The organism is uncultured Tateyamaria sp. (genome assembly GCF_947488715.1).
Taxonomy (GTDB): Bacteria; Pseudomonadota; Alphaproteobacteria; order Rhodobacterales; family Rhodobacteraceae; genus Tateyamaria.
Genome location: NZ_CANLAG010000001.1, coordinates 396,081 through 450,682, shown reverse-complemented (window position 1 = coordinate 450,682; position 54,602 = coordinate 396,081). Strand labels below are relative to the sequence as shown.

Here is a 54,602-nt window from a genome sequence, read left to right as displayed (position 1 = left end):
CTGGCGGGCCGCTTTGACGGCAACGTGGTGATGATCTCCGCAGCCTATAACGCAGGCCCCAGCCGCCCGATCCGCTGGATGGACCTTTATGGTGATCCGCGCGGGCGGGGCGAGGACGCGCTTGTCGACTGGATCGAATTCATCCCCTTCCGCGAAACCCGCAACTATGTGATGCGCGTCACCGAAAGCCTGCCCATCTACCGCGCCCGGCTGGGCGGCGATGCGCTGCCGGTGCCGTTTTCGCAGGAATTGGGCGGCTCAACCCTGCTGCCGTTCGCGCCACAGGGTGAATAGCCCTGCGCCCACGATGATCAGCGCGCCGATGACTACGTTGGTCTCCAGCACTTCGCCAAAGACGGCGAGGCCCACAAGGGCGGCAAACACCATCTGGAAATAGGCGAATGGCTGCACCGCGCTCGCCTCCGCCACCTCGTACGTGCGAATGAGCAGCCAATGCCCCGACGCCCCCGTCAGGCACAGCGCGCCCATCCACAGCCAGTCGCCCGCACTCATCGGCTCCCAAAACCACAGGCCCACACAGGTCATCGCAACCGCCCCCACCGTGCCCGTCCAGAAAAACGAGGTCGCCGTGTTGTCATCCCGCGCGACATAGCGCGTCAGCAGGCCGTACACCGCAAACATCACCGCCGAGGCCAGCGGGATCACCGCCGCCGGGTCGAACACGCCCAGACCGGGTTTCAGGATGAACAGCACGCCCACGAACCCCACACCAATCGCCGCCCACCGGCGCCAGCCGACGCGTTCACCCAGGATCGGCCCCGACAGCGCGGCCACCAGCAGCGGATAGGCGGCAAGGACTGCGTGGCTCTCCACCAGCCCCAGAATGGTAAACGCGGTGACCATGACACAAATCTCGGCGGCCAGCAGCAGCCCGCGCAGCCCCTGCACCACCGGTTGACTTGTACGCGCCGCCGCCCGCAGCCCGCCCGCCTTGCGCCCTGCAATCGTGATGACAAAGGCCGCAAAGAACCAATAGCGTATCATCACCACCATAAAGACGTTGTATTCCCCCGCCAGATGCCGCGAAATCCCATCCTGGCTGGCAAAGACAACCGACACCGCGATCATCAGCGCAATGCCCAGCCGCGTGTTGTTGCCCTGGCTCATCCCAAAACCGCCCGCGTCATGTGCCGCTTGCGGCCAAAGCCCGGCGCGCGTGTCACGGTGAACCCGGCGTCTTCAAGGCCCCGGCGCACGAACCCCGCAGCCGTGTAGGTGGCCGCTGTCCCCGCGGGGACAGTGTGCGCGGCGACCTTCGCCATCAGGTCCGCCCCCCACAGCTCGGGGTTTTTCGCGGGCGAAAACCCGTCCAGAAACCACGCATCGGCGCGGCCTTGCCAGCCGGGCAGGGCCTCACGCGCATCACCTTGGATCACCGTCAACTCTGCGTCCTCAAACCTGGCCGACCCGCCACCCGCTGCCAAAAACGGGGCCGCCAGCCCTGCCACCTCGGGAAAGGCGGCAAGCGCGCGGGCCATCGCGTCCGTGTCCATCGGATAGGCCTCGAAACTGGTGAAATGAAACCGCCCCGCTACGCCCGCATCCCGCCACGCGGCCCACGCCGTCAGGAAATTGAGGCCCGTGCCAAAGCCAAGCTCCGCAATATGGAACCCGTCCCGAAACCGCGCAGGCAGGTCATTGCCGTCCAGAAACACATGCCGGGTCTCGGCCAGCCCGTTGTCCAGGCTGAAATACGGGTCGTCGAACCGCGTGGACACCGGGACGCCGCTGTCGCGCCATTCAAGCTCTGCGTGCTGGTCCTGCATGGGTGGTCCTAGTATGAGGGTCGCGGCGACCTTGGGACAAGAGACAGACATTGGCAACGGCAGAGATCACGGTACGCGGCGCGGGCATCTTTGGCCTGTCGATTGCATGGGTACTGCGCGCGCGCGGCGCGTCGGTGCAGGTGATCGACCCGTACGGCCCTGCCGCCAGGGCGAGCGGCGGCATCGTGGGTGCGCTGGCGCCGCATGTGCCGGAAAATTGGAACCCCAAGAAACAGTTCCAACTTGACAGCCTGCTGATGGCCCAAGGGTTCTGGGCCGAGGTCGAAGCGGCGGGTGGCCAGCCTTCGGGCTATGGCCGCACGGGCCGCTGCCAGCCCATCGCCGATGACGCAGCACTCGCGCTGGCCCGCGCCCGCAGCGCATCGGCGCAGACGCTCTGGGGCGATGCCGAGACATGGACAGTGCGGCCCGTGGCCGACCCGCATTGGGCGGCGCACAGCCCCACGGGGATGGAGATCCACGACACGCTCAGCGGCCGCATTCACCCGCGCCAATCCTGCATGGCGCTGGTTGCGGCACTGGCGGCGCGGGGCGTGGATATTAAACCGGAAGGCACAGACACCGACATCACGATCCATGCGACCGGCGTGGCGGGCCTTGAGGCGCTGAATACCGGGCACAGCCGCCTCGTGGGCGCGGGCATCAAGGGGCAGGCGGCCCTGCTCGATCTCGCCTTGCCGGACGCGCCGCAGCTCTTTGCCGACACGCTGCACATCATCCCCCATGCCGATGGCACCACCGCCATAGGATCGACCACAGAACGCGAGTTTACGGACCCCACCGGTACGGATGCGCAACTGGACGATATCGTGGCCCGCGCGCGCGCCGCCGTGCCAGCGTTGGCCGATGTGCCCGTGATCGCCCGCTGGGCCGGGCTGCGCCCGCGCAGCCGCAGCCGCGCACCCATCCTGGGCGCTTGGCCCGACCGGCCAGGGCATTTCATCGCCAATGGCGGGTTCAAGATCGGCTTTGGCATGGCCCCCAAGGTCGCCACCACCATGGCCGACCTGATCCTCGACGGGCGCGACACCATCCCGCCGGGCTTCGAAGTGGCGGCCTCGCTCTAGGCTTCAGCCTGCATGCACAGCCGCCCATCCGGCCCCCGCACCCACAGCTTGCGACCCGCCCGGCACAGCGTCGCCGCCTCATGGTGCATCAACGGCGACACCGCGCGAAAGGCAAAGCTCTCAAGCGGCGCCAGACCGTCCTGCGCCATCAGCATCAGGTGCTGTGCCAAAAGCGGCCCATGCACCACCAACCCGTCATACCCTTCGACAGCGCGCGCATAGGGCTGGTCGTAATGGATGCGGTGCCCGTTGAACGTCAGCGCCGAATAGCGAAAGAGCAGCGTGGCGTCGAACCGCACCTCCCGCTCGGCCTCTGCACCCGTGGGCGCGTCGGGCGGCACGGGCCGGGGCGCATCGGCGTCCGGGTCCTCGCGGTAGACAAGGTCCTGCCACTCGGTCAGGCACAGCGCGCCGCCCTGCCACACCTCATGGCGCAGCGTGACAAAAGCCAGCGGCCCAGTGCGCCCGGTCTTGGCCTGTGCAGCCTCGCACACCGACACACGTTCGGCCTCGGCCCCCAGCCGCAGGGGTGCGTAAAAGGCCAACCGTCCTCCGGCCCACATCCGGCGCGGCAGCCCCATGTCAGGGATCAAACCACCCACACGCGGATGCCCATCCCGGCCCAAACCATCAGCGGCCACAGGGGTCCAGAAATAGAGTTGGTGAAAGAACGGCGGCAGCGCATCGCCGGACGCAAGCGTCGGCGCGTGGCCAAGCGCCACCTGCATCGCCTGCGCACGGGCGGGGTCCATCACATCGCTTTGACGTCTCGTGGCGGGATCGGCATTCTGCATGGTGCGCACCCTGCGCGACGGAGACCGGAAATGGAACACCCCACGCTGACCCACCTCGACCACCTTGTCCTGACGGTGGCTGATATGGACACAACCATCGCCTTTTACACCCGCGTGCTCGGCATGGTGCACCAACCGTTTCAGGTGGCCGATGGCAGCACCCGCCATGCGCTGACCTTTGGCCGTCACAAGATCAACCTGCACCCCCATGGCGGCGAATTTGACCCCAAGGCGCACGCGCCCGGCCCCGGCACCGCAGATCTGTGTTTTCTGACGGACACACCGCTGGACAAATGGCAGGCACACCTCGCCGCCACTGGCACCCGGATCGAAGAAGGTCCGGTTCCGCGCACGGGCGCGCAGGGGCCGATCCTGTCACTCTACGTGCGCGACCCCGACCGGAACCTGATCGAGATCAGCACGCCCACGTCCTAGCGTTTGATTTCTGCCCGCAGCGTCTGCATCAACTGGCCCAGCGTCGCGGTATAAACGTCGCTGATCAGCCGCCCGTCATCGTCGAATTGGTTGCCACAATCGGCCAGATGCACCTCAGGACCTTGCAATACTCGTGCCCGGAACGGCACCAGATAGCCACGCAGGATCATCTGCGCGCGCTCGCCCCCGGCACGGCCTGCCGCCGCTGACATCACCGCCACCGGCTTGTCCGCCCAGGGATCACCCTTGACCCGGCTGACCCAATCCAGCGCGTTTTTCAACGCCCCCGAAGGACCCTTGTTGTATTCCGGCGTCGACACCAGAACGGCATCCGCCTCTGCAATCTGACCGGCCAGCGTTTCCGCAGCCTCCGGGACACCGTCCGCCTCTTCCATGTCACCGTCATAGAGGGGGATCTGAATGTCCGCCTCCACATAGGTGCAATCGCCAAACAGCCGCGCCGCCTCGCGGAGCAGCTTGCGGTTTGTCGACCCCGAACGCAGTGCGCCCGAAATCCCCAGTAGAATTGGCGTCGTCATGGCTTTTCCTCGAACAAGTTGCACCCACTGTGCAGCCCCCCCGAAACAAAGCAAGGGGCCCGAGAACAAATCTCGAGCCCCAGGTCGTGATGATGTAGATTTAGGCGTTACGCGTTGGGCAGGATCACGATTTCCACGCGCCGGTTCTGGGCCTTGCCCTCGGGCGTCAGATTTGTCGCAATCGGCTGGCTTTCGCCCCGGCCAAAGGTCTGGATTCGGCCAAATGGCACACCCTGCCCCATCAGCACGTCCGCCACCGCATTGGCACGGCGCTCGGACAGTTGCTGGTTGAACGCGGCGTCACCATCGCTGTCGGTGTGGCCCACGATCTGCACAGTCGAGTTGGGATAGCGCTGCAAGCTGCCCGCCAGATCGCCCATGTCGGCCTGAAGCCCCGGACGCACTGCAAAGCTGCCGGTGGCAAACAGGATCGCCTCAGGGAAGGACACGATCAACCGGTCGCCCGTGTTGGTGATGGTCACATTGCTGTTCAGATCGCGGCGCAGCTCGGCCTCTTGCTGGTCGAGGTCATAGCCGATGGCACCGCCCACAAGGCCACCCACAACTGCACCCGCAAGCGCCGTGTTGCGATCACCCGCAACCGCACCAATCAACGCGCCAGAGGCGGCACCAATGGCCGCGCCGGTGTTGCGCTTTTGATTGATGGGCTCGCCATTGGGGCCAACGGTGCCCAGCGCGGCGGGGTCTGTACAGGCGCTCAGGGCGGCGATGGCGCCCACGGCAAAGATGAGAGGGGATTTAAGCATGTCTGTTGTCCTACTGCCTTCCAAGGAAGGGCCTTGTTCGGGCAAGACCCATTATGATGACGCAAGATAGGGGCCACAGGTTCCCGGAAACAGGGGGAAAATGTCATAAGCAACATCCCGCGCACGACTGTGAACACCCGTGTACGGCTGATTTGGTGCGTGGCTGCGCCTCAGGCTTCGGCCCGCGCGGCCTCAAAGGCCAGCAGCGCACGCTTGACCGGCAGGCCCCAGTGATAGCCGCCCAATCCACCCGATTTGCGCAAGGCCCGGTGGCACGGTATCAACCAACTGACCGGGTTGCGGCCCACCGCTGTGCCCACCGCCCGCACCGCGCGCGGGTTGCCAATGCTCTCCGCGATCTCGGAATAGGTGGTGACATGGCCACTCGGCACCCGTAGCAAAGCCTCCCAAACCTTGATCTGGAACGGTGCGCCGATCAGGTACAGTGGTGCCTCTTTCAACGTGGCATCCTCGGCCCCGAAGGCCGCCAATACCCAAGGCCGCAGCCGCATGGGGTCCTCGACATAACGCGCTTTGGGCCAGCGCCGCACCAGGTCCTCCATGGCCCAGTCCTCGCCCATCTCAGCGGCAAATCCCAGACCACAGATGCCCTTGTCCGTTCCCATCACCAGGGCCAGCCCAAAGGGGCTGTCGAACCACCCCCAAAAGATGGTCAGCCCGTCGCCACCCTTGGCATAGTCACCGGGCGACATGGATTCCCAACGTAGAAACAAGTCATGCAGCCGCCCCGACCCGCTCAACCCCGTGGCATGGGCCGTCTCCAGCGTGGTGAACCGCTCGCTCAGCAACGCCTTGGCATGGCCCAGCGCCAGATACTGTTGATACCGCTTGGGCGACACGCCGACCCAGCGGGAAAAGACACGCTGAAAATGCGCCGGGCTCATGCCCATCTCGGACGCCAGCGCCTCCAGGCTCAGCGGCTCGTCCGCGCCATCAATCAGGTCAATGGCACGCCGCATGACGTTGTAATGATAACCGGTCTCGGTGGGGGTCTGTGGGTTCTGTTCCATGCGGGGAAGGTAGGCGAAGCAACGCGGCGGCGCGACCCGTTTCCTGCGGGAAGCAGCGAGGGTTATGTTGCGACGAAGCCGCTGTTGGATCTACGCGTCTCAAGGCCGGCATTCCGTACTTCGCCTTGGTTGACTTGCCGCTACGCTTTAACCGCAGGCACGCACCGTGTGACGGAATGCCATTTTCCTCAATCCACCCACTAGGCCGCGCGGCGTATCGCATCCGCCATGGCTTCAGCCAAGTCTCGCGGCGCGTTGTCGCCAATGAAAATGGACCTTTTGAACTTTGGCAGAGGTGGGAAATTGTCTTTTGCGGTGAGTATCTTCATGCCCTCTTCGACGCTGTCTTGATAAATGACGCCAACGGCGAACCCGGCCCGGATCGCAGCCTTTTGGCTCATGATACCCGTGCAGGCAAAGGCGACGTTGTAGGCACGCCCTTGCTGGTCCAGCGATACCTTTGGCAGTTCCGCTAGCCAGCATCCATGGTCAATGATCGCAAGCGGCACGGGATCATTTGCCTTGAGATTGAGCGTCTCGCTTGCAGCCCAAACGGCTTGCTGTTCGCGAAAAACCTCGCCCGGCACCGTTGTGACGGCAGAGCAGACCGCAATATCCAATTCGTCCGCCCGGATCGCATCCGCGAAACCAGCGGTGCAGCCCGATGTCGCGACAACCTCGACACCCGGATTGGATCGGCGAAAATCGGACAGCGCTTTTTCCAGCACGCCCTCGTCAAAATCCTCTGGAATACCGACCCGTATCCGACCGTTCAAAGGTGCTGCAAAAAGCAACTTGATCCCCGCCAATTCTGCCAGACTACGCCGCGCGGCAGGCAACAACTTTTCCCCGCTTGGCGATAGGGACATGCCTTTGCCATCGCGCACAAACAGCGATGTGCCCAACTCTTCCTCCAATTTGCGCAGTTGCACACTGATCGCAGATTGGCTTCGGTTCAGCCGAGAGGCCGCGAGGGTCAGGTTCTTGCAATCCGCGATCTCGACAAATGTCTTCAACAGGTTGCCGTCAGTGAAATCGCGTTCTGTTTTTTGCATCACATCGTTCACATCATTTCATTTTATTAAACGTAACCTCGCCCATACATGTCGGTCAAGCAACGACCACGGAAGGGGCAAGACCATGACCGACAAAGACCAGATCATCGCGACCGTGACCGACTATATCGAAGGAATCCGCGATGGCAGTGGCGCCCGTGTCGCTAAGGCGTTCTATTCAAGCGTCAATCTGAACTCGCTGGACGCGGACGGAAACCTTGTGCTGACGCCGCGCAGCGCATTGGAGGCTCTGGCCGACAGCGGAACGCTTCCCCCCAACAGCAGCGAAATTACCCACGTTGAGGTCAACAACGACATGGCACTGGTCAAGGTCACCATTGATCTGCCGACATTCCAGTTCTTCGATCTGCTCACACTCCTGCGCCTGAACGTAGGTTGGAAGATCGTCTCCAAGACCTACACGACGGTCAACAAGTAAGGCTAAACGCTTCGTTCGATAGGAGGTACAGACATGACAATCCGCAAAATCACAGGTGCTGCAATCATCGTGGCAACACTGGCAATGACACCCGCATTCGCTGACATCAGTGAAGCCCGCAATTTCTATCAGTTTGAACCAACGGTGCTGACCTCTGGCCAGCCCAGTGCCACGCAACTGTCCGAGGCCGCGGACGACGGCATCGAAGTTGTGATCAACCTCGTCCCAGAGACCGAGGGGATCTATAACCCCGAAGAAGGGGAGATACTGGCGAACCAAGGTGTCGAATACATCCATGTGCCGGTCAACTGGCGCGATCCCAAATCGGAGGAGTTTCAGAACTTTCTGAACGCCATGGACCGTGTCGGGGATCGTAAGGTTCTTGTCCATTGCTGGGCGAATGCCCGTGCCTCTGCCCTTGTCGCGGCGCATCGGGCCATCAATGCGCCGGAAACACGCGCTGCTGAGCTTGAGCAGTTGGAAACCATCTGGAGCGACGTCGCAGGCTATGACTTTGCCCGCAACACGGTTTGGCAGACATTTCTGGCCGACAACATCTCGGGGGCTGCGCAATGACGCGGGGGCCTCTGATTTCAGCAGACGAGTTGAACGCCGTAATGGCTGCGCCGAACGTCAAAGTCGTTGATGTGCGCGGCACGTGGGCGTCACCTGCACGGGCCCTGCAGGATGACTATGACGCCGGGCACATCCCCGGTGCCGCCTTTCTGGATTGGACCAAACATTTCATCGCGCAGGACGTGGCCCCCGGTTTGGCCCCTATCGCCGTTAAGGCAGAGGCGCGCGCGTCCTTTGCCGCACTTGGTATCAACGAGGGCGATCTTGTCGTGCTCTACGACGCATCATCGCACATGTTTGCGGGCCGGATTTGGTTGGCCATGCGACATTGGGGATTTGAAAACGTGCGGGTTCTGAACGGCGGGTGGGCCAACTGGATAAACTTGGGGATGCAGGTTTCGACCCTGTCATCCGTGCCCGAAACAGGCAGCTTCATCCCCAAACATGTGCCGGGCCTCAAGCTTGATCTGGAGGAATTTCTGACGCTTCAGGACGGCGCCTGTGTCATCGACGCACGCGGGGCCGCTAACTACGCAGGTAACGCGGATGACCCGCGCAGCGGCCACATTCCGGGTGCGTTGAATGTGCCGTTCAGCGCAATGCTTGATCCGGACAGCGGCACGTTTCTGGACGCCGACGTGATCGTAAAAGTCTTGGATGAACGCGCACCCGGCTGGGCATCCAAACCACTGATCGCGTCTTGTGGCTCCGGCTACGCCGCCACGGTTGTCCTCTTGGCGCTCGCGATGATCGACAAGACAGGCATCCTGTTCGACGGCTCATTTGCTGTTTGGAAACAGGACCCGGACCGCCCTGTCGCACAATCGCCAGCCTCCTAACCAAACAACTGTCCGAATTGGAAACCCCATGACTTCTGTTCTTCACGTCACGTCTAGCGTGCGCCAAAATGGCTCTGCGTCCCTGAGTGGTGGCCACGCGGTCATCGAACGCCTGCAAACCCGCCACGAAACGCTCACAGTGACCACCCGTACGGTCAGTGATGAGGCCGCATTTCTGACCGAAGACTGGGTCGGGGCGAGTTTCACACCAGCCGATGAACGCACCCTCAATCAACACGCGATATTGGCAACGTCTGATGCGATGGTGCATGAACTGCTCGATGCCGATATTCTGGTCATCTCGGCCTCGATGTACAACTTTGGCCTGCCTGCCGCGCTAAAGGCTTGGGTGGATCACGTGGCGCGCCCAGGCGTGACATTCCGCCCGGACCCGGTACAAACATATGTGGGGCTCGCCACTGGTAAAACCGCGTACATCGTTGTTGCAACAGGCGAAACTCCCGTGATGGGGGACATGGATTTTGTGTCGCCCTACCTGGTTCACGTGCTTGGGTTCTTGGGGCTAACGGACGTGCATGTCATCGCGGCGGATATGACAGTGGTGGACCCGGCGACACTCGACAGCCGGGTCGCTGAGCAAATCGACGCCTTGTTTTAGGCGCTTATCCAGCGGTCGGCCGATCAAGGCTGAACAGATCGGACACGGCCGTGTAATCGCGATAGCCAAGTCTTGCGAGCGGTCGGAACTTGGTCACGTCAAAGATGCCGTCGATCAGGTATTCATCGCGCAGATGGATACCTGTGACCTCACCAAAGACCACGATGTTGGCCTCTCCCGGCAGATCAACGACTTTGACCAGCTTACACTCCATGCTGGCCGGTGCCGCCGCCACCCGCGAACATGCGATGGTTGCACAATCTGCCCGCTCCAACCCCGCCAGATCGAACTCATCAACGTCACGCGGTGCAGGTGCCGAGGTTGCGTTCATGGCATCGCGCATCTCGAACCCGACGACATTCACGCAGAACACGCCGGTGTCGATGATATTCCCGACGGAGTCCTTGCCGCGCGTCCGATCCGCCTTGCTGGCGGTCGAGGCGAACATGACCTGGGGCGGCGCATATGACACCCCGTTGAAGAACGAATAGGGCGCAAGGTTTTCAGACCCGTCAGTCCCGCGCGTCGAAATCCAACCGATGGGGCGCGGTGTGATGAGTGCGTTAAAGGGGTTGTGTGGCAGACCGTGGCCGTTGCGCGGTTCATAGAACATGGGCGTTTTCCTGATGTTGCCGGTCTGCGCCTGGGCGTTTTGGCGCAGACCGAAGTGTTTGTGTTACGCGGCTTGATCGCGCAGATCACGGTTCATGGAATAGGTGCCCATGTGCGAGGCCTCGGCCAGCACATGCCCTTCGAACGCGGCCAAAGCGTCGGCCCCGGTGAACGCACCATCAAGATCGAGCTCTTCAACATCCAGCGCATATACCGTGACGTGGTAGTGATGGATGATGCTGTCATTCCACGGCGGGCACGGGCCGTCATAGCCGCCGTAGTTGCCACCCATATCCGCGTCGCCAGCAAACCAATCGGTGTAGCTGTTGATACCGGTTTTGCCATATGAACGCTGACCTGCGGTCTTGCCACCCGGTGTCACGCCAAGGCTGTCCGCCCCTTCGGCGATGTCGCGTGTGGACGCGGGGATGTTTACCACAACCCAGTGATAGAAATCGACGCGCGGCAGATCGGCAGGCACTGTTTTGCCCTCTTGGTTCACATCTTCGCCCGACGACGGCACGTCCGGGTCGTGCATGATCACGGCAAAGGATTTGGTGCCTTCGGGCACGTTCGACCAGCTGATCTCGGGGTTGATGTTGTCGGAGGTGTCGAACCGGCCTTCCGCCGGGATTTTGCCGAATGCGAATTTTTCGGGGATCGGCGCACCATGCGCCCAAGCTTTGAGAGTGATGTCCATGGGATTGGCCCTGTTGCAAATATCGGGGGAGCGCCTCGACAGACCTGCCGAGGCGCACTGGTTTAGCGGTTGTAAACCGCAGTGATGGTGGACGACGCCAAGCTGTTTGCGTTCACCATGAAGCCTGCGAGCGCATTACTGACCGAATTGTCGATCTCAAGCGTGGCGCCCAAGGCGTGTACGGTGAACTCGTAGCGGTGCACTTCGCCGGGAGGAGGACATGCACCACCGAAACCTGTCGCGCCGTAGTCATTGGTCAGCTGGACGCCGTTCACGTCGCCACCACCGGGCAGCGATGTCACATCCGCCGGAATGTTGAAGGCAAACCAGTGCCACCAGCCCGAACCGGTCGGCGCGTCGGGGTCGTACACAGTGACGGCAAAGCTTTCGGTGCCTTCAGGTGCGCCGGACCACTCCAGTGTCGGGGCCGTGTTACCGCCCTCGCAGCCAAAGCCCTTGAACACGAAATCAGAGCTGAGCTGTTGACCTTCGGCAATGTCAGGACTGGTCAAAGTGAAACCATCGGCCATGGCCGGTGCGGCAAGCGAAGCGGCCAAAGCGGCGGCGATGAAAATGGTGCGTGTCATTGGGTTAATCCTTTCCGGGATCGGTGTTGTTGATGAAACTAACCTAGCCATCACAACGCAGTGCCGCTTCCGGCTCCCAATCAAGAATTATCGGATTTCGATCAATCTGCGGCCAAACGGATGTCTTTTGGCTTAATCCCGAACCTTTTGCGGAATGCGTCGGAAAAATGCGACGGCGTTTTAAACCCGCAATCCAACGCGATTTCCGACACTTGAGCGTCGGTCGTCTGCAACAGGCTCAGCCCATGTTCCAAACGCGTGTGCAGCAGTATCTTGGCAAAGCCTTGCCCGCTTTTGGACAGCCAACGGCGCATCGTCGCCTCGCTCATTGCAAAGTGTTCGGCCACTTCTTCGGCCATCCAGGAATGGCTCAGATCGGACTCGATCAGGCTGCGCACCTGGCTGATCGGATCGTCTTCGACTTGGGTGGGCAGTTGGAAGCCCTGCTCGCGCAGCCACAACAGCGGTTCCAACAAACGGTGATCCCGGATGGTGTCCGGCAAGGCACTGTTGTCCAATGTGTCCTGGATCAGCGCCAGAATATCGGACGGATTGTGTTCGGCGGCGCGGACAATCTGCACCCCATGTGCAGCATCGGATTTTGGCAAATCAGAGAACACCGCATTGATCAAATCGTGTGAGTAACTGACGCCAAGCGCGCGATAGTCGCTTTCCATCACGGGGCGGTTTTCCATCGTCACAATCGAGCCGGGCGGAAAGATCATCAAATCGCCCTCTTCGCCCAACATCTCGCCCTGCGACGGCGTCAGGACATATTTGCTGCCCCGTTGGATGAAAAAGAAGAACGTCAGACGAAAGTAGAGTTCCGTGAACGTGGCCGTGGTCGCCTGCGTGATGGGGTAGATGGAAACTTTGCTGTCCACAGCGCGTCCTGGGATGTTTGGGGTAGCGCGTTGATAAACGCGCCAACCTTGTTTGTCAGGCCACCTTTGGCAATGCCTGCGGCACACCACCGGCAAGCAACGCACCACCACCGGGTGCAATCTCTGTCAGGTCCAAACTGCGCAGGATTTGACGTGTTGTTGCAACCGCCGCCGACAGTGTGGGCAGGCCAGATGCACGTTCGATCATTTCAATCGATGGCAGTGACGGCATTTGAACACAGGCCGACGCGACAATGGCATCCACCCCGCGCAGATCCAGTTTGCGCCACAGCTCTGCCGGGGCGGTCGGATCTTGGGACGCGACTTCGAGATTGTCGGGGATTTCGAGTGCAAGGAAATCCTGCACCTCTATCCCCTCGTTTTCGATGTAGTCGACAACCAGTTTCGTGAGTGGTTTCATGTAGGGGCAGATGATCGAGACTTTCTTGACGCCCAAATCCTTGAGCCCATCAATAAGCGCGCCGGCAGAGTTCAAGACAGGCGTGGGGCATCCGTTATCCACTGTGGCTTGGTTCAGCTTCTTGTAGGATTCGTGGTGATACCCCAGCCCCATGGACATGATCGCGACAAGGCACGCATAGGCTTGGACCTCGACCGCGGCATCGGACAGTTCGGTCGCGCAGCGCACGCTGTCTGCATCCATCGCCTCCAGCTCTTCTTTCACCACGCTTTTCATCCGCATCCGGGAGGAGTGGAATGTAAAGCGGTCCGGCAGGATGGTTTCGCGGGCTTTCAAAAGGGCCGGGATTTCGGTTTCCATGGTCACGTTCGAGCTGGGAACGATCAGGCCAACGCGGCGGTATTTGGATGTGTAGGACATGTGAATTTCCTTTAAATGTGGGGGTTAGAGTGCCGGGCCCATCACGGCCTCTGGCAACCAGGTGGCGATACCGGGGAAGACGCACAGCAGGACAATGGCAACCAACATGCAGGCCACGAAGGGCAGCGAGCCTTTGAGGATGGTCTTGAGCGAGATGTCGGGCGCGATGCCGTTGATCACATAGAGGTTGAGGCCAACAGGTGGTGAGATCAGGCCGATTTCCATGTTGATCGTCAGGATGACGGCGAACCAGATCGGATCAAAACCAGCTGTGGTGATGATCGGCAAAAGGATCGGTGCTGCCATCAGGATCACCGCAACAGGCGGCAAGAAGAACCCCGCGATGATCAGGAAGATGTTCACCGCAATCATCAGAACCCAAGGGTTCACATCCAGCGTGCCGATCCATGTCGCGATGCTTTGCGTGATGAACAGGCTCGACAGCATGTAGGAAAACACACCCGCAGCGGCGATGATGAACAGGATCATCACGCTCTCTTTGGTGCTGTCCTGCAGGATCGTCCAGATTTTGCGGAGATCAAAAAGTTTGTAGATCACGATTGCCACGCCCAAGCACAAAAGCGCGCCAACAGCGGCCGTCTCAGACGGCGTCGCAACCCCACCATACATCGCATAGAGCACACCGATGATGATGCCGATGAAAGGCAGCACGCGTGGAAGGACTTCGAACTTTTCGCGCCACGTGTAGCTGCGAGCAGTCAGCAGGTTTTGGTCACCAGATTTCCATGTCGCGTAGAGCGACCAGACCATGAACAGTGCCACAAGCAACAGCCCAGGGAACACACCAGCCAAGAACAGGCGGCCAATCGAGGTCTCGGTTGCGATACCGTAAACGATCATGGTGACGGATGGCGGGATCAGGATACCCAACGTACCGCCTGCCGCGATGGACCCCGTGGCAATCCCCTCGGGGTAGCCGCGTTTGCGCATTTCCGGGATGCCCATTTTGCCGATGGCGGCACATGTGGCGGGGCTGGACCCGGACATTGCCGCGAACAAGGCACAAGCCCCCAGGTTGGAAATGACCAAGCCACCGGGAACACGGGTGAGCCACCGTTCCAACGCTTCGTACAGGTCCGCTCCGGCGCGGGTGGACGCAATGGATGCCCCCATAATGATGAACATGGGGATCGCCAGCAGGGCAAAGCTGTCCAGATTGCCAAAGAATATCTCAGGCATCAGCTCCAGAGACCGCATGCCATCAAAGATCACCAGAAAACCGGCAGAGACGATCAGCAGTCCAACACCGACGGACACGCCAGAAAACAGGACCAGGATGGTGCAGATGCCAACCAGGGCACCAAGAAGAAGGGGATCCATTACGATGCCTCCAGCCCAAAGGGCGATTCAGATTTCGTGAGAAGGGCTGTGAGATCGGCGATCAGTTGCAGCCACAACAGGCCAAAACCGACAGGCAGCGACAGGTAGGGTATCCACAGGGGAACCGCCGTTACGGTGTCCGATGTCCAGCCTCGCGCCCAAGCGAAATGCCAATGCTCGTAAGCATAGAACAACATCACACTTGTGATGATGATCGACAGCGTCAGCGTCACAATGGCCAACCCAAATCGCGCTTTGCCTTTCAGTGCCAACGGGATGAGGTCCACGTTCACATGGCCGCGTTGATACTGCACAAACGGCAACCCGATGAGGGTCGCGGCAATCACCAAGAAGACGACAATCTCGGTTTGCCAAACGGTCGATCCGTTCAGTGCAAAGCGGATAAAGATCATTTGGCACGTGAGAAAAACAGCGGCCAAAATCATCAAGGCAGAACACCACCCGGCGACACTAGAAATATTCTGGACTGCGCGCACAAAACCATTCTCGCTCTTTGTGCGTTGGGCAGCCGAAAGGGCATGGCCAGCCATGACGTTTTCCTTCCAATTGGTTTGAGATGGGCGAGAGGCTGCGCGCCCCTCGCAATTGGGGTCACTCGACCGCGAGCGCCATATCCAGCAGCTCTTGGCCGCCTTCGACATCAGCCGCAAACGCGGCATAGGATGTTTCCTGGGCCAGCGCCTGCCATGCTGCGAAATCATCCGCTGTCATTTCGGCGATTTCGACGCCTGCTTCGCGGAACACATCGACCGATGCGGCATCTTGCAGCTTGGCTTGTTCAAGGTAGTGCGCCTCGGCCACGTCCGCCGCGGCAAGCAGGGCCGCTTGTTGCTCTTCCGACAAACCCTCGAACGTGGATTTGTTCATCAGCAGCGGTTGGTACAGAAACCAAAGCGCAATATCGGACGCGGGTGTATAGCAGGCGACCTGCTCAAAAATCCGATAAGATACGAACGACGAAGACGACGTGTTGGCCGCATCCAAAACGCCCGTCTGCATGGCCGAGTAAATCTCGGATGACGCCATAGACGTGATCGACGCATCGGCACCAACCAGCATTTGCTCAAACGACTTGCCCGCCGCACGGGTCTGCAAACCCGCGACATCATCTGGATGCGTGATGCAGGTGTCTTTGCCGACAAACCCGCCGGCAAGGTAGCCGTGGACCAGGACCATCACATCGTCCTCGGCCATCCTTGCCTCAAGCGCCTCCATAAAGGGCGAATGGCTCAGACGGGCGGCGTGATCATGGTTTTTCACAAGACCGGGCATAAGCGTCAGATTGAATGCCGGTTGCTGACCGCCTGCATAGGACAGCGGAAAGACCGTCATGTCCAACTGCCCGCGTGACAAGGGGCGATACTGCTCGCGCGGCTTAAACAGCGACTTCGACGGAAAGATGGTGATCTCAAGATCAACACCGGCTGCCGCGACTTCATCAGCGACGATCTGAGCCACTTCGTGACGCACGTCACTGGTGGACCACTGGTGGGACAAGCGCAGTTCCTCCGCCTGCGCGGCCCCTCCTACAAGGGCAAAAGAGAGCATGGTCGATTGGATAAATTTGTTCATTTCGATTCCTCCTATGTATCCTCTTAATATCTATATGTATCCATATGGCAAGACAAAAGATTCACATAACTGAGTTTTGGCTGGCGATCAGATGCGGAGATCGCTATGAAACACCCGAAAGGAATGCGTATGGCACGGGCATCAGACACGCTCATTGAGCAGCTAAAACATGATATTTTCAGTGGCTTACTAAAGCCGGGCGATCAGCTCGAAGAGGCTGACCTCGCTGCGCGCTTTGATGTGAGCCGCACGCCGATCCGTGAGGCCATCCGGTCATTGGTAGACTGCGGATTGTTGGAAACGCGCCCACGCAAAGGGGCGATGGTGCGTGTTTTGACCGCAAAAGAGCTCAACGATCTGTTCGAAGTGGCCGCGGAGCTGGAGGGCATGGCCTGCCGTCTGGCCAGCGATCTGCTGACACTTTCGGACAAAAAGGACATCGAGGCGGGTCTGGAACAGTGCCGCATCGCCGCCGAAGCCGAGGATATTTCCGCCTACGCGCAAGCCAACCTCGCGTTCCACGCAGCCATTCACAAAGCCAGCGGCAATACGTGGCTGGTTGATCAACTGGATCAGATACAGGCACGGATCAACGTGTATCGGCTGATGCCTTACGAGGTTGTCGGACGGTTGGCACAGTCGCTCGCAGAACATCGTGAAATCAGCGGCGCGATCTTTGCCAAGGACGGCGACTTGGCCAACACGCTGATGCGAAACCACATGATGTTGCAGGGGGCCAGGTTGCCGAGCCTTCTGAAGGCGCTCGAGTGACTCTTTCCCAGTCAACAGCAAGCGATCGGCAACACGAGCCTTGCCCCGAGCAATCCGTTCATTGAACTAGAAATACAAGTTCAGACCGAATGGTCGCTTCAGTACGGCATTTGCGACTTGCGACATCGCGGGTCGTCTGGGCTCTGACCACGCTCGGACGCGGCAGATCGAACGGCGCGCGCTGGCAGCGACGCAACCAACAGCCCGCCAACAACCAATCCGATAGCGGCAATCTCATACGCGTCAGGCACCTGAGACAGAATGGGAATGGCAAGGCAGGTTGCCACAGCAGGCGTGAATGCCGCCAGACGGGTCGCCACCAGGCCCAGCACCCGCAGCGCCTCGCCGAAGGCATAGAGCGATACAAGCCCAGTGATGACGCCTTGAAAGACAAATTGAAACGCAATGTCCGGCGGCGTTGCCGCGCCCATGGTCGACAAACCCGACATGACCCAAAACGGCGCGAGGCAGAGTGTCGAGATCGCGCCCACAAGCGCCGTCGCCAGAAAGGGAGAGATCGCGTGTTGCCTGAGCGTCAACGTGAAACAGGCCCAAAAGAAAGCCCCAGCCAGAAAGACGCCATGTCCGATCCACAGGTTGTCGGGGCGGGCACCTTCGGCAGGGCGGAACACGATTGCCGCGGCACCAGCAATGATCAGCACAGCCGACCCGAGTTGATACGCTGACACGCGCTGCCCAAGGGCAATCCATCCGATAAAGAGGACGAAGACCGGCATCAGGCTTGGCACCATGGCGCCCGCATGGGCAACCGGAGCGTAGCTGAGGCCATATCCAACGCAGAGCGTGAAAGGCGCACCATATAAGGACAGCAACAAGCTCTTCTGCAGACCAAGTCTTGCGACCTCATATCGCTGACGCCACAGCAGCGGCGCAAGGACAACCGCAGGAACAAGCGCCCGTAGCCCGGCCAGATCGACAGGAGACAGTGCGGTTGTCACACCCGAAGATGTCAGTACCAGCCAACTCGCCCAGATCGTTATGGCAACCGCCATCCAGGCATAGCCCATCAGTCGCGGCGCTGACGTCCTCACGGTGCGGCGACCGACAAAACCTATGCGGGGCATTGGCGCACTCCTCTTGAGCGGCACGCCCCGAGGCGTGCCGCATAGTGTTTCGTGAGTGGTGGGTTTGGATCAGGTGCTTGCCGCGCGGATTTGGCTCACCTGTTTGCCGCTGATGCCCCAGTTTTCCAACGGCACTTCGTCAATCACGACGAATGTCGTCGCGGGGCTCTTGCCCAGAACCTGCAAGAGCAGATCGGACACACCCTCGACCAGTTGCGCTTTTTCCGCATCCGAAGGGCCGGTGCCGTTTGGCCCACCTTCCCGGGTGACTTTGATGTTTACATAGGGCATTGCCTTAGTCCTTTCGTTCGACAAATGAGAAAACCTTGGTCAGGACGCGCCAACCGTCATCCGTGTGGATGAGCGTCAGCAGGTCCTGATAGTTTCGTCCAAGCATGGTCATCCGCGCCTCGATCACCCCGATACGGTCACCTTTCAGCGTCACGCGCTCGACCACCTCGTGCCGGGCATCGCCCCGTGACGCAGGCGCTGTGCGGGCATCAATCCGGGCCATGTAGCTTTCGAGATCCATATTCTCGTAGGTGCCAGCCGTGCCGTTCACATAGACAAGATCGTCGTGAAAAACCGTGCGCAGGATTGTGCTGTCGGACTGGTAGAGCCCGTCAAAGTAGCGCTCCATCAGATCCCGAATGTCATCATGCTCAACCCCGTCCATCACATCACCCCACCCGTGCGGCCCACAAGGTGCATCGCCACCGCCGCAGCCCAGATCAGGAACCACAGGGCAATCACGTTCAGGATTGCCCCCGACCCCTTTGAACGGACCGGATAACCCGGTGAAGAAGCACACCATTTGTATGAGAGTGTCATTGGATAGCTCCGTTTGATTACAGCCTTGAGGTAGCAATCCAGAGCAACGATTGATAATATCGAGTTGTCACCACAATGATCCAAAAAACAGATCAAAGAGCCTCCCAATGACGCTTGATCAGCTTATCGCTCTCGACGCTATCGTGGCCACTGGCACCTTCCGCGCCGCCGCCGACCGCCTGAACAAGGCGCAATCCGCCGTCAGCCACCAAATACGCAAACTGGAGGACGAGCTTGGGTTTACCCTGCTATCACGTGATGCCTACCGCCCAAGCCTGACATCTGAAGGTGAGGTGTTTTACCGCGAAACCGCGCGCGTTTTGGAACAGGTGCGCAGCTTGAAATCAGTCGCTGCCGGATTGCGCAGCGAACAAGAGGCGATGATCTCGATTGCAATCACCTCGACCATGGCACTGGAGCCGGTGTTGGACCTGTTGGGCACGATCAAACAGATCTATCCGGCGACGAACATCCATGTTGCGTCCGAGATGATGGGGGGACCGCTCGCTCGGTTGATGGCGGGCGACGCAGACATGATTTTTGCGGGACTACAGGATGTCCCGATTGACGAGGTCGAAACATTGCCGTTCGGCGCCATAACGATACGCCCAGTGGCCAGTGCCGGTTTTGAGGCCGCGCAGAAACCAGGGGTTTTGTCCCGGCTCGAGATGCAGCGCTACACCCAGGTCGTTGTGTCCGGCACCGGGGGCAAAGACTTTGACCAAAGCCGGGATGTCTTGTCAGGCGGGCAGCGTTGGACCGTGTCGGATTTCGAGGCGAAAAAGTCCATCATCAAAGCTGGCCTCGGCTGGGGCGGCATGCCCGAGCATTTGATCCAAGACGATCTGGCATCCGGCGCGCTTGTTCCCTTGCGGGTCGACGGTTTCCCGCCGCGCCACACAGAGATTTTTGCGATCCGGCGGCGTGACAAGCACATGGGCAAAGTCATGACCGCGATCTGGACGTCAATTGAGACGGGCGAAATGCCAATGGACGCGCCCCAATCCACCTAAGCCTACGTTCCGCAATCCGTCGCCGCTCAGCTAAAAAGATGCCCAAGCCCAGTCATGAGTGGGCATCGTTAGTGGATGGGTTGGCCCGTTCTGCAACTTAGGCGGCACGGGCGCAGGCACACTCAGGCGGCGACGGCCCCGACGCTTTGGCCCACCAGCCAACGCTGCGCCGTTTCCGCCACGCGTTTGCCAAGATATTCGGCTGTTCTCAGGTCCGATCCAGCCGGTGCCGCTTCGGGCGACGCATCTGCATTCGCCTGCGCCATGGCCCCCATGAAACCACCAAGCCGGTTCAGATCCTCTGGCGAGCCTGAGCTGGTGTTGTTGCCCGGCGGCAATCCCAAACCCACCCAAATCATTCCGTGTTGCATGGCGAAATGGTTGATCTGTTGAAGCGTGGCCAGCTTGTCCCCGCTCATGCCAGCCGAAACGGTGAAACCCGCAGCCAGTTTGTTTTTCCAACGCCCTTCGAGCCACCGGCCGGACGTTGCGTCCAGGAACGCCTTGAACTGGGCTGAGGCGCTGCCGAAATAGGTAGGCGAGCCGAAAATGATCGCGTCAGCGGCATCCATCACCCGCCAATTCTGCTCGAATTCCTCCGCCGGAATGAGCGTAACGTCGGTCCCCGCGACCTCGCTCGCACCCCGATACACGGCTTCTGCTTGCACGGCAGTGTGTCCGAACCCACTGTGATAAACGATTGCTAACTTTGCCATTTCTCTCTCCATTTCATGTTTTCTGGTCATACCGATGGGACCACGGGTCCAGTCGGCCCCAAGGTGGCGTCCCATGTCTGTTCAGCGCGCCGAACCGACGTCTTGCGGGGGACTTGCTGAATTCAAGCTGCGTGCGTTGCGCCCGGCACACCGTGTGGCATCCGAAATGCAATCGCGATCCTGTTCCAGGCGTTGATTGCGGTGATCACAAGGCTCAGCGCAACTTGTTCGCGGGGACTGAAATGTGCCGCGATGTCTGCATAGACCGCATCCGGCGCTTGCGAGGTCTCGATCCGCGTCAGGGCTTCGGTCCAACCAAGCGCCGCAGCTTCGCGCGCGGTGTACACAGAGGCTTCGCGCCAGGCATTCAGCAGGTACAGGCGGTTTTCAACTTCACTGCCCGCCCGCGCATCCTGCCAATGCATGTCTATGCAGAAAGCGCAGCCATTGATTTGCGAGGCCCGCACTTTCACCAAGGCGATCAGGCTGTGTTCAAGCCCGCTTTCTTCCAACAGCTTTTCCTGGTCAAACATCGGCTGAAACAATTCAGGCGCGACACCAAAGTGATCCAGCCTCTGGCTTTGACGATTTGACACGTTCCTCTCCTTCATCTTTCGCTTCAGCGTACTGAAACCGCTGGTCGGATAGTGATGACGTGCAACCCACAGGCGTTGAACAACCGTTCCATCCGCCGTTCCAGCGCATCGTCAAAAGAAGAGGTAGCTGTACAGCCAATCCAAAGATAACATCGATTTCTCACGACATTGATCTACCAGTTAGATCATTTGACGGATCGTATCGTCGGCAGCCGTTCGCAAAATGCACAAACGGCAGAGCCTAGCGTAAATGCATCCCGAGGATATTCGGCAGCACGCCCCCGACCCGAAGCAATGCGATCTCTTGCTCCGTCTCCACGGCGGCGCGGCAGGCGATCTTCGCCGCAGGTTTTCCCGTCCGCTTCAAAGTGATCGCCGTTTCTTTGCGCGGTGTCAGAGCATCGCCAGACAGGTCAACAAGGACTTGATCCGCTGGACCGATCCGCGCGGTTGCGGGGTCGAACCCATCAGTGATTTCAAGCGGCAGGACCCCCATGCCGATCAAATTTGTTCGGTGGATCCGCTCAAAGCTCTTTGCGATGACCGCTTTGACGCCAAGCAATGCCACACCTTTCGCAGCCCAATCGCGGCTTGACCCCATACCATAGCGGTCGCCCGCAAAGATGACGGCACTCAATCCACTGTTTTCCAGCTCATTGGCAGCCTCATGAAGGGGCAAGACACGCCCATCCCCAAGCATGGTTTCTGAGGGCTCAAGTCCCTCTGCCAGGTGGTTTTTCACCGATCTGTTGGTGAACAACCCGCGCAGCATAACCTCCCAATTGCCGCGATAGGCGGCATAGACATTCAGGTTGTCTGGATCACCCCCACGCGCAATCAGCCACTGCCCCGCCGCACTGTTCGGCGCAATCCACCCCGCAGGAGAGATGTGATCGGTCGTCACGTCGTCGCCCAAAACCATCAGGGCGCGCGCGTCGTAGCGTCCCAGCCTTGTGCCATGCGGATGCGATGCGAACTTGGGGCAACGCAGGTAGCTGGACACCGGATCCCATGGGAACAACGGCGTGTCCGGTGTGGCAATCCCCGACCATGTGGCGTCTTGGGCCGCTGTGGCAAAAGCGGCTTTCACATCCTCGCTTCGGTAGCCCATTGAGAGCGCCTCAGCGATGTCTTCTGGTGAGGGCCAAATATCTTCCAGCATGACATCCTGTCCGTCTGTGCCGATACCAAGCGAATCAGTCAGAATATCGCCCGCGATATCCCCCTTGAGCGCATAAGCAATCACAAGCGGCGGCGAAGTCAGGTCCCCAAGGTCGAGTTTGGGATGCACGCGCCCCGGAAAGTTCCGATTGCCCGATAGAACTGCGGCAATTGCCTTGCCGTCGGCAAGCGCAGTTTCGATTGCAGCGGGCAATGGACCCGAGTTTCCAATGCAGGTCGTGCAGCCAAAGCCCACAATGTCGAACCCCAAAGCGGACAAATCTTCCATCAGGCCCGCACGGTCCAACAGTTTGCGGGCAGAAGGGGAACCCGGAGCCAGTGACGTCTTGACCCAAGGCGCGGGTCCAAGGCCAAGTCTGCGCGCATTTCTGGCCAGAAGTCCGGCGGCGACAAGCAGGTTCGGATCGGATGTATTGGTGCAGCTTGTGATAGCGGCAATGCCGACAGCGCCGTCAGGAACCGCAGTTGTGTCTGCACTGATGGGCATCAATGAGCGGCCAATGGCGATCTCGACCTGCCCGGCGGCTTGCGCCGGTTTGCACCGGTCCTGCGGGCGGCGCGGACCGGCAATCGCGGGCGAAATAGCCGATAAATCAAGATCAAGCGTTCGATCATAGCGCGGGCAAGCATCCGGATCGAACCAAAGGCCCATCGCGCGAAAGACCGCTTCGATATGCTGGTATTGGACCGGCTTTCGCCCCGTACGCTTCAGATAGGCAATCGTTTCGGCGTCCACCGGGAAATACCCGGTCGATGCGCCAAATTCCGGTGCCATGTTCGCCACAACCCCGCGCGTATCCGCGCCAAGCTGCGACACACCGGGGCCAAAGAACTCCACAAACTCACCCGTCACGCCAAACGCGCGCAGCCTGTGTGTGATTTCCAACGCCAGATCAGTCGCCAGCATGTGCCGCGGCATCTGCCCTGACAGCCGAACCCCAACCGTTTTTGGCACAGCAAGGGACACCGCCTGCCCGAACATCACGCTTTCCGCCTCCAGCCCCCCGATCCCCCACGCCATGAGACCTATGCCGTTGATCATCGTCGTGTGGCTGTCCGTGCCCAGCAGCATATCGGGATGCGAAATACCGTCCGGATCAACCTCCAAAACCGTTGCAAGCTGTTCGAGGTTGATCGTGTGCATGATCCCGCTGCCCGGTGGGTGAACGCGCAAACCGTCCATGGTGCGGGATGCCCATTTCAAAAAGGCATAGCGTTCGCTGTTGCGGGCAAATTCATTGGCCAAGTTGCGTTGCAAGGCGTCAGGTACCCCAAAAGCATCGACAGCCACGGAATGATCAACGGACACATCAACCGGCAAGGTCGGCGACAGGACGGTCGGATCAACACCCGCCCCCGCCAATGCATCGCGCAATCCGGCCACATCCGCCAATGCGGGCGTGCACGTCGTGTCATGCATCAGCAACCGGTTGGGACGGAACGCAAATTCAAAGGTCTCGTCACCTTGCAAGAACGGCTCCAAAGGCGCACCAGACCGAATGTGATTTTCACACAACAGCCGAATACAGACCGGCAGGTCGTCCAAGCGACCGCCAAGTGCTGCCCGCAAATCAACAACCCGCAGCTCTTGGCCCGCGCTCTTGATGGTCTGTAATTGCATGACGGGCGCGATCCGGTGTCAGACCAGCTTCTTCGTGCTGTGCAAGACGCCATCCGCGTCGCCATAGACCCAATCGCCCGGCGCAAATGTGACGCCACCAAAGCTGACTTCGACACCAACCTCGCCCCATCCCAGCTTGGCACTTTTCACCGGGCTGGTGGCAAGTGCAAAGACCAGCGTGTTCATGGCATTGATCTCAGCGCTGTCACGGATGGCGGCGTTCATGACCAGCCCGGCCCACCCGTTCTTGATCGCAAGATCGGCAAGGATGTCCCCAAGGATGGCAATCCGGGTCGATCCGCCGCCATCAACGACCAGCACGCGCCCCTCGCCCGGCGTCTCAAGCTGGGCGCGCAGGACGGTGTTGTCCTCAAAACAGCGGATCGTCTGTATGGGCGCGGCAAAGTCCGACACGGTTCCAAACTGCCGGAATGGCAGATGGACCAGCGATAGGTCCGCAGCATGGCTATCGATCAAGTCAGCAGTTTTCATTTAAAGGTCCTCATATCTGTCCAAACGTGGCCCGTAATTCAGCAACCTGTGCGTCGGTCAAGTGCCGCGTCCTTTTACCCTGAAGGGCAACGACCAGCTTGGCGGTTTCTTCCAGTTCCTCCGCCGCGCAAACCGCCGAGAACAGGTTCTTTCCGGTCACGACAGGCCCATGGTTTGCCAGCAACACGGCACTGTACGCCCCCTTCAGATCGCGGATCATGTCCCCGGTCCGGGGATCGCCAGGCTTGACGTAGGGCAACTGTTTAACACGCCCCACGCGCATGACGACATAGGGCGTCAGTTGCGGGATACAGTCATCGGGGTCTGTGTCGAGCAGGCAAGAGACGGCTGTGGCCCATGTCGAATGCAAGTGCACCACAGCCCCGGCATCCGGGCGGGTCTCATGGAAAGCCTGATGCAGAAACACTTCCTTCGAGGGCTTGTCCCCGGAGACGTGATTGCCCGCCGCGTCGAGCTTGGAAATCCGCTCGGCCTCCAACGACCCAAGGGTCGAATTTGTTGGTGTCATGAGGATACCGTCCGGCAGCTTTGCAGACACATTCCCCGCCGACCCGACCGAGAAACCACGGTCAAAAAGGGATCGGCACAAACGCACCATGTCATGCCGCAAGTGTTGTTCTGCCTCTGTCATGTGTCGGCTTCCATCACGTCCAGCGCCTTGGCAAAGAAATCCGCAGAGCCGAAATTCCCGGACTTGAGGGCCAATGCCACCGGATCGGATCGGCCCACAGTCAGGACCGGAACACCGGGATCAATTTCGCGGCCGATCAACATCGCCGGGGCGGCGCGCTCCTGTGCAACGGCTTGGGCTACGGCCCCTGACGTCTCGCCCCCGGCGACAACGATACGCCGGTACCCCTTTTGGATCAGCGCGCGTGCCGTATCCGCAAACAAGGCATCGAGTTTCGCAGCAACCGCGTCGCGGCCAAACTGTTCCTGCAAGTCCCTGACGTGTTCCGGCGCGCCAGAGGAATAGACCAAGGGGCGGTTGTCCTGATTGGCGTCAAAGAACGCCACGAGCGTTTCGACAGAAACGGTCCCGTTCATCACACCAGGCACGTCAATCGAAAGGCAGGGGTGGTTCTTTTCATGAGCATCAATTTGCCCGCGCGTAGCCCCTGAACACGACCCGGACAGAATGGCGGCTGGCCCCGAAATCGCCGGGTGCTGAGATACACGGTCTTGCCGTGATGTTTGGCCAAGGAAGTTGCGAGGCAGACCAAGCGCGATGCCCGACCCGCCGGTGATCAACGGTGCCTCCGCCAAGGCAGCACCGAGGGTCAAAAGGTCGTCGTCACTCACCGCATCCGCGACCACAAAGCGGTCCGTGGCTTCCCGCAAGGCCGCCTGCACCTTTTCGGGTCCCTGCGCCACGGTCGTCAAAGGCAGATGACCGATGGAGGACGCCGTCTGATGCCCTAGCCAGCGCCGAATGTCGGGATCCGTCATCGGCGTGAGCGGATGATTTTCCATGCCGCTTTCGTTCAGCAGCGCATCATTCACAAACAGATGCCCCTGATAGACCGTGCGACCCGTTGTCGGAAACGCGGGGCACACGACAACGCCGTTCGCGCCCATCTCATCTGCCAATGCATCAGCAACCGGGCCGATATTGCCCTCCCGCGTTGAATCAAACGTGGAGCAATATTTGAAAATGATCTGTGTGCACCCTTGCCGCAGCAACCAATGGAGGGCCGCCAGACTGTCCCGAACCGCCTCATCGACCGGGGCCGAACGGCTCTTGAGCGAAATGACACCCGCCTCGATTTTCAGATCCGCCGACCCGTCAGGAACACCTGCATACTGCGCCGTGCGCAGCCCACCTTCGGGACCGACACCTTTGGCCAATGTATTTGCAATGTCACTTGCACCCGTAAAATCATCCGCAATGACGCCAATCTGCATGGGCTTTCCTTATCCATTTGACTCGACGCGGCGCTTGATTTCCGTCAGCGCGGCTTCGGGGCTTGTCAGAACGGGAACAGAGGTCGCACTGCGCACGTCACCCGCGGCGCCCGCCATCGAGAATTGCGCCAACAGGACAACATCCGCCCCCTCGATCGTGCGCGCGGTTTGGGCGATCAGTCGGTTGTGTGTCGTATCGTCCCCTGCGCGTTTGGCCTCAAGGGCGCCATCACAGAAATAGGATGTGATCTCCGCATCACTGCCACGCTCTCTGGCGGCTTCGCGAAATTCTTCCTCCATCCCCGCGGCAGCGGGCGCAAAGGTATAGATCATCGCCACACGATCACCATGAGCGAATGCGGCATCGAACATGGCCTCGTTCGGCTTCATGACAGGAATGCACGCCTCAGCGTTTGCGCGATCTATCGCCGCTCCAAAGGCAGAGCAGGTAAACAAGACACCGTCGGCCTGTGACGCTTCTGCATAGCGGGTCAGATCGACAATACGCCGTAACATGTCACCGGACAGCTCTCGGGTCTTTTGCCTGTCGACGGACAGCCCTTCCTCCAGAATGGAAATGGTCTCTGCTTCGGGCCACAACACTGTCGCTGCGGCCTCAATGGGGTCAATTGCAACACGCGTTGCATGTATCAACGCAATCCTGGGCTGACGGGTCATATCACTTGCTTTGGTAAGGGGCGGCGGAGCGTGAATGGCTCCGCCGCCAAGAGAGGCGGGCAAAGCTGCCCGCAGGGAGAAACATCAAGCGGCAACGGCCTCTTTGGAAACCATCTGGGCAACCAGCGATCCAAAGGCGTCGGTGTTGACCGTGCCGCCAAGGTCTCTGGTGCGTGTCGCAGGGTTATCGATGACAGCATCCACCGCATCAGCAATGGCCTGCCCCGCGTCCATGAGCTTTGAAATGTTCCGTTGCTCACCCAGCCAAATCAGCATCATGGCCGCCGACAAAATCAACGATGTCGGGTTCGCAATATTCTGTCCCTGAATATCTGGCGCCGACCCGTGCTGCGCTTGCGCACAACACAGACCCGTCTCGGCATTGGCATTGATAGACCCCGCCAGACCCAAAGAGCCTGACAATTCCGACGCCAGATCAGACAGGATGTCACCGTAGAAATTCGTAGCAACCACGACGTCATATTCATGCGGCTTGCGCACCAGAAGGGCGGCAAAAGCATCGACAATCAGTTCTTCGGTCTCGACCTCGGGGAAATCCTTGGCGACCGTGCGGAAGCATTCGAGGAACAGACCATCCGTCATCAGAAACGAATTGGCCTTGTGGATTGCAGCCACCTTTTTCTTGCGCTGCATGGCCAGTTTGAACGCCTCGCGGCAGATGCGCATCGATCCGTGTCGTGTGATCTTGCGCACCGATAGCGCCATATCAGGGTCGGGCATCATCTCGCCCACGCCTTTGAACATATTGCGATCCGGATAAAACCCTTCGGTCGCTTCCCGCATGATCACAAGGTCCATGCCGGGTGCCTTGTTTGGCAAGAAATCCCGACTGCGCGCGGGCCGCACATTGGCATAAAGGTCAAGGCCAATGCGGAACCCGGCCGAGACATTGCGCCCGCCTTCGGCCACCGGGGGGTAGTCCATATGCGATTGGGTGCCGAGGATCACGCCGTCAAACTCTGTCCGCGCACGGTCAAGCACTTCATCACGCAGGGTGATCCCGTGCTTTTCCAGACTTGGAAACCCGGACTCCTCCTCGTGGAACGTCAGCCCCAGGTCAAATCGCTTGTTCGCGGCTTCCACCACTTCGAGGGTGGCCGCCATGATTTCGGGCCCAATGCCATCGCAAGGCAGTGTCATGATACGCATTTTGTTACTCCTATCTTGTTGCCAAAGCCCATCAGGTCTTGGCGCATCGGTTATGTGTCCGATGCCGCATTTGTTTCGTTCAGTTCTGCCGCCATGCGCTTCTTCACGCGGCGTCCGAGGATGACGGGCAACAGGAAGCCTGTGATCGCGATGGCCCAGAGGATGATCGCAAGCGGGCTGCCCACCAGAATGGACCACTCACCATCCGAGATCGTCATGGCGCGACGCAGGTTGACCTCCATCTCGTTGCCCAGAAGGATCCCGAGGATGATCGGCACAATCGGCACGTCCAACTTGCGAAAGAGCCAGCCCAAAAGGCCAAAGCCAACCATCGTCATCACGTCCACGGTCGAGCCTGACAGGCTGTAGACGCCCACAACCGAGATCATCGCAACAATCGGCATCATGATCCGCGTCGGAACCAACAGAACCCGTGTGAAGATCCCGACGAGCGGCACGTTCATCACCAGCAGCATCACGTTCGCAATGAAAAGCGAGGCAATGAGGCTCCAGACGATGTCAGGGTTTTTGGAAAACAAAAGCGGACCGGGTGTGATGTTCAACTGCAAAAGCAGTGCAAGCAGAATGGCGGTTGTCCCGGAACCGGGGATACCGAGCGACAGCATCGGAACCAGCGAACCGCCCGCAGCGGCGTTGTTCCCGACCTCAGGTGCCACAACACCGCGGGGATCACCGGTGCCAAAGCTCTTGCCGTCCCGGTCCACGGTCGCCTTTTCCAGCGAATAGGACAGGAAGGACCCAAGCGTCGCACCCGATCCGGGCAGAACCCCGCAAATGAACCCGATCACGGTGGTGCGGCCCATGGTCGGGATGCAGCTCTTGATCGTGCTCCACTTGGGCATCAGCTTGCCGATCTTCATCTGCTTGGCATCGCCCCGTGTCCCGCTGTGGTGCTTTTCGAGGAAATAGAACACCTCGGACAAGGCAAACAGCCCGACAACCGCAACCAGAAAACTGACCCCGTCAAAGAGGTAGATCTGACCAAAGGTGAAACGTTGCGACCCCGTCTGGCTGTCACTGCCGACCATGGCGATGGCGAGACCAACCGCCACTGCAAACAGCGCCTTGCCCTGATTGTTGCTCATGATGCCGCCCAGCGTGGCAAAGGCCATGACATACAGAACGAAGTATTCAGCCGGGCCAAACAACAACGCAATCTTGACCAGTTGAGGCGCCAGAAAAACAAGTCCCCAGGTGGCAATGAATGCGCCCACAAAGGATGCGATGGCCGACAGGGTCAACGCCTGCCCCGGCATACCCTTTTGCGCCATTGGATGACCGTCCAGACAAGTCATCATCGCAGCATCGTCACCCGGAATGTTCAGCAAAATGGCACTGATACGCGACCCATAGAGGGCGCCGTAGTAGACACTGCACAGCAAAATCAGCGATGGTATCGGCCCCAGGCCAAGCGAAAACGCGATCGGGATCAGGATTGCCACACCATTCGATGGGCCAAGACCGGGCAAGGCACCGACAATTGTACCGATAAAGCAACCGATCAGGGCAAGCATCAGGTTCTGCGCCGTGAAGGCAAGCGCGAACCCACCGGCAAGAAGAGAGAGAGTTTCCATCAGTCTTGCTCCTAGAAACCAAGCGGGCCCTTGGCCAACGACAGGCCAAGAATGAGATGAAAGACGATGTAAATTCCCACGGACGTGGACGCGCCGACGACCACCGACCACTGCGGCAAAGTACCAAGCCGCCACGTGAGGTATGCCGTTGCCAAAGCAGTCGAAACGATGAAGCCGACCTCGGGCAGAAAGCGACCATAAAGCAGCATGACAACTGTCGCGGCCAAAATCTCCATCACACCGCCTGCGCTTGGCCAGTCCGGTTCGTCGTCGGGACGGATCATCATGTAAACAGAGGTCAACGCCAGCCCCGCGCCAATGATGTAGGGAAATGTTCTTGGTCCAACGAGATCAACCATGAACGTGAGTTTGATCGTGGACGCGGCCCAGATGTAGAAGATGGCAAGCGCCAACCCGACACCGCCAAAGATGCGGTCGCTCATTTTGTCCTCCCAGGATGTCTTGAGTGCTGGCTGACCCACAGCATGGCGGGTCAGCCAGACAGAGCACTTACTCGATGATGCCAATCTCTTTGGAGAGCTTGGTCACGTCTTCAATGCTGCCAGCAACGAAGTTGTACATGTCGTCGCCAAAGTTGTTGAAGGGCGCCATGGCCGCAGCCTCGAGCGTCCCCTGGAAGCCCGGATCGGCAACCATTGTCTGGATGGCATTGCTCCAGAACGCCTTGGCCTCATCCGAGGCACCTGCCGGCATGTAGAGACCGCGCCAGTTTGCCCCGATCACGTCGTAGCCTTGCTCTTTGGCTGTCGGAATGTCTGGAAAGTTCTTCAGGCGCTCCGGCCCCATGATCGCGAGAATCCGGATGTCACCGGATTCAAGGAAACCCAGCATCTCGGAAAAGTCGCCGGACAAGGCCTCGACCGAACCAGAAAGAAGACCTGTCATGGCTTCGCCGCCGCCAGAGTAGGACACGTATTTCATCTGCGTGACGTCTGCCAGGCCAGCCTCGCGGGCAAGCAACATTGGCTTGATATGGTCAAAGCTGCCAACAGACGACCCACCGGCGATGCCAACAGACTTTGGATCGGCCAGGATGTCATCCATCATCTCGTTGAGCGTCTGATATTTTGAATCCGCGTTTACCGCGATGGCACCGTATTCCGCCCCAAAGGTCGCAAGGAAATGGACATCGTCCTGCTCGGCACCTTCATAGATGCCCTGCGCGATCCGCGCGCTGGTCGACATGGATGCCGCCACGATCAGGTTGTTGTCTTCGTTGCGTTCCTGCGTGACATGCGCAAACGCAACACCACCACCGCCACCCGACATATTGGTGACCTGCATCGAGTCCTCGATGACACCCAGGTCAAACAGGTATTTCGCGGTGGTCCGGCAGATAAAGTCCCACCCGCCGCCGGGGTTAGACGGCGCGATGCACTGAGGGCTTTCAGCTTTGAATTCGGCTGACGCGGTCGTCACGCCAGCCACGGACGCTGCAATGGCGAATGCGCCAATGCGAGTAAGGTTCATAAACACGTGGTTCCTCCCAGATGGTGTTTTTCGACGCGCGATTCCCGCGCTGGTCAGGAAAATTGCACATGTGGTTATAAAAAGCCAATCTTATTCTGGATTTTGGAACTCACAAAACCACAAAACGGCACCCACCTTGGAGAAGATTCCGCACATTTAATTGTTTTTGCTACATATTTCAGGTTTACGCCCCCTCAACCCGCGCCCTGACCGACCAACCTCCCGAACCAAAAATCCAATTTTCTGGTAAGAATCCGATCTTCTCGACCATGCAAAATGCAAAAAGTTTGCATTTTTGATTATAGAAAAGCACAAATGCAGCTATGCTGACGGAGTAACGTGCAATCTGCGCGTGGTTTGTGACGTGGGAAGGCCAACAGCGGTGCGAACAAGCGACCTTTCGATGAAGATTTCACAACGGCTTCTTCACGACATTCTTTCCGGCGCATTGGACAGCGGCCAGCATATCAGCGCGCAACAGGTCGCTGACCGCTATGGCGTTTCCAGAACCCCCGTGCGCGAGGCACTGGTCAACCTGGAACAACAGGACGTTCTGGTGCGGCAGGAAAACCGTGGATACTTCGTCGCGGATAAACTGCCCCAGACGATCAAAGATCAATTGGCCGCTACGGACGACGCAGAAACCAGCGACTATCAAAGGTTGGCACACGATTGGCTGACCAATGAAATCGCAGAAGAGGTCACCGAACAGGCGCTGCGGCAACGGTATGGATGGACAAAGGCCAAGGTTGGAGAGCTCTTGGTGCGCGCCGCCAGAGAGGGGTGGGCAGAACGCAAAGAAGGATATGGCTGGCGCTTCCTGCCCGTCGCCAAAACCCCCGAAGCCTTTGACGAGATCTACAGGTTCCGGTTGGCGATCGAACCTGCCGCCATGCTGGAACCTTCATTCGAACTCGACCGCAAAGTGTTGGACGAGCAAAGGCGCATACAGGAAGGCATGCTTGAAATAGACATGGATGTCGCGCACGGGCAGTCGCTGTTGGAAAACGGCTCCTTGTTCCACGAAGAGATCATCAAACTGTCCGGAAATCCGTTCTTTCTGATGGCCCTGCAACGGGTCAACCGTATGCGCCGGTTGATGGAATACCGCGCCGAGATCAACCGCGAGCGGTTGGTCGAACAATGCACCGAACATCTAGAAATACTGTCCTTGCTGGAACGCGGAAACATCGTGGATGCGTCCTATAGGATGCGCCAGCACCTGAGCGGCGCGCTCAAGCGCAAGTCGCCCTTGACCTGGAGTTGGGCGGCCGATGCAACCGGGTCTGAACGCTGATCTGACAATGCCAGAGACACCGCAATGCGACGCCGACAGTCTGCGTCTGGCTAATCGCCACTCGCATATCGATGCAGCGCCTCGTTTCAGTCTCGCCGATAGTGTCGGACTCCAAAGCTCGCTGCCATATGTATCCGCAGGTTGGCCCCAGCCGGACACTCACCACGCGCCACTCAAACACACCCAAGCCCACTTGCCGCGCGCCCTGTCTTCGCCCATAACCCCGCGCCATGGCCAAGCAACTCGACTACCATACGATCCGCGCGATCTTTACCCGGTTTCAGGACGCTGACCCCGAACCAAAGGGCGAATTGGACCACGTGAATGTCTACACCCTCGTGGTGGCCGTGGCCCTGTCGGCGCAGGCCACGGACGCAGGCGTGAACAAGGCGACCAAAGCGCTCTTTCAGGTGGCCGACACGCCGCAAAAGATGCTCGACCTCGGACTTGAGGGGCTGACCGAGCATATCAAGACCATCGGCCTCTTCCGCCAAAAGGCCAAGAACGTGATGAAGCTCTCCCAGATCCTCGTCGACGACTATGGCGGCGAAGTTCCCAATTCCCGTGCCGCACTGCAATCGCTGCCGGGTGTGGGGCGCAAGACCGCCAATGTCGTGCTGAACATGTGGTGGAGCTTTCCGGCGCAGGCCGTCGACACCCACATCTTTCGCCTTGGCAACCGGACGGGCATTGCGCCCGGCAAGACCGTGGACGCCGTCGAACGCGCCATCGAAGACAACATTCCCGCAGACTTCCAACTGCACGCTCACCACTGGATGATTTTGCACGGGCGCTACCATTGCAAGGCACGCAAGCCGCAATGCCCGACCTGCATCATCCGCGATCTCTGCCCGTTTGAGGACAAAACCGAATGACCAAATACACGCTCGCTGGCATCGGCAACGCCGTTGTCGATGTGATCTCCCATGCTGATGACAGCTTTCTTGATCTCATGGGGATCGAAAAGGGGATCATGCAGCTGATCGAACAGGACCGGGGCGAGGTGCTCTATGCTTCCATGACCGAGCGGCTGCAAACCCCCGGCGGGGCGGTGGCCAACACGATTGCGGGCGTGGGCGCGCTGGGCCTGCCCACGGCGTTCATCGGGCGGGTGCATGACGATGCGCTGGGCCGGTTCTATGCCCAGTCGATGGCCGAAAGCGGCACGGATTTCGTGAACGCGCCGGTGCCGGATGGCGAATTGCCGACCTCACGCTGCATGATCTTTGTCACGCCCGATGGCGAGCGGTCGCTCAACACCTATCTGGGCATCTCGACCGAACTGGGCCCCGAGGACGTGCCAGAGGCCGTCGCCGCAAGCGCCGAGATTATGTTCCTTGAGGGGTACCTCTTTGACAAGGACAAGGGCAAGGAGGCGTTCCGCCAGGCCTCGCGCTTCACGCGCGGCGCGGGCGGCAAGGCGGGCATCGCCATTTCCGACCCGTTCTGCGTCGACCGGCACCGGCCCGATTTCCTCGACATGATCGGGAACGAGCTGGACTATGTGATCGGCAACGAACACGAAATCAAATCCCTGTTTGAAACCGACGACCTTGAGGCGTCAATGGCCAAGACGGCGGACATGATCGACCTGATGGTCTGTACCCGGTCAGGCGACGGGGTCACGATCATCGGTGGCGGCGCGCGCCACGACATCCCGGTCGAGACGATCACACCAGTGGATGCCACAGGGGCGGGTGACCAGTTTGCCGCCGGGTTCATCTATGGCATGGCGACGGGCGCGGATCTGGCGACCTGCGGGCGGATGGGCAACCTGTGCGCCGCCGAGGTCATCAGCCATATCGGCCCACGCCCCCAGATTGACATGAAACAGCAATTTGCCGCTGCGGGCCTGATCTGACCTTTGCCCGGTTTGCGCGGTTGAACTTGCATATTTTAGGAACAATGAAGCGATGCTGAGCGACGGATATCACGATGTACCCAAGGGCAAAGTCGCCACAGTGGTCACACACCTGGAGATGCTGTCGCGGGTCGAAACGCGCGACGTGCCCGCGCCCGAGGGCTGGCGGCTGACACGGATCCAGACGCCGACTGTGCCGTGGTATCGCGCGATCTATACATCCGTGGGGGCCGATTGGCTGTGGTTCGGGCGGATGAAACTGCCCGATGCCGAGATTGACACCGTGCTGTCCGATCCCAAACTGCATGTCTACACCCTGCAAAAGGACGGCACCGATGGCGCGCTGCTCGAACTGGATTTCCGTGTCGATGGGGAATGCGAGCTGGTCTATTTCGGCCTCATCCCCGAGCTGATTGGCACGGGCGCGGGCCGGTTCCTGTTGAATGCCGCCATCGACGCCGCATGGTCAGAGCCGATCAAACGGTTCCACGTCTATACATGCACGCTCGACAGCCCTCAGGCGCTGGGGTTCTACCGGCGCTCGGGCTTTGTGCCGATCCGGCAAAAGATCGAGATTGCCGACGATCCGCGCCTCACCTTTGGCTATGACCGCGCATTGGCGCCGCATGTGCCGATCTTTGAGCCCTAATAGTTTGCCAGCGGCTTGCATGTGCGCCCGGCAAGGCAATCCTTGACCTGCTGCACATCCGCATCTGTCGGACGGCCAAACATGAACCCACCACAGATGTTGGTGTTCAACACATAGCTGTGCGACGTCTTGCGCAGAAACCCGAGCATCGGACCGGGCTGGGGCTGTGGGCACCACGGCCCGGCGCAACGCACCTCCAGCACCACATCCGTCGCAAAGGGTTGCGCAATCCCGCGCACCGTCAGCGCCTCGCCCTTGAATGTGGCAGGGATCAGCGTCACTGGTGGCGTGTCCTGCTGGGCCTCCCAATCCACCTGCGGCGCAGCACTTGCGTCAAAGTCGAGCGTACCCAGCACCGGCACATACGCCGCCTCGGCGTCAGCGGCCTGATGATAGGCGTCTGTCACCCCGTGCGGCACACAGGACAGGGCAAAAGCAGGCAGGGGGGCCATCACGGCCAAAACACTCAGAACACGCAACATCGTTGGACCTTTCGTCGGGAACACGTGCCACTGATCTGGGGTCACAGCGCCCTGATATGCAATATCACCTCACAGATGGGCGGCAAATTCCGCCAACACCCGCACATAGACATCCCGCTTGAACGGCACGATGGCGTCCGGCAGATCGGCAGGGGCCATCCACTTCCACGCCGAGAACTCGGGGTGTTCGGTATCGAGGTTGATCACGTCATCCGCACCGTTGAACCGCATCAGGAACCACTTCTGTTTCTGCCCCCGGTACTTACCCTTCCACAGCTTGGGGATCAGGTCGTGGGGCAGCTCATAGGGCAGCCAGTCGTCGCTTTGCGCGATGATCTCGACCATGGCCGCAGGGATCGAGGTTTCTTCTTCCAGCTCGCGCAGGGCTGCCGCGCGCGCGTCCTCGCCCTTGTCGACGCCGCCCTGCGGCATCTGCCAGGCGTCGCGGTACCGGTCGGTGCGCTGGCCGACCCAGACGTGGCCCTCGGCATTGATCACCATGACACCCACATTCTTGCGATAGGGCAGTTTTTCGATCTCTTCGGGGGTCATGTCAGCACCTTTTCCATCTCGGCCCGGTCCAGTGTTTCACCATTCCGGGGCACGGTTTCATGCCGGATAACACGGAAACCCTGCGCCGCAAATGCGGGCTGCGCCATCAGCGACGCGTGGACCCACAGGCGGCGCAGGCCCTCGGCACGCGCGTCCGCCTCTGCACGGGCAAAGAGGGCCGAGAACACGCCGCGCCCCTGCCAGTCGGGCAGCACAAAGGTAAAGTCGACATATGTCTTTTGCCGCGCCATGAACCCGATCGGGGCGCCATTGGCCTCGGCCACACGTACCGTCATCGGGGTCAGCCGCGCGGCCCAAGGCGCACCCGCCGGCGGTTCAGCACACCATGCGCTGCGTTGCGCGGGCGTGTAAGCGCTGTGGCCCTCGTGGATGGCGCGGAACATGATGCGACCCAGGGCGTCCTGCTCTCCGTCGAGGGTGGGGCGTACGTGGATATCTGTTGCCTGTGTCATGGGTGTACCGTCCGGTTGCCAAAGGGTCTGGCAAGAAACGTCGCTATCGTCCTGCCCATATCTCTGTGTCACCCCTACCGCATGTGTTCAGCGCGCAAAACCGCACAAACCTGTCCCCGCGGGGACAGGTGGTGTTTGCATGACGCCGCGTTGCGCGTGACATCGCGCGGGCTATACCTGACACCAAGGGGATATCACGTTCGGGAGGGAACCATGACAGCCTATCCACACATGCTCGCACCGTTGGACCTTGGGTTCACGACGCTCAAGAACCGCGTGCTCATGGGGTCCATGCACACTGGGCTCGAAGAGACCAAGGACTGGAACCGCGTGGCCGAGTTCTATGCTGAACGTGCGCGGGGTGAGGTTGGTCTGATGGTGACGGGTGGGATTGGTCCCAATCTCGAGGGGTCCGTGCTGCCCGGCGCCGCGATGATGACCACGGATGAGGATGTTGCAAATCATGCAATCGTGACTGAACGGGTGCATGCAAACGGCGGCAAGATCGCGATGCAGATCCTGCACGCGGGCCGCTATGCTTACGGGCCGATGTGTGTGGCGCCCTCTCCGGTGAAGTCACCGATCTCTCCCTTCCCCCCGGCCGAGCTGGACGAGGACGGGATCGAGAAGCAGATCAGCGACATCGTCGCCACCGCGGGCCGTGCAAAAGCGGCAGGCTATGATGGGGTCGAGATCATGGGCTCCGAGGGGTACTTCCTCAACCAGTTCCTGGTCACTCACACGAACAAGCGGACCGACCGCTGGGGTGGCTCTTACGAGAACCGGATGCGCTTGCCTGTTGAGGTGGTGCGCCGGACGCGCGAGGAGGTCGGCACCGACTTCATCATCATCTACCGCCTGTCGATGATCGACCTCGTGCCCAACGGCTCCACCTACGAAGAGGTCGTGCAGCTGGCGCAGGAGATCGAGAAAGCAGGTGCCACGATCATCAACACAGGCATCGGCTGGCACGAGGCGCGCATCCCCACCATCGCAACCTCCGTCCCACGCGCGGCCTTTGCCTGGGTGACGAAAAAGCTGATGGGCAAGGTTTCCATCCCCGTCATTACGTCGAACCGCATCAACACGCCCGAAGTCGCCGAAGAGGTGCTGTCGACAGGGTGCGCCGACATGGTGTCGCTGGCCCGGCCGATGCTGGCCGACGCGCATTTCGTGCGCAAGGCGATGGAGGAAAAGGCCGCACATATCGCGCCCTGCATCGCTTGCAATCAGGCGTGCCTTGATCACACGTTCGGCGGCAAGATCAGCTCGTGCCTCGTGAACCCGCGTGCGTGCTACGAAACCGAACTGGTGGTCGCCCCCGCAGGGACAAAGAAATCCATCGCCATCGTTGGCGCGGGGCCTGCAGGTCTGTCCACGGCGCTCACGGCGGCGGAGCGAGGGCACAGCGTCACGGTCTTTGACCGCGCGGACGAGATTGGCGGACAGCTCAACATGGCCAAGCAGGTGCCGGGCAAGGAAGAGTTTTGGGGCCTCGTCGACTGGTACCGTGCCATGGTGGCCGAGATGGGCGTGACCGTGAAACTGAACACCGAGGCGACGGTCGAGACACTGAAAGGTTACGATGAGGTGATCATTGCGACCGGTGTCCTGCCGCGCGATCCGGGCATCCCCGGTCAGGATGGCGACAACGTCCATTCCTATATCGACGTGCTGCGGCACAAGACCGAGACGGGCAAACGCGTCGCGGTCATCGGCGCAGGCGGCATCGGGTTCGACGTGTCAGAATACCTTGTCCACGAAGGCGACAGCCCGACAGAAAACCTGCCCGCGTGGATGGCCGAATGGGGCGTTGCCGACACAGAGGAACATCGCGGCGGTTTGTCCCCGCAAGGCCCGCAACCCGAAGCGCCTGCGCGCAACGTCACGCTGTTGCAGCGCAAGGCCGAAAAACACGGCAAGCGGCTGGGTAAGACGACGGGCTGGATCCACCGCGCCGCGCTCAAGATGAAGGACGTGGAATTTGTGGGGGGCGTGAACTACGAACGCATCGACGCCGACGGACTGCACGTCTCGTTCGGAGAGGCGCGCGAAAACCCCACGCTGATCGAAGCCGACGACATCATAATGTGCGCAGGTCAGGTGCCCGACCGCAGCCTCGCCGATGCGCTGGAGGCCGAAGGCATCGCCTGCCACGTGATTGGTGGCGCGGATGTGGCAGCGGAACTGGACGCCAAACGCGCGATTGATCAAGGCACACGGCTGGCCGCCACGCTCTGACACCCAGAGCGGTTGCCGCCTGCCGCGCGGGTGGGTAGCGTGAGGCCATGACCATCTGTGCCTATGACATCACCGCCACCGACCCCCGAGAAGCAGCGGGCGACACGGCCCCCGAAGGCGGCTATCGCTGGGTGCATTTCGACCTGACGGATGCGGACCTGCCTGCCTATCTTGAGGCGCATGTCCCCGCGATCCCGGCGGCGGCGCTGACCGCGCCAGAAACGCGACCGCGCGCGGACCGCTATGGCGATGGGCTGATGCTGAACCTGCGGGGCGTGAACCTGAACGCGGATGGCCCCGCCGATCAGATGGTGGCCGTGCGGATGTGGGTGACGGCACAACTGGTCGTGACGGTGCGGGTGCGCAAGGTCTTTGCCCTCGACGCGATGCGGACCGAGGCCAGTCAGGGCGACGCGCCCGCAACGCCCATGCAATTTGTGTCAACGCTGGCCACGCGATTGATGAGCCGCGTTCAGGACACCGTGTTCGACCTGTCAGGCCGTGTCGACGAGATGGAAGACAGCGTGCAGGACGACGACGCGCCGCTGCCCCCCGAACTGGCCGAGGAACGGCGCATGGCCATACGGATGCGTCGATACCTCGCCCCGCAACGGGACGCGCTGGTGGCGCTGGTGGGCATCGACAGCGGCCTGATCACCCAGGCCAACCGCGACAGTCTGCGCGAGCAGGCGAACCTTGCGAAACTGACCGTCGAAGAGCTGGAGGCGTTGATTTCCCGCATGACGGCGGTACAAGACCACCACACCGCGCAGGCCGCGCTGATGCAGGGCCACACCGGATACCTGTTGTCCATCGTGGCGGCGGTGTTCCTGCCGCTGGGATTTGTGACGGGGCTGTTCGGCGTGAACGTCGGCGGGATGCCGGGCATCGACACGCCCTGGGCCTTTGCCGCGCTGTGCATTTCGCTGGTGGTGATGACGGTGGGCGCGGTCTGGTTGCTGCGCCGCCTCAAGTGGATATGAACCACCCAGGCGGTTTATTGTCACAATTTTAACAAAAGATTTCATTGTTCGTGCGCAGTGTTCGTGGTCCTTTTGCGGAACAAGTACTTTTGCAGGACCGATCCCATCCCTTCTTCATCGCAAAAATCAATTCAAGCCGTGCGTGCGGGTATGGCAGAGGTCTATCCTCGCCTGTGGCGCTACGCGATGTCGCTGACCGGGCGGCGGGACTGGGCCGATGACTTGATCCAGACCACCTGTTTGCGGGCGCTGGACAAGGCGGACCAGTTTGAACCCGGCACCCATCTGGACCGCTGGATGTTCCGCATGGCGCAGCGTATCTGGCTGAACGAGCTGCGGTCGCGCAAGGTACGGACGGGCGGCGGACTGGTCCCTGTCGAAGAAATTGACCTGCCTGATCATTCTCCTGGCACAGAAGTGAATATTGTTGCGCGTGAGGTGTTGAACAAAGTGAACACCTTGCCAGAGGCGCAGCGCCAAGCCGTGGTTCTCGTCTATGTCGAGGGGTTCAGCTACAAGGAAGCCGCGGACATCATGGAGATTCCGATCGGCACGGTCATGAGCCGTCTTGCAGCCGCGCGCAAACGGCTGAATACGGAGATGGCCGAGAAGCAGGCAGAGGTAACATGACGGACGTGCGCCATTTCTCTGATGAAGAACTGACCGCCTTTCTGGATGGAGAGGCGGGCGATGCCTTGCATGCGGCGATTGAGGGCGCTCTGGAAACAGACGCTGTGTTGGCCGAACGCATGGCAGCGCTGGATTTGCCGTTGGGACCGATTGTGGATGCCTATGATGCGTTGTTGGCCACTGCGCCGCCGATGCCAGCGTTTGACGTGGTGATCCCCGAGCCGGTTGCCGCGCGCCCGCGCGGTTTGTGGGCCAAGGGTGTCGGGCTGTTTGGCACAGGTCTGGCCGCTGGTTTGGCGGTGGCCGTGTTCACCGGCTTTGGCACGCCCGAGCCGCAGCCCCGTGGCTGGATTTCCTTCGTGGCGAGTTATCAGGCGCTTTATACAACAGCCACGTTGGCGGGTGCGACACCGTCGTCGCAAGAGGCCGAGGTGCAATTGGCCAGTGTGTCTGATGCGCTGGGCCTTGATCTGACGGGCTTGCCTGTGGCGGAGGGTCTGACGTTCAAGCGCGCGCAGGTTCTTGGGTTCAACGGCAAACCGCTGATCCAGATTGCGTACCTGCGCGAGGATGGCACGCCGGTGGCGCTGTGCATCATTGCGTCGGGGCCGGATGACAAACCGCTGAGCATGGGTGAGGCCGAAGGGCTGGACATTGCCCGTTGGAACACGCCCGGTTTCGGGTTCCTGTTGATCGGTGGCGAGGATGCGGCGCCGCTGGCGCAGGAGGCGGAAACCTTCCGTGACTGGAGCCGTGACATCGAGGCGTAAAGGTTAACCGGTCGTTTCCATGCCATGAACGATCCCCTCAATAACCCCAGTATTATCCCACCGCTGCCCTGATTGTGCCCTGATTGAGGTCGATACCTGATCCTCGAACCGCATGATTGAAAGGGACGGGCATGGACCGCCTCACTGAAATGGAAGCATTTGCCACGGTCGTGGACCAAGGTGGCTTTACCGACGCCGCAAAGAAGATGGGCATTTCCAAGTCCGCCGTCTCAAAGCACGTGTCGTCGCTGGAGGCCCGTCTGGGCGCCCGGCTGTTGAACCGCACCACACGTCGGGTCAGCCCGACCGAGATTGGTCTGGCCTATTACGACCGCGCCCGCCGCGTTCTGAACGATGCAGGCGAAGCGGATTCGCTTGTTACCTCGATGCAATCGGCGCCCTCGGGCCTCTTGCGCATCTCGGTTGCGACGGATTTCGGGGTCAACCACCTGTCGCCGCGTCTGTCGGAGTTCCTGGAGGATTTCGAGGACATCACGGTCAACATGGTGCTGAACAACCGCTATGTGGAACTGATTTCCGAAGGCTTTGACATGGCCGTGCGCATCGGGGAGCTGGAAGACAGCACTCTGCGGGCCCGCAAGCTGACCGAGACCACCAAGCGCATGATCGCGTCACCGGAGTATTTCGCCAAGTATGGCCGCCCCGAAAAGATCGACGATCTGAACGAACACAAGCTGTTGCACTATTCCAACCAGTCTTCGGGCAACGTGTGGAAACTGACCGCACCGTCTGGCGAGAAACGTCAGGTGCGCACCGCCGGTTGGCTGAGTGTGAACGACGGGCAATCGCTGCTGAACGCCGCGATCTCGGGTCTGGGCATCGCCTACCTGCCCAGCTTTCTCTACGGAGAGGCGATGGAGCAGGGGCTGGTCGAGGATGCGATCCCCGATCTGCCGATGGAGACGCAGGGCATCTATGCCGTGTATCCCCCCGGCCGGTTCACCCAGCCCAAAGTCCGCGCGTTCATCGACTTTCTCGTGCATGCCTTTGCCGACAAGGGCCCGTCCGACTGGTAAGACTTTCTTCCGACCAACCTCCCCCTCGGTTGCACCTGCCCCGGCGTTTCAAATGCCGGGGCTTTTTCCGTGAGCCATATCGGTGGCTATTCGCTTTCGCGCACCACGATCACCTCGACCCGCCGGTTGGCGGCGCGGCCTTCGGCGGTGAGGTTGGTGGCGATGGGAGACAGGTAACCCATGCCTTCGGCCTCGATCTGGCCGCCCGGCACGCCATGTGCATTGATCAGCGCCTCGCGCACGGCGCGTGCCCGCGCCCGTGACACGTTGATGTTGGCGTCCAGCCCGCCCACGGTGTCGGTGTGGCCGACCACCGCGATCTGAAGACCGGGCCGCGCCTGCAACAGTTCGGCCAGTGCCGCGAGTTCGGGGGCATCGGGGCTGCTGAGGGTTGTGGTGCCGACGGCAAAGTCGATGCCGTGCAGCACCGCCGCCCCGGATTGCAAAAGCGCGGTTTGCAGGTCGGTTTCACCCACAGTTGGCGCGGGTGTCGCGGTGGCGACCGTCGCGGGCGTGGATGCGGGCGCAGGGTTTGCAGTTGTAACCGGCGCGTCGGGCGCATCCTGTGGGCCGACCTGAACGATCTGCAGGTATCCCGCCCCCGCCGCAGCACTCGCCACCAGTGACACAATTCCACCCGTATCTGGGTGCTGGGCGCTGAGAAAGTGGAAGGCACGGATGTTGATATACATGTTCGGCGCGGGCAGCACATCGATGGCAAAGCGGAAATCAAAGCCGCCGCAGAGGTCTTCGTCACAGTCGAGCAGGATGTCGTAGCCCGCGGCATCCAGTTGCGCCCGCAGCGGGGCAAGGATCTGAAGCGGGGTCAGGCCTGGCGAAGGCAAACGGTAGGCCCGGCGCAGCACTGCGCCCTCGGCCTGGCGCGTGGGCAGGGCGCCATCGGCAAATGGCCCAACAGCAATCGAGACCAGTTCAAGCGTGCTGTCGCGGGCGGCCGTCGCGCGGGCGTTGGTGGGCAAGGTGAGTTGCAGGGCGGCTGCGGGACCGCACAGGCCAGCCAGCACAAGGGCCAGCATGTATCGCGTGCTACGGCCCTGCTCCACGGCCCTAGCGCGCCTGTCCGTGATATTCGGGGTTTGGCACCATGGCGGTCGCACTGGCCACGCGGTTGGACATGTTGAAGAACGCGGCCACGTTGATCAGGTCCCAGATGTCGCGGTCGCTCAGGCCCACATCGCGCAGCGCCTGCCTGTCCGGTTCCTCGATCTGGGCGGAGGCCAGCGTGACCCGTTCGGCAAAGGCCAGCATCGCGCGTTGGCGCGGGGTCACGTCGGCCACACGCCAGTTCATCACCAGCGCCTCGCCCAAAGCTGGATCACCGGACAGTTGTCGCACCGCCGCGCCGTGCGCCGTCAGGCAATAGTGGCAGCGGTTCGTGGCGCTGACCACGACGGCAACCATCTCGCGTTCCAGTTTGGTCAGGCCGCTGTCGGCGAGCATCAGGTCGTTGTAAAGGCCGGTGAAGGCGTTCAGCTTGTCGATATCGAAGGCGTGCGCCTTGAGGACATTCGGCACCATGCCAAGCCGGTCCTGACAGATGGCGAAATATTTCTGCGTTGGCGCAGGCAGCGGGTCGACCATGGGCAGATCGAGGGCGGTGGGCTGGTCTGTCATGGCGGTGTCGGTCACGTCTGTTGCGGCTGTGCGCGGTAATGATAGCCGCCAATCGGTTGAAAACCCAAGCCTTGGTAGAGCGCATTTGCCGCGACATTGTCCGCCGTGGTCAGAAGGGCGATGGAATGTGCGCCTTTTTCCTGCGCCCAGAATGCAGCACGGCGCATGATCCATTGGGCCACGCCCTGCCTGCGCTGGTGGGCCAGCACCTCGACCGCGTGGACCATGGCGATGCCGTCTTGCAGGGCCACGAACCCCACCCCTGCGGGCTTTTCGTTCCAGCGGGCGAGGATGGCGGTCTTTGTTTCCGCGCGGGCCATGGTGGCCAGCCGCGCGGGGCCGATGCCGCCCTTGGCCCAGATCTCTTCCATGATCGCGAGCGGTTCCCAGATGGCAAAGGCGGTCACACGGGGGATCGGGATATCGGTGAGGGTGGCCACCGGGGCGATATAGCCGTTGGTTGGGTCCACGATGTCATAGCCGCGCGCGGCCAGCGCCTGATCCAACGCGTCCTCGCCCGGTTTGACCATAAAGAGCGGCGGTTGCCCGTGGTCGCGCATGGCGGTTTCGGCCGTCTGGATATCCGCGCCGGGTGCGTTGGCGGTGGCCGCAGACACGCGTTTGCCACCGCCCTCACCGATGCGCAGGGTCCAATCCCCCAGCGTGATGCGCCGCGCGGCAGGCCATGTGCCGTCAAGTGCTGCGTAGAAGGCCGCGGGCGTCGTCATGCGGGAAAGTGTGCGTTCAGGGCATCCGCGCAGGTATCGACCATCGCGGCATCCGTGCCACGGATCACGACATTGGCGCCGTATTTGCCGTCTTTCTGGAACGGGTAGGACCCGATGCTGAGGTCCGGGTAGGCGCCGGCCAGTTCGCCCAGCGGCCCCGCGATGTCGCCCTCGCCCCGGTCGATGCGGACGGTGCGCGACACCAGCGGGTCGCCCCCGGTAAGCGTTGGCAGGACGCTGGCCACCATCGCCTGAAACACCGACGGGACGCCGGCCATCACGTGCACGTTGCCCATGGTAAAGCCCGGCGCGGTGGACACGGGGTTGTCGATCAGGGTCGCGCCGTCGGGGATGCGCGCCATGCGCAGGCGCGCCGCGTTCAGTTCCAGCCCAGATTTGGCGTAATGCGCTTCGAGCAGGGCGCGGGCGTCGGCGCGCACGTCGATATGCGCGTCAAAGGCCGCGGCAATGCAGTCGGCCGTGATGTCGTCATGGGTGGGTCCGATGCCGCCAGAGGTGAACACCGTGTCATAGGCCGCCGACAGCGCCTGCACCGCGGCCACGATGGCGGGTTGGTCATCGCTGACCACGCGGACTTCGCGCAGGTCGATCCCGGCTTCGGTCAGTTGGCCTGCAAGATAGTGCATATTGGCGTCGCGGGTGCGGCCGGACAGGATCTCGTCTCCGATGACGAGCATGGCGGCGGTGGGGTTGGGCATTGCGGGCCTCCTTGTGTGCAGGGCCTGCCACGGTATAGGGCTGCGCCCATGCGCTTTCAAACCGAACTTGTCCCCGCCACGCTGATCCGCCGCTATAAACGGTTTCTGGCCGACTGCACGCTGGAGGATGGGCGCGAGGTGGTGGCGCATTGTGCGAACCCCGGTTCGATGATGGGGCTGGCCGAGCCGGGGATGCGCATCTGGCTGGAGCCGAACGACGACCCCAAGAAGAAACTGAAATTCGGCTGGCGGCTGGTGGAGCATGGCGGGGGCCACTTCACCGGTGTCGACACATCCGTGCCCAACCGCGCCCTGCGCGCAGCGTTCGAGGCGGGCGTGGTGCCGGGATTTGACTGCTACAGAACCGTGCGGCCCGAGCAGAAGTACGGCGAAAACAGCCGGATCGATTTCCTGTTGCAGGGGGACGGGTTGCCCGATGCCTATGTGGAGGTCAAATCCGTGACCCTGTCGCGCACGCCCGGACTGGCCGAATTTCCCGACAGTGTGACCGCGCGCGGGGCCAAGCATCTGGGGGAACTGGCGCGCATGGCGCAAGCCGGGCACCGGGCCGTGATACTCTATCTGGTGCAGCGCACGGATTGCGACCGCTTTGCCCTCGCGGCCGATATCGACCCGGCCTACGCTGCGGCCTACGCTGCGGCCTATGCGCACGCGTCTGGCGCGGGGGTGGAAACCCTGTGCCTTGGCACCCATATTTCGCCTGATGGCGTGACTGTGGCCGCGCCCATTCCGGTCGACACATAGGCTTGACTGGTCCTTTTCGCCGCAGTGCAGTATAGTGTCGGACGCATTTTGCTGATGGAGCAGACCTTGAACCACGAAACCCGCGGCCGCCTGACCAAGGATGGCATTCGCATTTACGACGACGCCGACTTTGCCGGTATGCATGCCGCCGGTCGCCTCGCCGCCGAGATCCTCGACGCGATGGCACCGCTGGTGTTTCCCGGCCAGACCACTGGCGCCATCGACCGCCGCATCACCGAAATGGTCGAAGAGGCCGGGGCCACGTCCGCCACCATCGGCTACAAGGGCTACAAGCACGCCAGCTGCATCAGTGTGAACCACGTGGTGTGCCACGGCATTCCCGGCGACAAGGTCCTGAAAGACGGCGACATCCTGAACATCGACGTGACGGTGATTGTGGACGGCTGGTTCGGCGACACAAGCCGGATGTACGTGGCGGGCAAGCTGCCACGCAAGGCCGAGCGGCTGATCGAGATCACCCATAACGCGCTGATGCTGGGGATTGAGGCCGTCAAGCCGGGCAACACCTTTGGTGACATCGGACACGCCATTCAGGGCTATGTCGAGAGCCATCGCATGTCGGTGGTCCGTGATTTCTGCGGCCACGGGCTGGGTCGGGTGTTTCACGCACCGCCCAACGTGCTGCACTATGGCCGTCCGGGCACCGGCGCGGTGCTGGAGCCGGGCATGTTCTTTACCATCGAGCCGATGGTGAACCTGGGCCGTCCCGAGACCAAGACGCTGGCCGACGACTGGACGGCTGTGACCCGCGACAAATCGCTGTCGGCGCAGTTTGAACATTCGGTTGGTGTGACTGAGGACGGGGCCGAGATCTTTACCCTGTCTCCGGCGGGCAAATTCCACCCAACATACTAGGCGTGTCACTGCACCGCTTTGCGGTGCGGTCCGGCGATGGCGGCAAGGGCGAGGATCAGCCCCGACACGGTGGCGATCATACCCGCCGCGCTGACCGATGCGGACGCGCCGATCCAGAGCGGGCCGTAACCCGCCAGCACATATCCGACAATCGCCGACAGTGCCGCAAAGACCGCCGACCACGCGACTTGGTGGTCGAGGCGGTTGGTCATCATACGTGCTGCCGCTGCCGGGCAGATGAACATCGCGATCACGATGATCGACCCAACAGCATCAAAGGCCGCCACAGCCGCGATGGCCGACACCACCACCAGCGCCAGCCCCAAAGGCCCGGTGCGCAGACCCATGCCGCGCGCGAACCCTTCGTCAAAGGTCGACATGGCGAGCGGTCGCCAGAATAGCCAAAGAAACAGGGCCACCAAGCCCAGTGCAAGTGCCATGCGGGGCAGTTCAACGGGCAGCCCCGCCAAGGAGGCAGGATCAACCAACGACCCCCAACCCGTCGCATCCAGCCATATCAGGCTTTCCAGATTGCCGAAGAGCGCGTGTTCCACATCCAGATGCACGTTCGACGTATCGGAGCGTTCGAGCAGCAGCACACCACCCGCAAACATGGCAGTGAATACAACGCCCATGGCCGCGCCCGCCTCGATCCGGCCCAGACGGCGGATCACCTCGATCGCCACGACGGCCACCACGGCGGCCCCTGCAGCGCCGATCAACATCGGGCCAGTTGCGACCACGCCTGTCAGCAGGAATGCCACGACGATGCCGGGCAGGACCACGTGGCTGATTGCGTCGCCAATCAACGCCTGTCGCCGCAGCAACAGGAAGTTCCCCGGCAGGGCACAGGCCACGGCCACGCAGATCCCGATCAGGATCGGTGGCAGCGACAAGGCGACAAATTCAGCCCCCATCACGCCACCACCTGAGGGGCGTCGATGCGGGCGTCCACTTCGCGGAGTTGGTCCGGGGTCAGCACGTCTTCGATTGGGGTGAGGCCGTCATAGCGCGTAGCGGCCGCGGCAAAGCTTTGATCCATGCGGACGATGGACCAGCGGGTTTCGTCCAGCAGCGCCTTGGCAGCGGCGGCCTGTCCCGTGGCCGTGGCCACACCATCGGGCAGGATCAGGCCCGCACGGTGCAGCAAGCGACGGGTGAGCGCCTCGAATATCGGTTGGCCCTGTGCGAGAGCCAGCAGGCCCTGACGCATGTGGACGCGGCGCTGATAGCGGTGGTGCATGACCACCGAGGCCAGCAGCCCCCGGCCCGGCGACACCAGAAGCGACACAAGGAACAGGGCAAAGCCCACAAGCACGATGATCGGCCCTGTGGGCAGTGCGGGGGCCACGGCGGACAGGGCCGCGCCCGCATAGCCCGACAGCCCGCCCACGGCACCTGCGATCAGCACCACGTGGTCAGTGCGGTCGGTCCAGAACCGCGCCGTCACCGCCGGCACAATCAGCAGGGCAACAATCAGGATCAGGCCGACCACCTTGAGCCCCACGACGGTCACAACCAGCACAATGCCCATCATCGCCAGGTCGATGCGGGCCAGCGACCAGCCCGCGGCCTGCGCGTAACCGGAGTCGAAGGAGGCCAGCTCAAGCGGGCGGCGCAGGAGCATGACAAGGGCCAGCACAAGGGCGGCGGCGACGGCCAGCAGGACTGCGTCACTGCGCAACATGCCTGCGGTGGATCCCAGCAGGAACCCTTCGAGCCCGGCCTGTCGCCCGGCGGTCATGGTTTGGATCACAGTCAGGATCACCACCCCGAACCCAAAGAACACCGACAGGACGGCGCCGATGGCTGCGTCCTCGCCCAGACGGGTGCGGGCGGTCAGCCATTGCACGCAGAGCAGGCCAAGGGCGGCGGACACGCCCGCGCCCAGCAAGAGGCCGGGCAGTGCACGCCCGTCACCGCCCAGCGCGACCATCACCATAAAGGCAAGGCCGACCCCCGGCAGGGTCGCGTGGCTGATGGCGTCGCTGACCAGCGCGCGTTTGCGCAAAAAGAGGAACGTACCCGCCACGCCCGCGGCCATGCCCAAGAGGGTGGCGCCGATGGTGACAAGTGTCGCGTTGTACCCCAGCTGCAACAGCAGCGCGTCGGCCAGCATGGGTCAGCCCGCCACGCTTTCGGGGTCGGCGCGGGCGGTGGTCAGGCGGCCGCCATAGGCCGTGTGCAGGTTGTCTTCGGTAAAGACCTCGGCCACGGGGCCTGCGGCAATGACCTGGGTGTTCAGCAGGACAACCTCGTCGAAATAGTCCGGCACGGTGGCCAGGTCGTGATGCACGGCAACAACGGTACGGCCTGTGTCACGCAGGGACTTGAGCACGGCGATGATCGCCTTTTCCGTGGCGGCATCGACCCCGGCAAAGGGTTCGTCCAGCAGGTAGATGTCCGCCTCTTGGGCGAGGGCACGGGCGAGGAACACGCGCTGTTGCTGCCCCCCCGAAAGCTGGCCGATCTGGCGGGTGGCAAAGTCGGCCATGCCCACCCGGTCGAGGCAGGCCATGGCCTGCGAACGGTGCGTGGCGCGCACCCGGCCCAACAGGCCCAGTTTGCGGTACATGCCCATCATCACCACGTCGATCACGCGGGTCGGGAAATCCCAGTCGACACTGGCGCGTTGCGGCACATAGGCAATGCGATCGCGCATCTGTGCCAGCGGCTGCCCCAAAACGGTCACCGTCCCCGCCAGCGGTTTCACAACATTGAGCGCGGCCTTGAGAAGCGTGGATTTGCCCGCGCCGTTTGGCCCGACAATCGCCGTCATGGCACCCGTGCGCACAGTCACATCCACCGAAAAGATCGCAGGCGTCTGACCATAGGACACGGTCAGGCCACGTACGGCCAGCGGGCTGGCGCGGCGCGCGGCCTCATCGGGCTGTGCGCCCGCGGTGACAAGTGCGAGGGTCATGCGCTGCCCCTCAGTTTGCCAAGGCGTCCGGTGGCTGGCACGTCGCCACCCAGCGCGCGCGCGATGGTGGTCACGTTGTGGTCGATCATGCCGAACCACGTGCCTTCATAGGTGCCGTCCGGCCCCATCGCGTCGGAAAAGAGTGCGCCGCCGATCTGAACCTCATGGCCGCGCGCACCGGCCCCTTCGACAAGGGCGCGGATGTTGCGATCCGACACGGAGGTTTCGACAAACACGGCAGGCAGGTCACGGTCCACAAGCGTGTCCACCAACGTGCTGATGCGGTTCAGGCCCGCCTCGCTTTCGGTCGAGATGCCCTGAATGCCCAGCACATCAAACCCGTAGGCCGAACCAAAGTAGCCAAAGGCGTCATGCGCCGTCAGCAACACACGGCGCTCGGGCGCCACGGACAAAAGCGAGGTGCGCGCATAGTCCGACAGCGCCGCCGCCTCGGCCGTGAAGGCGGCCGCATTCGCCTTGAACTGGTCACGCGCCGCAGGGCGCAGGTCGGACAGGGTCGCAACAACCGCAGGCAGACATTGCACCCAAAGGTCGGGGTCCATCCACACATGCGGATCATAACGCCCGGCATAGTCCTCGTGTGACAGCAGGCGCGCGGGGTCCAGCGTATCGGCAATGGCATGGACCGGGCGTTTGCGCCCGAGATCGGCCAGAAACGCCTCCATTTGCGCCTCGAGGTAGAGGCCGTGCCACAGCACCGCGTCGGCGCGGGTCATGGCGACGATGTCGCTGCGGGTTTGTCGATAGGCGTGCGGGTCAACACCCGGTCCCATCAACGCGGTCACGTTCACCACGTCCCCGCCCACGGCGCGGACCATATCCGCGATCATGCCTGTCGTGGTCACGATGTTCAGAGGCTGCGCCGCCAGCGCGGGCGTCGCCGCAAAAGCCGCCATCCCTGCCAACAGGGCGCGACGGGACAGAACGGGGGTGTGTTTGTGTTTCATGAGATTGAATATGAGAGTCATTCGCAGAAAATCAATTGGATTGAGAATGATTCTCAGTTTTCTCGCCGATAAAGCGCCGTTTTCAATCAAACGTGATGAGAAAAGCAGCACCTTGGATCGAATCCGCCAGCGAAATGCGGCCACCCCGTGCGGCCAACAGGCTGCGAACGATGCTGAGACCCATCCCGGTGCCGCCCTGTTCGCGCCGCGTGGTAAAGAACGGATCAAAGATGCGGGCGCGGTTGCCCGTGCTGATGCCCGGCCCGTCATCGGTCACCTGTATCCCCGCCTCAAGGACACTGAGGTCAAGGCGCGTGGCCCCGTGTTCGGCGGCGTTGCGGGCCAGTTGCGTCAGGATTGTGTGCAGGTCCTGCGCGTCGAGCGGCACAGCGCCGTCCGCCGTTACACCGATGTCGAGCGGCATCTCCGGCAGGTCGGCGGCCACGGCACTCAGGCGGCTGGTGCCCGGCCCGGCGCTGGTTCCGGCACGGGCGTGGTGGCCCAGATCGTCCAGCAGGGTCTGCATCCGATCGGACGCTGCGCGGATCGTCGTGCTGAGGGTCGCCGCGTCGTCCGGTGGCGGGGCAGTTTCCAGCAATTCCGCCGCCCCCCGGATCGCCGTCAACGGCGACGTCAGCTCGTGGGCGACGTGATCCGAATAGGCCTTCATCCCTTCGGCGCGGCTGTGCAGGCTGTTGCCCATGGCCATCACGCTGGCACCCAATGCGCTGAATTCCGGCGTGCCGAACTGGGTCGGGGCTTGCGGGGCCTCGCCCGCCTTCATCGCGCGGGCATAGTCGGTCAGCGCATAGACAGGGCGCAGCACCAGACGCCACAGCAGCAGGCCAAGCACCGTTGTGGCCACGAGCGCCAGCACCACAACCAGTGTTGCCGCCTCGCCCCAGCCCAGCACGTCCCCCCAAAGCCGGAGCGACACCAGCCCCAAGATCGGCAGGGCAAACACCCCGACCAGCGCGCCGCCCACCACCAGCGCAAGCGGTGGGCGCCATTTCCTTACGATCCCGCGCATGGCCCCATCCGGATGCCGATGCCATGCACGGTTTCAATGGCGTCGCCACAGCCCGCCGCCGCCAGTTTGCCACGCAGATTGCGCAGGTGGCTATCGACGGTGCGGTCGCTTACAGTCACACGGGTCCCGTACAGCATGTCGGTGAGTGTCGTGCGGGGCGCGATGCGGTCCGGTTTTGCCATCAGATGGGCCAAAATCTCCATCTCGCGCGCGGTGAGGGTCACGGGCGTGCCACCCACATCGCAGAGGTGGCGCGCCGGATCGACCCGCAGCACACCGCGCACCAATCCGGATGCACCGCGGTCCAGCGTGCGTTTCAGGATCGCCCCCACGCGCGCCGTCAGTTCACGCGGCGAGAACGGTTTGGTCACATAGTCGTCGCCGCCCATCTCAAAACCCAGCACACGGTCGATCTCGTCCTGGCGGGCCGTCAGGAACAGGACCGGCGTTGCGTGGGTCGCCCGCAGGGTGCGGCACACGGCGAGGCCATCCATCTCGGGCAGGCCGATGTCGAGGATGATCAGGTCGAAGCGGCCCGACTGCGCCTTGGCCAGCCCTTCGGCACCATCCCCCGCCTCGGTCACTGTGTACCCTGCTTGTGTCAGGCCGACGCGCAGCACGGAACGGATGTGCGGATCGTCGTCGACAATCAAGAGGTCTGCGGTGCTCATTCTGCTGCGCCCTGGTTCGCGATGGCCGCAAGGCTACGGCGCACCCGCCAGTTGCGAAAGCCCCATTCGCGCCAGTCATCCGGCTGAAAGAGCGTCGGGTGGAAATAGTAGCGGTCACAGAATGCACTGGCATTCATCCCGGTCAACCGTGTGATGGCGGGCATCGCGCCTTCGCTGAGTTCGCACAGCATCTTGCGATCTTCGGGCACGTTTCGGGTCAGGTTGTGCTGCGCCACCAGGTTGTCAAAGTTCACGATGGTGCAGGCATAGAGGACCACTGCGCCCAGGATCGCGCAACGCTTGGTCATCCAGCCAGTTGGGCGGTCCTGCCAGACCTGTTGCGCGGTGATGCCAAGGCCCACGGCCACCACGCCCATCCAGATATAGGCGGCAAGGCGCAACCGGGTGAGACCAAACGTGTCGACATAGAGGTCAAGCCGCCACACGGAAGCAAAGACCAGCGCAAGCGTCTGCGCCAGCCACAGCATCATCAGCATCCGCACCACAGGCCGTGCGCCCAGATGAGGCCGCGCCAGCACCGCAAACAGCCCCGCCAGAAGCGCCGTTGCCAGCAACGGATAGGCCCCTCGGTGGGCATAGGATGCCGGGCTGATCCCTTCAGGCAGCGCCACATTGCCGTAGAGGTACAGCACGTCCATCCCCGTCTGCACGGCAAAGAGCGCGTTGAAGGCCACAAGCGACCGCGCCACCGATTGCGCATTGATCAGGCCCGGACGGACCACGGTTGCACGGGCGGGGCGGCGGTATTGCAACCGCTCGCGCATGCGGTAGGCGACCAGCACGGGCCAGATCGCAGCCCCGAGAAAGATCCAGAACCACAGCCGCCACATGTCCGGCGCAGGTACTTCCCACGTGGTGATCTGTATCAACACACGGTCCAACACCGGGTTGGCCCCGGCCAGCAGCGCACCAAAGATCAACGTGGCAAGGCCGGGCAGTGCCCACCCCATCGCCAACGCACGCAGGTCGATGCCGCGCGGACGGACATGTTGCAGTGCGCGCACGCTCCGTACGCTGTCGGTCACGGTTTGCGTTGGGGCGATCCACCACAGCCGCATGATCGCGCGCATCAGGTCGGCGCGCTGCACACCAGCCAGAACCACAGCCACAGCTGACAGCCCGGCAAGTGCGACAAGCACCGACAACGGTTGCACCAGTTCGACCAGCGGCAAGAGGCTGAGCATCGCACCCCCACCGGCCGTGACGCGGGTGCGGACCGACAGGCGCGGCCATGCCAGGCCAAGCCCCACCAGAAACACCGCCGCCCCCAGCACCGCTAGGCTGAGGCCCGGCACAACTTGCCAGACCAGTGCATCGCCCAGCGCAATCAACAAGCCCAGCATCGCGGCCCGCGTCAGGTCCCTTTGTTGGCGCTGCTGACGTCCGGTATCTGGTCGGTCAGCGGGTTCGCGCTCGGCGCTGTTCAACCACCACCCGTCCTGTTGCATGGCAAGCGGTATGCCCCGCACGATCATCGTCTTCATGGCGCTGTCCCTTTTTGTCTGGCCTTTGAAGACGGGTATGACGCTGCGATGTGCATCGCTTGTGCAGGCATTTGTGCAGAGATTGTGCAGGGGCCGACGCTTGCCAAATCCCG

64 protein-coding genes (1 of these 64 only partly in view) are annotated in these 54,602 nt (G+C 61.5%); 20 read left to right on the top strand and 44 right to left on the bottom strand.

What is annotated here, in order from left to right:
* On the top strand, positions 1-294 hold the 3' portion of the coding sequence (locus Q0936_RS02230; protein WP_299295456.1) for a lytic transglycosylase domain-containing protein. It extends 1,674 nt beyond the left edge of the window; the window shows 294 of its 1,968 coding nt (coding positions 1,675-1,968); its start codon lies off the left edge, out of view; the stop codon is at positions 292-294.
* Here the strand turns inward: Q0936_RS02230 and Q0936_RS02225 are convergent.
* Positions 259-1,128 (bottom strand): DMT family transporter, encoded by an 870-nt coding sequence (locus Q0936_RS02225; RefSeq protein ID WP_299295454.1) that lies wholly within the window; start codon positions 1,126-1,128, stop codon positions 259-261. The two genes, Q0936_RS02230 and Q0936_RS02225, sit on opposite strands and share 36 nt — an antisense overlap.
* Positions 1,125-1,787 (bottom strand): tRNA (5-methylaminomethyl-2-thiouridine)(34)-methyltransferase MnmD, encoded by a 663-nt coding sequence (mnmD, locus tag Q0936_RS02220; RefSeq protein WP_299295451.1) that lies wholly within the window; start codon positions 1,785-1,787, stop codon positions 1,125-1,127. Before mnmD ends, Q0936_RS02225 begins: the two co-directional genes overlap by 4 nt.
* A 50-nt stretch (positions 1,788-1,837) precedes the next feature.
* Between mnmD and Q0936_RS02215 the strand changes: the two genes are divergently transcribed.
* Complete coding sequence (locus Q0936_RS02215; protein WP_299295449.1) at positions 1,838-2,875, top strand: FAD-binding oxidoreductase; 1,038 nt, start codon at positions 1,838-1,840, stop codon at positions 2,873-2,875.
* On the opposite strand, the gene Q0936_RS02210 is transcribed toward Q0936_RS02215, so the two are convergent.
* On the bottom strand, positions 2,872-3,669 hold the full coding sequence (locus Q0936_RS02210) for an acyl dehydratase (RefSeq protein ID WP_299295447.1): 798 nt from the start codon (positions 3,667-3,669) through the stop codon (positions 2,872-2,874). The genes Q0936_RS02215 and Q0936_RS02210 overlap by 4 nt on opposite strands.
* 30 nt (positions 3,670-3,699) lie before the next feature.
* Between Q0936_RS02210 and Q0936_RS02205 the strand changes: the two genes are divergently transcribed.
* The gene (locus Q0936_RS02205) at positions 3,700-4,104 is read left to right on the top strand and encodes a VOC family protein (RefSeq protein WP_299295445.1); all 405 of its coding nucleotides are present in this window, start codon (positions 3,700-3,702) and stop codon (positions 4,102-4,104) included.
* Here Q0936_RS02205 and Q0936_RS02200 read toward each other — a convergent pair.
* The 4 genes from Q0936_RS02200 to Q0936_RS02185 form a co-directional block, all read right to left on the bottom strand.
* On the bottom strand, positions 4,101-4,643 hold the full coding sequence (locus tag Q0936_RS02200; RefSeq protein ID WP_299138907.1) for an NADPH-dependent FMN reductase: 543 nt from the start codon (positions 4,641-4,643) through the stop codon (positions 4,101-4,103). The two genes, Q0936_RS02205 and Q0936_RS02200, sit on opposite strands and share 4 nt — an antisense overlap.
* 107 nt (positions 4,644-4,750) lie before the next feature.
* Complete coding sequence (locus Q0936_RS02195) at positions 4,751-5,410, bottom strand: OmpA family protein (RefSeq protein WP_299295443.1); 660 nt, start codon at positions 5,408-5,410, stop codon at positions 4,751-4,753.
* A gap of 170 nt (positions 5,411-5,580) precedes the next feature.
* A complete protein-coding gene (locus Q0936_RS02190; RefSeq protein WP_299138910.1) occupies positions 5,581-6,441 on the bottom strand; it encodes a bifunctional helix-turn-helix domain-containing protein/methylated-DNA--[protein]-cysteine S-methyltransferase in 861 nt (286 codons plus the stop codon).
* A gap of 200 nt (positions 6,442-6,641) precedes the next feature.
* Positions 6,642-7,496 (bottom strand): LysR family transcriptional regulator, encoded by an 855-nt coding sequence (locus tag Q0936_RS02185; RefSeq protein WP_299295441.1) that lies wholly within the window; start codon positions 7,494-7,496, stop codon positions 6,642-6,644.
* A gap of 85 nt (positions 7,497-7,581) precedes the next feature.
* On the opposite strand from Q0936_RS02185, the gene Q0936_RS02180 reads away from it, so the two are divergent.
* The 4 genes from Q0936_RS02180 to Q0936_RS02165 are packed head-to-tail and all read left to right on the top strand — an operon-like array spanning position 7,582 to position 9,969.
* Entirely contained in the window at positions 7,582-7,935 is a 354-nt protein-coding gene (locus tag Q0936_RS02180) for a nuclear transport factor 2 family protein (RefSeq protein WP_299295440.1), read from the top strand.
* Between the two features lie 33 nt (positions 7,936-7,968).
* A complete protein-coding gene (locus Q0936_RS02175; protein ID WP_299295439.1) occupies positions 7,969-8,511 on the top strand; it encodes a protein tyrosine phosphatase family protein in 543 nt (180 codons plus the stop codon).
* Positions 8,508-9,350 carry a rhodanese-like domain-containing protein gene (locus Q0936_RS02170; RefSeq protein WP_299295437.1) on the top strand — a complete coding sequence of 281 codons (843 nt, stop codon included), beginning with the start codon at positions 8,508-8,510 and terminating at the stop codon, positions 9,348-9,350. Before Q0936_RS02175 ends, Q0936_RS02170 begins: the two co-directional genes overlap by 4 nt.
* 28 nt (positions 9,351-9,378) lie before the next feature.
* Positions 9,379-9,969, top strand: coding sequence for an NAD(P)H-dependent oxidoreductase (locus tag Q0936_RS02165; RefSeq protein ID WP_299295434.1), 591 nt, complete (start codon positions 9,379-9,381; stop codon positions 9,967-9,969).
* 4 nt (positions 9,970-9,973) lie between these two features.
* On the opposite strand, the gene Q0936_RS02160 is transcribed toward Q0936_RS02165, so the two are convergent.
* The 8 genes from Q0936_RS02160 to dctP form a co-directional block, all read right to left on the bottom strand.
* On the bottom strand, positions 9,974-10,582 hold the full coding sequence (locus tag Q0936_RS02160; protein WP_299295432.1) for a flavin reductase family protein: 609 nt from the start codon (positions 10,580-10,582) through the stop codon (positions 9,974-9,976).
* A gap of 63 nt (positions 10,583-10,645) precedes the next feature.
* A complete protein-coding gene (locus Q0936_RS02155; protein ID WP_299295430.1) occupies positions 10,646-11,281 on the bottom strand; it encodes a YbhB/YbcL family Raf kinase inhibitor-like protein in 636 nt (211 codons plus the stop codon).
* A 62-nt stretch (positions 11,282-11,343) separates the two neighbouring features.
* Complete coding sequence (locus Q0936_RS02150; RefSeq protein WP_299295428.1) at positions 11,344-11,868, bottom strand: YbhB/YbcL family Raf kinase inhibitor-like protein; 525 nt, start codon at positions 11,866-11,868, stop codon at positions 11,344-11,346.
* Positions 11,869-11,969: 101 nt separating this feature from the next.
* Entirely contained in the window at positions 11,970-12,752 is a 783-nt protein-coding gene (locus tag Q0936_RS02145; protein ID WP_299138935.1) for an AraC family transcriptional regulator, read from the bottom strand.
* A 55-nt stretch (positions 12,753-12,807) separates the two neighbouring features.
* Entirely contained in the window at positions 12,808-13,593 is a 786-nt protein-coding gene (locus Q0936_RS02140; protein ID WP_299295425.1) for an Asp/Glu racemase, read from the bottom strand.
* Between the two features lie 24 nt (positions 13,594-13,617).
* The gene (locus Q0936_RS02135; RefSeq protein WP_299138941.1) at positions 13,618-14,934 is read right to left on the bottom strand and encodes a TRAP transporter large permease; all 1,317 of its coding nucleotides are present in this window, start codon (positions 14,932-14,934) and stop codon (positions 13,618-13,620) included.
* Positions 14,934-15,485, bottom strand: a complete 552-nt coding sequence (locus Q0936_RS02130; protein WP_299295422.1) for a TRAP transporter small permease subunit — start codon at positions 15,483-15,485, stop codon at positions 14,934-14,936. Before Q0936_RS02130 ends, Q0936_RS02135 begins: the two co-directional genes overlap by 1 nt.
* Positions 15,486-15,546: 61 nt before the next feature.
* Positions 15,547-16,527, bottom strand: coding sequence for a TRAP transporter substrate-binding protein DctP (dctP, locus tag Q0936_RS02125; RefSeq protein WP_299295420.1), 981 nt, complete (start codon positions 16,525-16,527; stop codon positions 15,547-15,549).
* A gap of 129 nt (positions 16,528-16,656) precedes the next feature.
* On the opposite strand from dctP, the gene Q0936_RS02120 reads away from it, so the two are divergent.
* A complete protein-coding gene (locus Q0936_RS02120; protein ID WP_299295418.1) occupies positions 16,657-17,298 on the top strand; it encodes a GntR family transcriptional regulator in 642 nt (213 codons plus the stop codon).
* A 98-nt stretch (positions 17,299-17,396) separates the two neighbouring features.
* Here the strand turns inward: Q0936_RS02120 and Q0936_RS02115 are convergent, their stop codons facing one another.
* The 4 genes from Q0936_RS02115 to Q0936_RS02100 all read right to left on the bottom strand — a co-directional run bounded on the left by Q0936_RS02115 (position 17,397) and on the right by Q0936_RS02100 (position 19,214).
* Positions 17,397-18,383 carry a DMT family transporter gene (locus Q0936_RS02115; protein ID WP_299295415.1) on the bottom strand — a complete coding sequence of 329 codons (987 nt, stop codon included), beginning with the start codon at positions 18,381-18,383 and terminating at the stop codon, positions 17,397-17,399.
* Between the two features lie 69 nt (positions 18,384-18,452).
* Positions 18,453-18,674, bottom strand: a complete 222-nt coding sequence (locus tag Q0936_RS02110; protein WP_299295413.1) for a 4-oxalocrotonate tautomerase family protein — start codon at positions 18,672-18,674, stop codon at positions 18,453-18,455.
* A gap of 4 nt (positions 18,675-18,678) precedes the next feature.
* On the bottom strand, positions 18,679-19,059 hold the full coding sequence (locus tag Q0936_RS02105) for a nuclear transport factor 2 family protein (protein ID WP_299295411.1): 381 nt from the start codon (positions 19,057-19,059) through the stop codon (positions 18,679-18,681).
* Positions 19,059-19,214, bottom strand: coding sequence for a hypothetical protein (locus tag Q0936_RS02100; protein ID WP_299295409.1), 156 nt, complete (start codon positions 19,212-19,214; stop codon positions 19,059-19,061). The genes Q0936_RS02105 and Q0936_RS02100 overlap by 1 nt, the downstream gene beginning before the upstream one ends.
* A 107-nt stretch (positions 19,215-19,321) precedes the next feature.
* Between Q0936_RS02100 and Q0936_RS02095 the strand changes: the two genes are divergently transcribed.
* Entirely contained in the window at positions 19,322-20,227 is a 906-nt protein-coding gene (locus Q0936_RS02095; protein WP_299295406.1) for a LysR family transcriptional regulator, read from the top strand.
* Between the two features lie 122 nt (positions 20,228-20,349).
* Here Q0936_RS02095 and Q0936_RS02090 read toward each other — a convergent pair whose 3' ends face one another.
* The 11 genes from Q0936_RS02090 to Q0936_RS02040 all read right to left on the bottom strand — a co-directional run bounded on the left by Q0936_RS02090 (position 20,350) and on the right by Q0936_RS02040 (position 31,694).
* The gene (locus tag Q0936_RS02090) at positions 20,350-20,943 is read right to left on the bottom strand and encodes a flavodoxin family protein (protein WP_299295405.1); all 594 of its coding nucleotides are present in this window, start codon (positions 20,941-20,943) and stop codon (positions 20,350-20,352) included.
* Positions 20,944-21,065: 122 nt separating this feature from the next.
* Positions 21,066-21,476: a carboxymuconolactone decarboxylase family protein gene (locus Q0936_RS02085; protein ID WP_299295501.1), complete on the bottom strand. Its 411-nt coding sequence runs from the start codon at positions 21,474-21,476 to the stop codon at positions 21,066-21,068.
* Between the two features lie 304 nt (positions 21,477-21,780).
* Positions 21,781-24,342 carry an aconitate hydratase AcnA gene (gene acnA, locus Q0936_RS02080; RefSeq protein WP_299295403.1) on the bottom strand — a complete coding sequence of 854 codons (2,562 nt, stop codon included), beginning with the start codon at positions 24,340-24,342 and terminating at the stop codon, positions 21,781-21,783.
* Positions 24,343-24,360: 18 nt separating this feature from the next.
* The gene (gene rraA / locus Q0936_RS02075; RefSeq protein WP_299295401.1) at positions 24,361-24,834 is read right to left on the bottom strand and encodes a ribonuclease E activity regulator RraA; all 474 of its coding nucleotides are present in this window, start codon (positions 24,832-24,834) and stop codon (positions 24,361-24,363) included.
* Between the two features lie 10 nt (positions 24,835-24,844).
* Entirely contained in the window at positions 24,845-25,486 is a 642-nt protein-coding gene (gene otnC, locus Q0936_RS02070; RefSeq protein WP_299295399.1) for a 3-oxo-tetronate 4-phosphate decarboxylase, read from the bottom strand.
* On the bottom strand, positions 25,483-26,760 hold the full coding sequence (gene otnK / locus Q0936_RS02065; protein WP_299295397.1) for a 3-oxo-tetronate kinase: 1,278 nt from the start codon (positions 26,758-26,760) through the stop codon (positions 25,483-25,485). Before otnK ends, otnC begins: the two co-directional genes overlap by 4 nt.
* Positions 26,761-26,769: 9 nt before the next feature.
* Positions 26,770-27,438, bottom strand: a complete 669-nt coding sequence (locus Q0936_RS02060; protein WP_299295394.1) for an aspartate/glutamate racemase family protein — start codon at positions 27,436-27,438, stop codon at positions 26,770-26,772.
* Positions 27,439-27,522: 84 nt separating this feature from the next.
* Positions 27,523-28,608: an isocitrate/isopropylmalate dehydrogenase family protein gene (locus Q0936_RS02055; protein WP_299295392.1), complete on the bottom strand. Its 1,086-nt coding sequence runs from the start codon at positions 28,606-28,608 to the stop codon at positions 27,523-27,525.
* Between the two features lie 50 nt (positions 28,609-28,658).
* Positions 28,659-30,203: a tripartite tricarboxylate transporter permease gene (locus Q0936_RS02050; RefSeq protein ID WP_299295390.1), complete on the bottom strand. Its 1,545-nt coding sequence runs from the start codon at positions 30,201-30,203 to the stop codon at positions 28,659-28,661.
* A gap of 11 nt (positions 30,204-30,214) precedes the next feature.
* Positions 30,215-30,646 carry a tripartite tricarboxylate transporter TctB family protein gene (locus Q0936_RS02045; RefSeq protein ID WP_299295388.1) on the bottom strand — a complete coding sequence of 144 codons (432 nt, stop codon included), beginning with the start codon at positions 30,644-30,646 and terminating at the stop codon, positions 30,215-30,217.
* 67 nt (positions 30,647-30,713) lie between these two features.
* Complete coding sequence (locus tag Q0936_RS02040; RefSeq protein ID WP_299295386.1) at positions 30,714-31,694, bottom strand: tripartite tricarboxylate transporter substrate-binding protein; 981 nt, start codon at positions 31,692-31,694, stop codon at positions 30,714-30,716.
* Positions 31,695-32,097: 403 nt separating this feature from the next.
* Here Q0936_RS02040 and Q0936_RS02035 point away from each other — a divergent pair, with 403 nt between their 5' ends.
* The 4 genes from Q0936_RS02035 (at position 32,098) to Q0936_RS02020 (ending at position 35,501) form a co-directional block, all read left to right on the top strand.
* Entirely contained in the window at positions 32,098-32,991 is an 894-nt protein-coding gene (locus tag Q0936_RS02035; RefSeq protein WP_299295383.1) for a GntR family transcriptional regulator, read from the top strand.
* Between the two features lie 230 nt (positions 32,992-33,221).
* The gene (gene nth / locus Q0936_RS02030) at positions 33,222-33,866 is read left to right on the top strand and encodes an endonuclease III (protein ID WP_299295381.1); all 645 of its coding nucleotides are present in this window, start codon (positions 33,222-33,224) and stop codon (positions 33,864-33,866) included.
* Positions 33,863-34,852 carry an adenosine kinase gene (locus tag Q0936_RS02025; protein ID WP_299295379.1) on the top strand — a complete coding sequence of 330 codons (990 nt, stop codon included), beginning with the start codon at positions 33,863-33,865 and terminating at the stop codon, positions 34,850-34,852. The genes nth and Q0936_RS02025 overlap by 4 nt, the downstream gene beginning before the upstream one ends.
* 52 nt (positions 34,853-34,904) lie before the next feature.
* Positions 34,905-35,501, top strand: a complete 597-nt coding sequence (locus Q0936_RS02020; RefSeq protein WP_299295377.1) for a GNAT family N-acetyltransferase — start codon at positions 34,905-34,907, stop codon at positions 35,499-35,501.
* Here the strand turns inward: Q0936_RS02020 and Q0936_RS02015 are convergent.
* The 3 genes from Q0936_RS02015 to Q0936_RS02005 all read right to left on the bottom strand — a co-directional run bounded on the left by Q0936_RS02015 (position 35,498) and on the right by Q0936_RS02005 (position 37,008).
* Positions 35,498-35,983 (bottom strand): hypothetical protein, encoded by a 486-nt coding sequence (locus Q0936_RS02015; RefSeq protein WP_299377832.1) that lies wholly within the window; start codon positions 35,981-35,983, stop codon positions 35,498-35,500. The two genes, Q0936_RS02020 and Q0936_RS02015, sit on opposite strands and share 4 nt — an antisense overlap.
* Before the next feature lie 69 nt (positions 35,984-36,052).
* On the bottom strand, positions 36,053-36,535 hold the full coding sequence (locus Q0936_RS02010) for an RNA pyrophosphohydrolase (protein WP_299295374.1): 483 nt from the start codon (positions 36,533-36,535) through the stop codon (positions 36,053-36,055).
* Positions 36,532-37,008, bottom strand: a complete 477-nt coding sequence (locus Q0936_RS02005; protein ID WP_299295371.1) for a GNAT family N-acetyltransferase — start codon at positions 37,006-37,008, stop codon at positions 36,532-36,534. Before Q0936_RS02005 ends, Q0936_RS02010 begins: the two co-directional genes overlap by 4 nt.
* A gap of 213 nt (positions 37,009-37,221) precedes the next feature.
* Here Q0936_RS02005 and Q0936_RS02000 point away from each other — a divergent pair, with 213 nt between their 5' ends.
* From Q0936_RS02000 to Q0936_RS01980, 5 genes are all read left to right on the top strand, one after another.
* The gene (locus tag Q0936_RS02000; protein WP_299295369.1) at positions 37,222-39,249 is read left to right on the top strand and encodes an NADPH-dependent 2,4-dienoyl-CoA reductase; all 2,028 of its coding nucleotides are present in this window, start codon (positions 37,222-37,224) and stop codon (positions 39,247-39,249) included.
* A 47-nt stretch (positions 39,250-39,296) separates the two neighbouring features.
* A complete protein-coding gene (locus Q0936_RS01995) occupies positions 39,297-40,232 on the top strand; it encodes a zinc transporter ZntB (protein ID WP_299295367.1) in 936 nt (311 codons plus the stop codon).
* A gap of 150 nt (positions 40,233-40,382) precedes the next feature.
* Positions 40,383-40,862, top strand: coding sequence for an RNA polymerase sigma factor (locus tag Q0936_RS01990; RefSeq protein WP_299139018.1), 480 nt, complete (start codon positions 40,383-40,385; stop codon positions 40,860-40,862).
* Positions 40,859-41,632, top strand: a complete 774-nt coding sequence (locus Q0936_RS01985) for a hypothetical protein (RefSeq protein ID WP_299295365.1) — start codon at positions 40,859-40,861, stop codon at positions 41,630-41,632. The genes Q0936_RS01990 and Q0936_RS01985 overlap by 4 nt, the downstream gene beginning before the upstream one ends.
* 131 nt (positions 41,633-41,763) lie before the next feature.
* Positions 41,764-42,669 (top strand): LysR family transcriptional regulator, encoded by a 906-nt coding sequence (locus Q0936_RS01980; protein ID WP_299139021.1) that lies wholly within the window; start codon positions 41,764-41,766, stop codon positions 42,667-42,669.
* Positions 42,670-42,755: 86 nt separating this feature from the next.
* Here the strand turns inward: Q0936_RS01980 and Q0936_RS01975 are convergent, their stop codons facing one another.
* From Q0936_RS01975 to Q0936_RS01960, 4 genes are read right to left on the bottom strand one after another with little or no spacing between them, the layout of a single operon-like run.
* Positions 42,756-43,706, bottom strand: coding sequence for an OmpA family protein (locus Q0936_RS01975; protein ID WP_299297697.1), 951 nt, complete (start codon positions 43,704-43,706; stop codon positions 42,756-42,758).
* 31 nt (positions 43,707-43,737) lie between these two features.
* Positions 43,738-44,304 carry a peroxidase-related enzyme gene (locus Q0936_RS01970; protein ID WP_299297698.1) on the bottom strand — a complete coding sequence of 189 codons (567 nt, stop codon included), beginning with the start codon at positions 44,302-44,304 and terminating at the stop codon, positions 43,738-43,740.
* A gap of 11 nt (positions 44,305-44,315) precedes the next feature.
* The gene (locus tag Q0936_RS01965) at positions 44,316-45,032 is read right to left on the bottom strand and encodes a GNAT family N-acetyltransferase (RefSeq protein ID WP_299297696.1); all 717 of its coding nucleotides are present in this window, start codon (positions 45,030-45,032) and stop codon (positions 44,316-44,318) included.
* A complete protein-coding gene (locus tag Q0936_RS01960; protein WP_299297695.1) occupies positions 45,029-45,751 on the bottom strand; it encodes a molybdopterin-binding protein in 723 nt (240 codons plus the stop codon). Before Q0936_RS01960 ends, Q0936_RS01965 begins: the two co-directional genes overlap by 4 nt.
* Positions 45,752-45,799: 48 nt before the next feature.
* Here Q0936_RS01960 and sfsA point away from each other — a divergent pair, with 48 nt between their 5' ends.
* The gene (gene sfsA / locus Q0936_RS01955; RefSeq protein WP_299297694.1) at positions 45,800-46,516 is read left to right on the top strand and encodes a DNA/RNA nuclease SfsA; all 717 of its coding nucleotides are present in this window, start codon (positions 45,800-45,802) and stop codon (positions 46,514-46,516) included.
* 54 nt (positions 46,517-46,570) lie between these two features.
* Entirely contained in the window at positions 46,571-47,392 is an 822-nt protein-coding gene (gene map, locus Q0936_RS01950; protein ID WP_299297693.1) for a type I methionyl aminopeptidase, read from the top strand.
* A gap of 5 nt (positions 47,393-47,397) precedes the next feature.
* Here map and Q0936_RS01945 read toward each other — a convergent pair whose 3' ends face one another.
* From Q0936_RS01945 to Q0936_RS01915, 7 genes are all read right to left on the bottom strand, one after another.
* Entirely contained in the window at positions 47,398-48,312 is a 915-nt protein-coding gene (locus Q0936_RS01945; RefSeq protein WP_299297692.1) for a metal ABC transporter permease, read from the bottom strand.
* Complete coding sequence (locus Q0936_RS01940; protein WP_299297691.1) at positions 48,309-49,511, bottom strand: metal ABC transporter permease; 1,203 nt, start codon at positions 49,509-49,511, stop codon at positions 48,309-48,311. The genes Q0936_RS01945 and Q0936_RS01940 overlap by 4 nt, the downstream gene beginning before the upstream one ends.
* Before the next feature lie 3 nt (positions 49,512-49,514).
* Positions 49,515-50,315, bottom strand: coding sequence for a metal ABC transporter ATP-binding protein (locus Q0936_RS01935; protein ID WP_299297690.1), 801 nt, complete (start codon positions 50,313-50,315; stop codon positions 49,515-49,517).
* Entirely contained in the window at positions 50,312-51,283 is a 972-nt protein-coding gene (locus Q0936_RS01930; protein ID WP_299297689.1) for a zinc ABC transporter substrate-binding protein, read from the bottom strand. Before Q0936_RS01930 ends, Q0936_RS01935 begins: the two co-directional genes overlap by 4 nt.
* A gap of 82 nt (positions 51,284-51,365) precedes the next feature.
* On the bottom strand, positions 51,366-52,313 hold the full coding sequence (locus Q0936_RS01925; protein ID WP_299297688.1) for a HAMP domain-containing sensor histidine kinase: 948 nt from the start codon (positions 52,311-52,313) through the stop codon (positions 51,366-51,368).
* Entirely contained in the window at positions 52,298-52,984 is a 687-nt protein-coding gene (locus Q0936_RS01920; protein ID WP_299297687.1) for a response regulator transcription factor, read from the bottom strand. The genes Q0936_RS01925 and Q0936_RS01920 overlap by 16 nt, the downstream gene beginning before the upstream one ends.
* Complete coding sequence (locus Q0936_RS01915) at positions 52,981-54,489, bottom strand: DUF4153 domain-containing protein (protein ID WP_299297686.1); 1,509 nt, start codon at positions 54,487-54,489, stop codon at positions 52,981-52,983. The genes Q0936_RS01920 and Q0936_RS01915 overlap by 4 nt, the downstream gene beginning before the upstream one ends.
* Positions 54,490-54,602: the final 113 nt, after the last annotated feature.

Bases quoted from the DNA above. Each gene is read 5' to 3' on its own strand.
- Q0936_RS01925 (WP_299297688.1), bottom strand. From the start codon at position 52,313: ATGCGCGGGATCGTAAGGAAATGGCGCCCACCGCTTGCGCTGGTGGTG.
- mnmD (WP_299295451.1), bottom strand. From the start codon at position 1,787: ATGCAGGACCAGCACGCAGAGCTTGAATGGCGCGACAGCGGCGTCCCG.
- Q0936_RS02025 (WP_299295379.1), top strand. From the start codon at position 33,863: ATGACCAAATACACGCTCGCTGGCATCGGCAACGCCGTTGTCGATGTG.
- otnK (WP_299295397.1), bottom strand. From the start codon at position 26,760: ATGCAGATTGGCGTCATTGCGGATGATTTTACGGGTGCAAGTGACATT.
- Q0936_RS02010 (WP_299295374.1), bottom strand. From the start codon at position 36,535: ATGACCCCCGAAGAGATCGAAAAACTGCCCTATCGCAAGAATGTGGGT.
- Q0936_RS01920 (WP_299297687.1), bottom strand. From the start codon at position 52,984: ATGAGCACCGCAGACCTCTTGATTGTCGACGACGATCCGCACATCCGT.
- rraA (WP_299295401.1), bottom strand. From the start codon at position 24,834: ATGAAAACTGCTGACTTGATCGATAGCCATGCTGCGGACCTATCGCTG.
- Q0936_RS02150 (WP_299295428.1), bottom strand. From the start codon at position 11,868: ATGACACGCACCATTTTCATCGCCGCCGCTTTGGCCGCTTCGCTTGCC.
- Q0936_RS02045 (WP_299295388.1), bottom strand. From the start codon at position 30,646: ATGAGCGACCGCATCTTTGGCGGTGTCGGGTTGGCGCTTGCCATCTTC.
- Q0936_RS01965 (WP_299297696.1), bottom strand. From the start codon at position 45,032: ATGACGACGCCCGCGGCCTTCTACGCAGCACTTGACGGCACATGGCCT.
- Q0936_RS01960 (WP_299297695.1), bottom strand. From the start codon at position 45,751: ATGCCCAACCCCACCGCCGCCATGCTCGTCATCGGAGACGAGATCCTG.
- Q0936_RS02035 (WP_299295383.1), top strand. From the start codon at position 32,098: ATGAAGATTTCACAACGGCTTCTTCACGACATTCTTTCCGGCGCATTG.
- dctP (WP_299295420.1), bottom strand. From the start codon at position 16,527: ATGAACAAATTTATCCAATCGACCATGCTCTCTTTTGCCCTTGTAGGA.
- Q0936_RS02055 (WP_299295392.1), bottom strand. From the start codon at position 28,608: ATGCGTATCATGACACTGCCTTGCGATGGCATTGGGCCCGAAATCATG.
- Q0936_RS02135 (WP_299138941.1), bottom strand. From the start codon at position 14,934: ATGGATCCCCTTCTTCTTGGTGCCCTGGTTGGCATCTGCACCATCCTG.
- Q0936_RS01985 (WP_299295365.1), top strand. From the start codon at position 40,859: ATGACGGACGTGCGCCATTTCTCTGATGAAGAACTGACCGCCTTTCTG.
- Q0936_RS02040 (WP_299295386.1), bottom strand. From the start codon at position 31,694: ATGAACCTTACTCGCATTGGCGCATTCGCCATTGCAGCGTCCGTGGCT.
- Q0936_RS02155 (WP_299295430.1), bottom strand. From the start codon at position 11,281: ATGGACATCACTCTCAAAGCTTGGGCGCATGGTGCGCCGATCCCCGAA.
- Q0936_RS02085 (WP_299295501.1), bottom strand. From the start codon at position 21,476: ATGTTTGACCAGGAAAAGCTGTTGGAAGAAAGCGGGCTTGAACACAGC.
- map (WP_299297693.1), top strand. From the start codon at position 46,571: ATGGAGCAGACCTTGAACCACGAAACCCGCGGCCGCCTGACCAAGGAT.
- Q0936_RS02105 (WP_299295411.1), bottom strand. From the start codon at position 19,059: ATGGACGGGGTTGAGCATGATGACATTCGGGATCTGATGGAGCGCTAC.
- Q0936_RS01970 (WP_299297698.1), bottom strand. From the start codon at position 44,304: ATGACAGACCAGCCCACCGCCCTCGATCTGCCCATGGTCGACCCGCTG.
- Q0936_RS01995 (WP_299295367.1), top strand. From the start codon at position 39,297: ATGACCATCTGTGCCTATGACATCACCGCCACCGACCCCCGAGAAGCA.
- Q0936_RS02120 (WP_299295418.1), top strand. From the start codon at position 16,657: ATGGCACGGGCATCAGACACGCTCATTGAGCAGCTAAAACATGATATT.
- Q0936_RS01940 (WP_299297691.1), bottom strand. From the start codon at position 49,511: ATGCTGGCCGACGCGCTGCTGTTGCAGCTGGGGTACAACGCGACACTT.
- Q0936_RS02185 (WP_299295441.1), bottom strand. From the start codon at position 7,496: ATGCAAAAAACAGAACGCGATTTCACTGACGGCAACCTGTTGAAGACA.
- Q0936_RS02095 (WP_299295406.1), top strand. From the start codon at position 19,322: ATGACGCTTGATCAGCTTATCGCTCTCGACGCTATCGTGGCCACTGGC.
- Q0936_RS02210 (WP_299295447.1), bottom strand. From the start codon at position 3,669: ATGCAGAATGCCGATCCCGCCACGAGACGTCAAAGCGATGTGATGGAC.
- Q0936_RS02180 (WP_299295440.1), top strand. From the start codon at position 7,582: ATGACCGACAAAGACCAGATCATCGCGACCGTGACCGACTATATCGAA.
- Q0936_RS02000 (WP_299295369.1), top strand. From the start codon at position 37,222: ATGACAGCCTATCCACACATGCTCGCACCGTTGGACCTTGGGTTCACG.
- Q0936_RS02060 (WP_299295394.1), bottom strand. From the start codon at position 27,438: ATGACCCGTCAGCCCAGGATTGCGTTGATACATGCAACGCGTGTTGCA.
- Q0936_RS02050 (WP_299295390.1), bottom strand. From the start codon at position 30,203: ATGGAAACTCTCTCTCTTCTTGCCGGTGGGTTCGCGCTTGCCTTCACG.
- Q0936_RS02090 (WP_299295405.1), bottom strand. From the start codon at position 20,943: ATGGCAAAGTTAGCAATCGTTTATCACAGTGGGTTCGGACACACTGCC.
- Q0936_RS02020 (WP_299295377.1), top strand. From the start codon at position 34,905: ATGCTGAGCGACGGATATCACGATGTACCCAAGGGCAAAGTCGCCACA.
- Q0936_RS02100 (WP_299295409.1), bottom strand. From the start codon at position 19,214: ATGACACTCTCATACAAATGGTGTGCTTCTTCACCGGGTTATCCGGTC.
- Q0936_RS02170 (WP_299295437.1), top strand. From the start codon at position 8,508: ATGACGCGGGGGCCTCTGATTTCAGCAGACGAGTTGAACGCCGTAATG.
- Q0936_RS02165 (WP_299295434.1), top strand. From the start codon at position 9,379: ATGACTTCTGTTCTTCACGTCACGTCTAGCGTGCGCCAAAATGGCTCT.
- Q0936_RS02140 (WP_299295425.1), bottom strand. From the start codon at position 13,593: ATGTCCTACACATCCAAATACCGCCGCGTTGGCCTGATCGTTCCCAGC.
- Q0936_RS01990 (WP_299139018.1), top strand. From the start codon at position 40,383: ATGGCAGAGGTCTATCCTCGCCTGTGGCGCTACGCGATGTCGCTGACC.
- Q0936_RS02130 (WP_299295422.1), bottom strand. From the start codon at position 15,485: ATGGCTGGCCATGCCCTTTCGGCTGCCCAACGCACAAAGAGCGAGAAT.
- otnC (WP_299295399.1), bottom strand. From the start codon at position 25,486: ATGACAGAGGCAGAACAACACTTGCGGCATGACATGGTGCGTTTGTGC.
- sfsA (WP_299297694.1), top strand. From the start codon at position 45,800: ATGCGCTTTCAAACCGAACTTGTCCCCGCCACGCTGATCCGCCGCTAT.
- Q0936_RS01980 (WP_299139021.1), top strand. From the start codon at position 41,764: ATGGACCGCCTCACTGAAATGGAAGCATTTGCCACGGTCGTGGACCAA.
- Q0936_RS01930 (WP_299297689.1), bottom strand. From the start codon at position 51,283: ATGAAACACAAACACACCCCCGTTCTGTCCCGTCGCGCCCTGTTGGCA.
- Q0936_RS02200 (WP_299138907.1), bottom strand. From the start codon at position 4,643: ATGACGACGCCAATTCTACTGGGGATTTCGGGCGCACTGCGTTCGGGG.
- Q0936_RS02110 (WP_299295413.1), bottom strand. From the start codon at position 18,674: ATGCCCTATGTAAACATCAAAGTCACCCGGGAAGGTGGGCCAAACGGC.
- Q0936_RS02205 (WP_299295445.1), top strand. From the start codon at position 3,700: ATGGAACACCCCACGCTGACCCACCTCGACCACCTTGTCCTGACGGTG.
- Q0936_RS02015 (WP_299377832.1), bottom strand. From the start codon at position 35,983: ATGTTGCGTGTTCTGAGTGTTTTGGCCGTGATGGCCCCCCTGCCTGCT.
- Q0936_RS02115 (WP_299295415.1), bottom strand. From the start codon at position 18,383: ATGCCCCGCATAGGTTTTGTCGGTCGCCGCACCGTGAGGACGTCAGCG.
- Q0936_RS01935 (WP_299297690.1), bottom strand. From the start codon at position 50,315: ATGACCCTCGCACTTGTCACCGCGGGCGCACAGCCCGATGAGGCCGCG.
- Q0936_RS01915 (WP_299297686.1), bottom strand. From the start codon at position 54,489: ATGAAGACGATGATCGTGCGGGGCATACCGCTTGCCATGCAACAGGAC.
- Q0936_RS01975 (WP_299297697.1), bottom strand. From the start codon at position 43,706: ATGCTGGCCCTTGTGCTGGCTGGCCTGTGCGGTCCCGCAGCCGCCCTG.
- nth (WP_299295381.1), top strand. From the start codon at position 33,222: ATGGCCAAGCAACTCGACTACCATACGATCCGCGCGATCTTTACCCGG.
- Q0936_RS02225 (WP_299295454.1), bottom strand. From the start codon at position 1,128: ATGAGCCAGGGCAACAACACGCGGCTGGGCATTGCGCTGATGATCGCG.
- acnA (WP_299295403.1), bottom strand. From the start codon at position 24,342: ATGCAATTACAGACCATCAAGAGCGCGGGCCAAGAGCTGCGGGTTGTT.
- Q0936_RS02195 (WP_299295443.1), bottom strand. From the start codon at position 5,410: ATGCTTAAATCCCCTCTCATCTTTGCCGTGGGCGCCATCGCCGCCCTG.
- Q0936_RS02175 (WP_299295439.1), top strand. From the start codon at position 7,969: ATGACAATCCGCAAAATCACAGGTGCTGCAATCATCGTGGCAACACTG.
- Q0936_RS02160 (WP_299295432.1), bottom strand. From the start codon at position 10,582: ATGTTCTATGAACCGCGCAACGGCCACGGTCTGCCACACAACCCCTTT.
- Q0936_RS02190 (WP_299138910.1), bottom strand. From the start codon at position 6,441: ATGGAACAGAACCCACAGACCCCCACCGAGACCGGTTATCATTACAAC.
- Q0936_RS02005 (WP_299295371.1), bottom strand. From the start codon at position 37,008: ATGACACAGGCAACAGATATCCACGTACGCCCCACCCTCGACGGAGAG.